The organism is Paeniglutamicibacter sp. NPDC091659 (genome assembly GCF_044756805.1).
Taxonomy (GTDB): Bacteria; Actinomycetota; Actinomycetes; order Actinomycetales; family Micrococcaceae; genus Paeniglutamicibacter.
Window position 1 is genome coordinate 115,343 of sequence record NZ_JBIVTO010000009.1, and the last position, 57,204, is coordinate 172,546.

At 67.9% G+C, this 57,204-nt stretch carries 46 protein-coding genes and 2 tRNA genes (2 of these 48 only partly in view); 20 read left to right on the plus strand and 28 right to left on the minus strand.

Annotated elements, in window-relative coordinates; translation table 11 throughout:
- From ACIQLF_RS16230 to mtrA, 3 genes are all read right to left on the minus strand, one after another.
- A protein-coding gene (locus tag ACIQLF_RS16230; protein WP_400300559.1) for an LpqB family beta-propeller domain-containing protein crosses the window boundary here: on the minus strand, positions 1–934 show its 5' portion. It extends 773 nt beyond the left edge of the window; 934 of the gene's 1,707 nt are visible here — the first part of the coding sequence; it begins with the start codon at positions 932–934; its stop codon lies beyond the left edge, outside the window.
- Entirely contained in the window at positions 927–2,672 is a 1,746-nt protein-coding gene (gene mtrB / locus ACIQLF_RS16235) for an MtrAB system histidine kinase MtrB (RefSeq protein WP_400300561.1), read from the minus strand. Before mtrB ends, ACIQLF_RS16230 begins: the two co-directional genes overlap by 8 nt.
- A gap of 95 nt (positions 2,673–2,767) precedes the next feature.
- On the minus strand, positions 2,768–3,445 hold the full coding sequence (gene mtrA, locus ACIQLF_RS16240) for an MtrAB system response regulator MtrA (protein ID WP_387525874.1): 678 nt from the start codon (positions 3,443–3,445) through the stop codon (positions 2,768–2,770).
- A gap of 220 nt (positions 3,446–3,665) precedes the next feature.
- Between mtrA and ACIQLF_RS16245 the strand changes: the two genes are divergently transcribed.
- Entirely contained in the window at positions 3,666–4,847 is a 1,182-nt protein-coding gene (locus tag ACIQLF_RS16245; RefSeq protein WP_400300564.1) for a hypothetical protein, read from the plus strand.
- A 110-nt stretch (positions 4,848–4,957) separates the two neighbouring features.
- Here the strand turns inward: ACIQLF_RS16245 and ACIQLF_RS16250 are convergent, their stop codons facing one another.
- From ACIQLF_RS16250 to ACIQLF_RS16275, 6 genes are all read right to left on the minus strand, one after another.
- Positions 4,958–6,025 (minus strand): hypothetical protein, encoded by a 1,068-nt coding sequence (locus tag ACIQLF_RS16250; RefSeq protein ID WP_400300761.1) that lies wholly within the window; start codon positions 6,023–6,025, stop codon positions 4,958–4,960.
- Between the two features lie 15 nt (positions 6,026–6,040).
- Complete coding sequence (locus ACIQLF_RS16255; RefSeq protein ID WP_400300566.1) at positions 6,041–6,433, minus strand: chorismate mutase; 393 nt, start codon at positions 6,431–6,433, stop codon at positions 6,041–6,043.
- Between the two features lie 145 nt (positions 6,434–6,578).
- Positions 6,579–8,261, minus strand: a complete 1,683-nt coding sequence (locus tag ACIQLF_RS16260) for a dipeptide ABC transporter ATP-binding protein (RefSeq protein WP_400300569.1) — start codon at positions 8,259–8,261, stop codon at positions 6,579–6,581.
- Positions 8,258–9,232 carry an ABC transporter permease gene (locus ACIQLF_RS16265; RefSeq protein ID WP_400300571.1) on the minus strand — a complete coding sequence of 325 codons (975 nt, stop codon included), beginning with the start codon at positions 9,230–9,232 and terminating at the stop codon, positions 8,258–8,260. Before ACIQLF_RS16265 ends, ACIQLF_RS16260 begins: the two co-directional genes overlap by 4 nt.
- Before the next feature lie 3 nt (positions 9,233–9,235).
- Positions 9,236–10,321: an ABC transporter permease gene (locus ACIQLF_RS16270; protein ID WP_400300763.1), complete on the minus strand. Its 1,086-nt coding sequence runs from the start codon at positions 10,319–10,321 to the stop codon at positions 9,236–9,238.
- Between the two features lie 140 nt (positions 10,322–10,461).
- Entirely contained in the window at positions 10,462–12,099 is a 1,638-nt protein-coding gene (locus ACIQLF_RS16275) for an ABC transporter substrate-binding protein (RefSeq protein WP_400300574.1), read from the minus strand.
- Between the two features lie 215 nt (positions 12,100–12,314).
- On the opposite strand from ACIQLF_RS16275, the gene ACIQLF_RS16280 reads away from it, so the two are divergent.
- The 5 genes from ACIQLF_RS16280 to ACIQLF_RS16300 all read left to right on the plus strand — a co-directional run bounded on the left by ACIQLF_RS16280 (position 12,315) and on the right by ACIQLF_RS16300 (position 15,557).
- On the plus strand, positions 12,315–12,680 hold the full coding sequence (locus ACIQLF_RS16280; protein WP_400300577.1) for a hypothetical protein: 366 nt from the start codon (positions 12,315–12,317) through the stop codon (positions 12,678–12,680).
- A gap of 237 nt (positions 12,681–12,917) precedes the next feature.
- Positions 12,918–13,418, plus strand: coding sequence for a hypothetical protein (locus tag ACIQLF_RS16285; protein WP_400300580.1), 501 nt, complete (start codon positions 12,918–12,920; stop codon positions 13,416–13,418).
- Positions 13,419–13,541: 123 nt separating this feature from the next.
- Positions 13,542–13,847 carry a DUF6966 domain-containing protein gene (locus tag ACIQLF_RS16290; RefSeq protein WP_400300583.1) on the plus strand — a complete coding sequence of 102 codons (306 nt, stop codon included), beginning with the start codon at positions 13,542–13,544 and terminating at the stop codon, positions 13,845–13,847.
- Positions 13,848–14,008: 161 nt separating this feature from the next.
- A complete protein-coding gene (locus tag ACIQLF_RS16295; protein WP_400300586.1) occupies positions 14,009–14,695 on the plus strand; it encodes a hypothetical protein in 687 nt (228 codons plus the stop codon).
- A gap of 85 nt (positions 14,696–14,780) precedes the next feature.
- A complete protein-coding gene (locus ACIQLF_RS16300) occupies positions 14,781–15,557 on the plus strand; it encodes a tetratricopeptide repeat protein (protein WP_400300589.1) in 777 nt (258 codons plus the stop codon).
- Between the two features lie 46 nt (positions 15,558–15,603).
- Here ACIQLF_RS16300 and ACIQLF_RS16305 read toward each other — a convergent pair whose 3' ends face one another.
- Complete coding sequence (locus ACIQLF_RS16305; RefSeq protein WP_400300592.1) at positions 15,604–16,017, minus strand: ester cyclase; 414 nt, start codon at positions 16,015–16,017, stop codon at positions 15,604–15,606.
- On the opposite strand from ACIQLF_RS16305, the gene ACIQLF_RS16310 reads away from it, so the two are divergent.
- Positions 16,016–16,204: a hypothetical protein gene (locus tag ACIQLF_RS16310; RefSeq protein WP_400300595.1), complete on the plus strand. Its 189-nt coding sequence runs from the start codon at positions 16,016–16,018 to the stop codon at positions 16,202–16,204. The two genes, ACIQLF_RS16305 and ACIQLF_RS16310, sit on opposite strands and share 2 nt — an antisense overlap.
- Before the next feature lie 75 nt (positions 16,205–16,279).
- On the opposite strand, the gene mnmA is transcribed toward ACIQLF_RS16310, so the two are convergent.
- The 3 genes from mnmA to ACIQLF_RS16325 all read right to left on the minus strand — a co-directional run bounded on the left by mnmA (position 16,280) and on the right by ACIQLF_RS16325 (position 19,652).
- Entirely contained in the window at positions 16,280–17,416 is a 1,137-nt protein-coding gene (gene mnmA, locus ACIQLF_RS16315; RefSeq protein ID WP_400300598.1) for a tRNA 2-thiouridine(34) synthase MnmA, read from the minus strand.
- On the minus strand, positions 17,413–18,648 hold the full coding sequence (locus tag ACIQLF_RS16320; RefSeq protein WP_400300600.1) for a cysteine desulfurase family protein: 1,236 nt from the start codon (positions 18,646–18,648) through the stop codon (positions 17,413–17,415). Before ACIQLF_RS16320 ends, mnmA begins: the two co-directional genes overlap by 4 nt.
- A gap of 92 nt (positions 18,649–18,740) precedes the next feature.
- The gene (locus ACIQLF_RS16325) at positions 18,741–19,652 is read right to left on the minus strand and encodes a hypothetical protein (protein WP_400300603.1); all 912 of its coding nucleotides are present in this window, start codon (positions 19,650–19,652) and stop codon (positions 18,741–18,743) included.
- A gap of 115 nt (positions 19,653–19,767) precedes the next feature.
- Here ACIQLF_RS16325 and folP point away from each other — a divergent pair, with 115 nt between their 5' ends.
- The gene (gene folP, locus ACIQLF_RS16330; RefSeq protein WP_400300606.1) at positions 19,768–20,739 is read left to right on the plus strand and encodes a dihydropteroate synthase; all 972 of its coding nucleotides are present in this window, start codon (positions 19,768–19,770) and stop codon (positions 20,737–20,739) included.
- Positions 20,739–21,500 (plus strand): pyrimidine reductase family protein, encoded by a 762-nt coding sequence (locus ACIQLF_RS16335; protein WP_400300609.1) that lies wholly within the window; start codon positions 20,739–20,741, stop codon positions 21,498–21,500. The genes folP and ACIQLF_RS16335 overlap by 1 nt, the downstream gene beginning before the upstream one ends.
- On the opposite strand, the gene ACIQLF_RS16340 is transcribed toward ACIQLF_RS16335, so the two are convergent.
- Entirely contained in the window at positions 21,497–22,405 is a 909-nt protein-coding gene (locus ACIQLF_RS16340) for a diacylglycerol/lipid kinase family protein (RefSeq protein WP_400300611.1), read from the minus strand. The genes ACIQLF_RS16335 and ACIQLF_RS16340 overlap by 4 nt on opposite strands.
- 234 nt (positions 22,406–22,639) lie before the next feature.
- Between ACIQLF_RS16340 and ACIQLF_RS16345 the strand changes: the two genes are divergently transcribed.
- The 4 genes from ACIQLF_RS16345 to ACIQLF_RS16360 all read left to right on the plus strand — a co-directional run bounded on the left by ACIQLF_RS16345 (position 22,640) and on the right by ACIQLF_RS16360 (position 25,613).
- Positions 22,640–23,578: a J domain-containing protein gene (locus ACIQLF_RS16345; protein ID WP_400300614.1), complete on the plus strand. Its 939-nt coding sequence runs from the start codon at positions 22,640–22,642 to the stop codon at positions 23,576–23,578.
- 58 nt (positions 23,579–23,636) lie between these two features.
- Complete coding sequence (locus ACIQLF_RS16350; RefSeq protein ID WP_387525931.1) at positions 23,637–24,107, plus strand: tRNA (cytidine(34)-2'-O)-methyltransferase; 471 nt, start codon at positions 23,637–23,639, stop codon at positions 24,105–24,107.
- A gap of 114 nt (positions 24,108–24,221) precedes the next feature.
- Entirely contained in the window at positions 24,222–24,773 is a 552-nt protein-coding gene (locus ACIQLF_RS16355) for an anti-sigma factor (RefSeq protein WP_400300617.1), read from the plus strand.
- Positions 24,774–24,824: 51 nt separating this feature from the next.
- A complete protein-coding gene (locus tag ACIQLF_RS16360) occupies positions 24,825–25,613 on the plus strand; it encodes a MerR family transcriptional regulator (RefSeq protein ID WP_400300619.1) in 789 nt (262 codons plus the stop codon).
- Between the two features lie 144 nt (positions 25,614–25,757).
- On the opposite strand, the gene ACIQLF_RS16365 is transcribed toward ACIQLF_RS16360, so the two are convergent.
- The 4 genes from ACIQLF_RS16365 to ACIQLF_RS16380 all read right to left on the minus strand — a co-directional run bounded on the left by ACIQLF_RS16365 (position 25,758) and on the right by ACIQLF_RS16380 (position 30,109).
- Positions 25,758–26,510 carry a PIG-L deacetylase family protein gene (locus tag ACIQLF_RS16365; protein WP_400300622.1) on the minus strand — a complete coding sequence of 251 codons (753 nt, stop codon included), beginning with the start codon at positions 26,508–26,510 and terminating at the stop codon, positions 25,758–25,760.
- A gap of 4 nt (positions 26,511–26,514) precedes the next feature.
- Positions 26,515–27,462, minus strand: a complete 948-nt coding sequence (locus tag ACIQLF_RS16370) for an electron transfer flavoprotein subunit alpha/FixB family protein (protein ID WP_400300625.1) — start codon at positions 27,460–27,462, stop codon at positions 26,515–26,517.
- Positions 27,463–27,482: 20 nt separating this feature from the next.
- Positions 27,483–28,304: an electron transfer flavoprotein subunit beta/FixA family protein gene (locus ACIQLF_RS16375; protein WP_400300628.1), complete on the minus strand. Its 822-nt coding sequence runs from the start codon at positions 28,302–28,304 to the stop codon at positions 27,483–27,485.
- A gap of 173 nt (positions 28,305–28,477) precedes the next feature.
- Positions 28,478–30,109, minus strand: coding sequence for a S1C family serine protease (locus ACIQLF_RS16380; RefSeq protein ID WP_400300631.1), 1,632 nt, complete (start codon positions 30,107–30,109; stop codon positions 28,478–28,480).
- A gap of 272 nt (positions 30,110–30,381) precedes the next feature.
- Here ACIQLF_RS16380 and ACIQLF_RS16385 point away from each other — a divergent pair, with 272 nt between their 5' ends.
- From ACIQLF_RS16385 to ACIQLF_RS16395, 3 genes are all read left to right on the plus strand, one after another.
- Positions 30,382–32,394 carry a TPM domain-containing protein gene (locus ACIQLF_RS16385; RefSeq protein WP_400300634.1) on the plus strand — a complete coding sequence of 671 codons (2,013 nt, stop codon included), beginning with the start codon at positions 30,382–30,384 and terminating at the stop codon, positions 32,392–32,394.
- A gap of 118 nt (positions 32,395–32,512) precedes the next feature.
- The gene (locus ACIQLF_RS16390; RefSeq protein WP_400300637.1) at positions 32,513–33,253 is read left to right on the plus strand and encodes a PspA/IM30 family protein; all 741 of its coding nucleotides are present in this window, start codon (positions 32,513–32,515) and stop codon (positions 33,251–33,253) included.
- A 380-nt stretch (positions 33,254–33,633) separates the two neighbouring features.
- Positions 33,634–35,415, plus strand: coding sequence for an HNH endonuclease (locus ACIQLF_RS16395; RefSeq protein WP_400300639.1), 1,782 nt, complete (start codon positions 33,634–33,636; stop codon positions 35,413–35,415).
- Between the two features lie 170 nt (positions 35,416–35,585).
- Here the strand turns inward: ACIQLF_RS16395 and ACIQLF_RS16400 are convergent.
- From ACIQLF_RS16400 to ACIQLF_RS16415, 4 genes are all read right to left on the minus strand, one after another.
- Positions 35,586–35,659: transfer RNA gene (locus ACIQLF_RS16400), tRNA-Met, on the minus strand.
- 348 nt (positions 35,660–36,007) lie between these two features.
- Positions 36,008–36,081: transfer RNA gene (locus tag ACIQLF_RS16405), tRNA-Met, on the minus strand.
- Positions 36,082–36,167: 86 nt separating this feature from the next.
- A complete protein-coding gene (locus ACIQLF_RS16410) occupies positions 36,168–39,116 on the minus strand; it encodes a UPF0182 family protein (protein WP_400300765.1) in 2,949 nt (982 codons plus the stop codon).
- Between the two features lie 296 nt (positions 39,117–39,412).
- Positions 39,413–40,627 (minus strand): PDZ domain-containing protein, encoded by a 1,215-nt coding sequence (locus tag ACIQLF_RS16415; protein WP_400300642.1) that lies wholly within the window; start codon positions 40,625–40,627, stop codon positions 39,413–39,415.
- Between the two features lie 223 nt (positions 40,628–40,850).
- Here ACIQLF_RS16415 and ACIQLF_RS16420 point away from each other — a divergent pair, with 223 nt between their 5' ends.
- On the plus strand, positions 40,851–42,329 hold the full coding sequence (locus tag ACIQLF_RS16420; protein WP_400300644.1) for a zinc-dependent metalloprotease: 1,479 nt from the start codon (positions 40,851–40,853) through the stop codon (positions 42,327–42,329).
- A 120-nt stretch (positions 42,330–42,449) separates the two neighbouring features.
- Here ACIQLF_RS16420 and ACIQLF_RS16425 read toward each other — a convergent pair whose 3' ends face one another.
- A complete protein-coding gene (locus ACIQLF_RS16425) occupies positions 42,450–43,103 on the minus strand; it encodes a M48 family metallopeptidase (protein WP_400300647.1) in 654 nt (217 codons plus the stop codon).
- A gap of 174 nt (positions 43,104–43,277) precedes the next feature.
- Between ACIQLF_RS16425 and ACIQLF_RS16430 the strand changes: the two genes are divergently transcribed.
- Complete coding sequence (locus ACIQLF_RS16430; protein ID WP_400300649.1) at positions 43,278–44,366, plus strand: hypothetical protein; 1,089 nt, start codon at positions 43,278–43,280, stop codon at positions 44,364–44,366.
- Positions 44,367–44,402: 36 nt separating this feature from the next.
- On the opposite strand, the gene ACIQLF_RS16435 is transcribed toward ACIQLF_RS16430, so the two are convergent.
- Entirely contained in the window at positions 44,403–46,505 is a 2,103-nt protein-coding gene (locus tag ACIQLF_RS16435) for an ATP-dependent DNA helicase UvrD2 (RefSeq protein WP_400300651.1), read from the minus strand.
- A gap of 6 nt (positions 46,506–46,511) precedes the next feature.
- The gene (nudC, locus tag ACIQLF_RS16440; protein ID WP_400300654.1) at positions 46,512–47,471 is read right to left on the minus strand and encodes an NAD(+) diphosphatase; all 960 of its coding nucleotides are present in this window, start codon (positions 47,469–47,471) and stop codon (positions 46,512–46,514) included.
- 309 nt (positions 47,472–47,780) lie between these two features.
- Between nudC and ACIQLF_RS16445 the strand changes: the two genes are divergently transcribed.
- Both ACIQLF_RS16445 and ACIQLF_RS16450 read left to right on the plus strand, forming a co-directional pair.
- Positions 47,781–49,169, plus strand: coding sequence for a macrolide 2'-phosphotransferase (locus ACIQLF_RS16445; RefSeq protein ID WP_400300656.1), 1,389 nt, complete (start codon positions 47,781–47,783; stop codon positions 49,167–49,169).
- A gap of 148 nt (positions 49,170–49,317) precedes the next feature.
- Positions 49,318–50,079, plus strand: coding sequence for a hypothetical protein (locus ACIQLF_RS16450; RefSeq protein ID WP_400300658.1), 762 nt, complete (start codon positions 49,318–49,320; stop codon positions 50,077–50,079).
- A gap of 76 nt (positions 50,080–50,155) precedes the next feature.
- On the opposite strand, the gene ACIQLF_RS16455 is transcribed toward ACIQLF_RS16450, so the two are convergent.
- The 3 genes in view from ACIQLF_RS16455 to ACIQLF_RS16465 are tightly spaced (at most 8 nt apart) and all read right to left on the minus strand, a layout consistent with a single transcriptional unit that may run on beyond the window.
- Complete coding sequence (locus ACIQLF_RS16455) at positions 50,156–53,629, minus strand: ATP-dependent helicase (RefSeq protein ID WP_400300661.1); 3,474 nt, start codon at positions 53,627–53,629, stop codon at positions 50,156–50,158.
- A gap of 8 nt (positions 53,630–53,637) precedes the next feature.
- Positions 53,638–56,967 carry an ATP-dependent helicase gene (locus ACIQLF_RS16460; protein WP_400300664.1) on the minus strand — a complete coding sequence of 1,110 codons (3,330 nt, stop codon included), beginning with the start codon at positions 56,965–56,967 and terminating at the stop codon, positions 53,638–53,640.
- Between the two features lie 8 nt (positions 56,968–56,975).
- On the minus strand, positions 56,976–57,204 hold the 3' portion of the coding sequence (locus ACIQLF_RS16465; protein WP_400300667.1) for an MGMT family protein. The gene runs 173 nt beyond the window's last position; only the last 229 of its 402 coding nucleotides appear in the window; its start codon lies beyond the right edge, outside the window — the gene reads right to left on this strand; it ends in the stop codon at positions 56,976–56,978.

Sequence of the window (57,204 nt, forward strand, 5' to 3'; positions counted from 1 at the left end):
CCGGAACCGGCGCATTGACCTGGGCTTCGAAGAACTGCGGGTCCTGCGGCCCGAGTTTCACCTCGCGCTGCTCGTCGGTCATGACCACCGTGCGGATGCTGCTGAGCCCCTTGAGGGTAAGATCGAGCTGCTGCTGCATCTGCTGGCGGCTCAGTTCCGTCGCATCGATGAATGTCGCCGAGTTCAGGTCCACGGTGGCCCGCTGGCTTTCGATGGGAACGGCCGAACGCGCCAGCGAGCTGCCGCTGGGGAAGGCCGAAACCACGGCGTTTTCAAGGTACGGCGCCGGGCCCTTGAGCAGCGCCTCGACCATGGCCGCGGCCAGGCCCGTGCGCTTCGGGAACCAGCGCATGTCCGGGACTGCGTAGTGGTAGGTCGCGTCGTAGAAGTAGATCGGCTGGGCAGCGAACAGCCCGTCGAAGGAATCCCTGTCGATCATGGTGCCGTCGGGCAGCTCCGAAATCTTCCACTGCCCGTCGAGCTTCTCGAGGGTGATGTCCACCGCGCGGGTGGAGTGCGGCGGCAGTTCCGTCATCACGCCGTTGGCGTCGATCTGGGCCACCACCTCAAGCTGGATGGTGTACGTGTTGGGCTTCGCGCCCGGGATCACGCTGGGGCGCGCGTCGTAGACCATGGTCTGCACGGCGCCCTTCCACACCCCGGACTGCTTGGGGTTCAGGAATTCGCGCGCCACCTTGTAGTCGTCCTGCGGCGCGATGCCCGCCTCGATGAACCCCTCGATGATCTCGCGCGGGTTTGCATCGACCTTGGGACCGGGCGGGGAAAAGGTGCTTCCCTGGCCCTCGGCAGCGTTCTCGACCTGCAGCGCCTGGACGGGGCCGCTGCGCGGGATGGCGGAACAACCCGAGAGCACCAGCACCAACCCGAGGAGCAGTGCCAGGGCCCTGCGGAATCCGGTCAGCGGCCTAGGCATCTGGTTCCTGCTTTCCCGTGGGGTTTTCTTCCCCGGCCGCCGGCACGGGTTCCGTGCCCGCCTTGGGGTCCGAGGAGATCATCGGCTGCAGCGGCTTGAACCCGACGATCGGGATCTCGCCAGTCAGCGGGAAGGTGATCAGCATGTTCCTGTCCACCACCGCGTCGGCGAGCACTATCGGTTCCAGCGGCAGCGGTGAGCTGGTGATCGTCTCCCCCAGCAACCGGGGCAGGGTCAGCCTGAAACAGGAGCCGACTCCGCGCTCACCCCAGGCCTCGAGCCGCCCGGTGTGCAGCCGGGTGTCTTCCGTGGCGATCGACAGGCCGAGCCCGGACCCGCCGGTGGTGCGGGCGCGGGCCGGGTCGGCGCGCCAGAAACGGTCGAAGACGCGGGTGCTGGCCTCCGGGCTCATGCCGATGCCGCGGTCGCGCACGGTCAGCGCCACCGCGGATTCGTTGCCGGCGACCGAGATGTCGATGGGGTTGCCCTCGCCGTGCTCGATGGCGTTCATGACCAGGTTGCGCACCACGCGTTCGATGCGCCGCGAATCCATCTCGGCGACGCAGCCGCCGGCGGGGGTCGAGAGGCGCAGCAGCGAGCCCATGGCCTCGGCGTGCGGAGTGGCGGCGTCGATGACGCGCCGGGCCACGGCGACCAGGTCGGTGGGCTCGGCGTCCAGCACCGCGACGCCGGCGTCGAAGCGGGAGACCTCGAGCAGGTCGTTGAGCAGGATCTGGAAGCGTTCGACCTGGTTGTAGAGCAGTTCGGCGCTTCGCTTGTTGATCGGGTCGAAGTCCTCGCGGGCGTCGTGCAGGACCTCCGCCGCCATGCGGACGGTGGTCAGCGGGGTGCGCAGCTCGTGGGACACGTCGGAGACGAAGCGCTGCTGCATCTGCGAGAGGGTCGCCAGCTGGTTGATCTGGTCCTGCAGGGACTGGGCCATGTGGTTGAAGGAGGTGCCCAGGCGGGCGATCTCGTCCTCGCCCTTGACCGTCATCCGTTCCTGGAGCTCGCCGGCGGCAAGCTTTTCCGACACCTGCGCGGCATCGGCGACCGGGCGGACCACGCCGCGGGTGACGTACCAGGTGATGCCGCCGACCACCAGCAGCAGCAGTCCGCCGACCAGGGCCATGGCCCGGTTGATGAAGTCGAGGGTGCTCTGCACGCTGGTCAGGTCGTAGACCAGGTAGAGCCCGTATTCGCGCCCGGGCGGCAGCGTGACGCGGGTCCCGAAGATCAGCCCGGGGCCGGTGCCGGAGCCCTTCTTGACCTCGATCGACTGCCAGTAGATGGCGTTGGATTCGCGGATCTGCGCGGCCAGTGCCTCGGGGACGATGCGCGAGGTCAGGTTGCCGCTGGCCGTGGGGCCGACGTACAGGTTGTCGTCGCCCGGAAGCGGCACCAGCACGAAGTCGCGGGGCACCAGCGCGCCGTCGCCCTCGAGGATCTTCAGCGTGTTGGTGACCAGCGAGTGGGTGCTGGCGCGGTCGGTGGTGGCTGCGGAATCGAAGATCGCCTTGACCTGGTTCAGGCCGCGCACCGACTCGGACTCGACCTGGTGGAAGCGCTCCTGGAACAGCCCGGCGGCGATCTGGTTGGAGAGGAAGCCGCCCGCGGCCAGCAGCGCGAGCGCGGTGAGCAGCACCGCGGACGTGACGGTGCGGAAAAGCAGCGACCGGCTCCAGCGGGAGAGCACCGCCGCCTTGGCGTGCTTGATCGCCGCCAGCGTGCGGCGCATGAACGAGCGGACACCCGGGTCGGCGTTTTCCGGTGCCGGTTCCGCTGCGGTTTCCGTGGGCTGTGCGGACGGGGCGTCGCCCGTCGTCTGCTGGCTCAGACCTGACCGGCCTTGTAGCCGACGCCGCGCACGGTCAGCACGACGCCCGGGCGTTCGGGATCGAGCTCGACCTTGGAGCGCAGGCGCTGGACGTGGACGTTGACCAGGCGGGTGTCCGCGGCGTGGCGGTAGCCCCAGACCTGTTCGAGCAGCTGCTCGCGGGTGAACACCTGCCACGGCTTGCGGGCCAGGGCGACCAGCAGGTCGAATTCGAGCGGGGTCAGCCCGATGGGGGCGCCCTCGCGCGTCACCCGGTGGCCGGCGACGTCGATGCTCAGGTCCCCGATCTTCAGGGTTTCCGGGGCGTGCTGTTCGGTGGGGCGCAACCGGGCACGCACGCGCGCCACCAGCTCCGCCGGCTTGAACGGCTTGGGGACGTAGTCGTCGGCACCGGATTCCAGGCCGCGCACCACGTCCGCGGTGTCCGACTTGGCGGTGAGCATGACGATCGGGACGTCGTCCTCGGCGCGGATGAGCTTGCAGACCTCGATCCCGTCGAGGCCCGGGAGCATCAAGTCCAGCAGCACCAGGTCCGGCTTGACCTCGCGGAAGATGCCCAGCGCCTTGGCGCCGTCGTAGCAGAACACGGCCTCGAAGCCGTCGTTCTGCAACACGATGCCGATCATTTCGGCCAGCGCCTCGTCGTCGTCGACAACCAGGATGCGTGCCTTCATAATCTGCCCTTCCGTAGCGCTGCATGGGCCCGATGTACGCCGGAGCCCAGATAGGAACAAGACTACATGAGGCCGGCGCACAATTCGGCAGTGAAACGGCCGCCGGCCAATGCCCCGTTTGTCCCGGACCAGCGCCTACGCTGGAGTGGACACCTCGAACGGGCGCGGGAGGGGTGTGCCGGCCCTCCACACCACGCAGCAAGGACAAAAGGTCGATTCGATGTCGCAGGATCCCGCAGCTTCCCCCGACGAACCCGGAGGCCGGCAACCCGGCTGGGGACCGCCTCCCCCGGGCTGGGGAGCAACCCCGCCTCCGAACCCCGGACAGTCCCCCTACCCCGGTCCCGGCCTTACTCCGCCGGGCCACGGGTACCCGCAGTTCCCGCCGCCCCCGCGCCCGGCCAAGCCCGGGGTGGTCGAGTTGCGCCCGCTGATGCTTTCCGACCTGCTTGAGGGGACCTTTGCCGTGTTCCGCCGCTCCCCGATGCCGACGCTTGTCAACGCAGCGGTGGTCAACGCGGTCGTGGGCATCCTGGCACTGGTCTTCCTGGGTTGGCTGTTTGCGCCGGCCATGGGACTGGAGGATGCGCTGCTGGGCGTGTCGGCGGAATCCGACGACCTCGGGGAGCTGGAGAGCGCCTTCCGGGCCGCCTTCCCCTACCCGTGGTACCTGTACGGCGCCGCGGCGGTCCTGGCGATGCTGGTCCAGTTGGTCGCCTCCGCCCTGGTGTCCGGGCCGGCAACCGTTGCCGCGATGCGCGCAACGCTTGACCGCCCCACGTCCTGGCGCGAGGGCTACGCACTGGCACGGCCCGCCATCCCGAAGCTGGTGGGCTACCAGTTGCTGCTGGCGCTGGCCTCGCTGTTGCCCTGGCTGTTGCTGGCGGGACTGGGTTTCCTGCTGGCGCCGGCCTGGGGAATCGCGGTGCTGGCTCCGCTGCTGCTGCTGGGACTCGCCGCGGCCCTGGCCCTGATCTGGGTCAGTGTGCGGCTGGCGCTGGTTCCGGTGCAGCTGGTCTCCCAGTCCCTCACGATCCGCGACGCGGTGGCCAGCTCCTGGCGCCTGACCCGCGGATCGTGGTGGCGCATCTTCGGCATCATGCTGCTGGTTGCCGTGGTGGTTTCGGTGCTCGGCAGCATTGCCTCGTCGATCCCGGGCGTGGTCGCATCCGTTCCCGGGAGCACCGGCGGCGCGTGGCTCCTCATGGTGCTCACCATGATCGTCAACGTGCTGGTCTCCGCGGCGACCATGCTGATCCTGCAGGTGCTGGTCACCCTGCTTCAGGTGGACCTGCGCATCCGCCACGAGCGGCTGGACCAGGCGCTGCTCGTCGAGTTGAACGACCCCGCGGCCCACGCCATCCCCGGCCACGACGCGGCGGATCTTTCCCGGGCTCGATAGGTTCGCGGGACGGCAAGCACAAACGGCAAAGCCAAGTACAGCCACACACGGAAGGTCCCTGCCATGCGGCAGGGACCTTCCGTGTTTTGTCTTCGCCGCGTGGCGTTCGCTCAGGCGTCGACGCGGACCTGGTTCAGCGCGTCGGCGTAGGCGGAAAGTCGCGAGAGCACGGCCGTCGCCTGCTCCGGCGTGACGACATCCAGCCCCTCCGTGGGGGTCAGCACCAGGGCATCGAGCAGTGCGTCGGAAAGTCCCAGCTGGTTCCAGGGGCGGCGGATGGCGGCCACGGCCTCCACGACGCCCGGCGAGGTCCCGTCCGGGGAAAGGCAGCCCAGCCAGAGCCTGCGCCCCGCTTCCACGGCCCCGGCCAGCAGTTCCCAGCCGGGCACCGTCAGGTCGGAGGCGTTGACGCCCAGCCCGTCGACGCCCGCGTCGATCGCCGTCGAGGCGACCCGGTTCCAGGTCTCGGGTTCGCCGCCGCCGCCCAGGATCACCTGGTGCGCCCCGGCGTCCTTGAGCGCGCCGGTGAGCTCGGTCCACCAGGAGCGGACCTCGGCCACGGGCACCGAACGCAGGGTGCGGTAGCCGCTGGCGGTGGGCAGCGTGCCGTTGAGCACCGCGCCCGCGTCGGGCTCGTCGATGTAGACGGTGATGAGTTCGCGGCCCGTGCCGGAGGCGACATCGCGCAGGTGGCGGGCAGCTCCCAGAGCCAGGGACTGGGCCAGGTCGCGGCGCGCCCCGAAGTCGCTGAGCGCGCGTTCTCCCTGGTGCAGGTAGAGGTTTGCCGCCAGCGTCGCGGGACCCGGCAGCTGGATCTTCAGTTCGTGTCCGGCAGATTCCTCGGCTCCGATGACGTCGCCCAGCACGTTCAGGTCCGCGCGCAGGGCCGAGGCCGCGCGCTTGGCGTCGATGCCCGGGGCCTGCGAGAGACGCCAGCCGTGCGGCTGCAAATCGACGCTGAGTTCCTCCAGGAACATCGCGCCGCGGCCGATGGAGTCGGAACCGACCCCGCGGCCCGGGAGCTGGTGCAGGTGCGGCAGGTTGGGCTCGCCGAGTTCGCCGCGGATGATGCGCTGGCTTTCGAGCGGGTCGATGCCGGGCATCGGGCCGTGCCCGCTGGCCTGGACCTGCCGGGAAACCGCCCCGGTGTCCTCGGCCTGAATGTTGGAGGGGTTCATCTGCAAGGCCCGGATCTAGTTTTCGTTCTCGGCGTGCGAGGCGGAGATCGTCTGGTGGTGCTGGATGACCTCGGAAATGATGAAGTTCATGAACTTCTCGGCGAACTCCGGGTCGAGGTGTGCTTCCTGGGCGAGCCGGCGCAGGCGTTCGATCTGCGCCTTTTCGCGTCCCGGGTCGCTGGCCGGCAGCTGGTGCACGGCCTTGAGGTGCCCCACGCGCTGGGTGGCCTTGAAGCGTTCGGCCAGCAGGTACACCAGCTGGGCGTCGAAGTTGTCGATGCTTCCGCGGATCGAGAGGAGTTCGTCCATGACCTCGTCGCGAACCGTCCCGGAAAGGGAGCTGGTCTTCGGGTCGTAGTCGACCTGCCGGTCGTTGTCCGCGGCCTGCGGGTTGATCTGTGAGCTCATGTTTCCCAGTCTATGGTTCGCGCCGGGCGTGCACCCAACCGTGACGCGCCCGGCCGCCGCGCCGGAACCGGAAACCGGGCCTTAAACGGAAACGGGATGCGCCGGTGTCAACCAACGCATCCCGTTCCGTGCCGTGCGGGCCCGTCTAGCTTGCCTTCAGGAACGCGATCCGGCGCGCTTCCTGCTCAACGGGGTCCGGGACCGGCAGCGAGGCGATCAGGCGCTTGGTGTAGGGGTGCTCCGGGCTGCCCATGACGCGTGACCCGATGCCCTCCTCCACCAGCTTGCCGCGGTACAGCACGCCCACCCAGGTGGAGAGCATGTCCACCACGGCCAGGTCGTGGGAGATGAACAGGGCCGCGAAGCCCAGTTCCTGCTGCAGCTCCTTGAACAGCCCCAGCACCTTGGCCTGCACCGAGACATCCAGCGCGCTGGTCGGCTCGTCGGCGATCAGCAGCTTCGGGTCAAGCGCCAGGGCCCGGGCCAGCGAGGCGCGCTGGCGCTGCCCGCCGGAGAGCTCGTGCGGGAAGCGGTCCGCGAAGTGCCGGGGCAGCTGGACCGCCTCGAGCAGTTCGTCGACCCGCTTCCGGGCGTCGATGGCCGAGATCTTCCGGTGCACCAGCAGCGGCTCGGCCACGCACTCGCCAATGCTCAGTTGCGGGTTGAAGCTGGCAGCGGGGTCCTGGAACACGAACCCGATGTCCTGGCGCAGCTTCTTGAAGCTCTTCTCCTTGAAGCCGAGCATCTCGTGCCCCAGCACCTTCAGCGATCCGCCGCTGACCCGGTTCAGCCCGGCGATGGCCCGGCCGATCGTGGTCTTGCCGGAACCCGACTCCCCCACCAGGCCGTAGACCTCGCCGGCGCAGATGCGCAGCGACACGTCGTCCACGGCGGTGAAGGCAGGGGTGCCCATGCGGCCCGGGTAGGTGATGTTCAGGTTGGTCGCCTCGACCAGCACCGGCTTGCCCTGCCCCGCGCGTTCGGTCATGCCTTCAGACGCCGAGTGGCGGCCCAGGTGCGGCACCGCGGCCAGCAGCGCCTTGGTGTAGTCCTCGCGCGGGTTGGCAAAGAGCTCCAGCGACGGGGCCGTTTCCACGACCTTGCCCTGGTACATCACCACCACGCGGTCGGCCAGGTCCGCGACGACGCCCATGTTGTGGGTGATCAGCACGATGCCCGTGTTGAACTCGTCGCGCACCTCGCGCAGCAGCTCGAGGATCTCGGCCTGCACCGTCACGTCCAGCGCAGTGGTCGGCTCGTCGGCGACGATCAGCGCCGGGTTCAGCGCGAGCGCCGCGGCGATGATGACGCGCTGCTTCTGGCCGCCGGAGAACTGGTGCGGGTAGTAGTTGACCCGCTTTTCCGGTTCCGGGATGCCGACCTTGCGCAGCACCTCGATGGCGCGGGCCTTGGCCTCCTTCTTGGAGACCTTGCCGTGGGCGCGGATGCCCTCGATGATCTGCCAGCCCACGGTGTACACGGGGTTCAGCGCGGTGGAGGGTTCCTGGAACACCATTGCCACATCGTTGCCGCGCACCGCGCGGAGCTCGCTGCCGGACAGCGTCAGCATGTTGTTGCCACGCAGCACCACGGCCCCGTGGGCCGTGGCGGTCTCGGCCAGCAGTCCCAGCACGGTGCGTGCCGTCACGGACTTGCCGGAACCGGATTCGCCGACGACGGCGACCACCTCGCCGGCGGCGACCTGGAAGCTGACGCCCTGCACGGCCGCTACTTCGCCGGCATCGGTGGCGAAGTCGACCTCGAGGTCCTCGATGCTCAGCACCGTTCCGTCGGCCGTGGCCTCCTTGGGTTTTGCGATCTGGCTCATGCTTGGACCTTTCCGCTGCCGCGCTTTTTCTTGCGGCGCATCCGCAGTCGCGGATCCGCCAGGTCGTTCATGGATTCGCCCACCAGTGTCAGGCCCAGCACGGTGAGCACGATGGCAAGGCCCGGGAAGACGCCGGTCCACCAGATGCCGCTGGTGGCATCGGACAGCGCGCGGTTCAGGTCATAGCCCCATTCGGCGGCCTTGGTCGGTTCGATGCCGAAGCCCAGGAAGCCCAGGCCCGCGAGCGTCAGCAGCGCCTCGGAGGCGTTGAGCGTGAAGATCAGCGGCAGCGTGCGGGTGGCGTTGCGGAAGACGTGCTTGAACATGATGCGCCAGCTGGACGCGCCGACCACCTTGGCCGATTCGACGAACGGCTCGGCCTTCAGGCGGACGGTCTCGGCGCGGATCACCCGGAAGTATTGCGGGATGAAGACCACGGTGATGGAGATCGCCGCGGCCAGGACGCCGCTCCAGAGGCCCGATTGCCCCTGCGAAATCACGATCGACATGACGATGGCCAGCAGCAGCGACGGGAAGGCGTAGATGGCGTCGGCCAGCACGACCAGCACGCGGTCCAGCCAGCCGCCGATGTAGCCGGAGACCAGGCCCAGGAACACGCCGGCGAAGATGGAGAAGACCACGGCGACGACGATGACCAGCGCGGCCGTCTGCGCACCCCAGAGGGTGCGGGAGAAGACGTCGAAGCCGCCCACGGTGGTGCCCCAGAGGAAGCGTCCGCCCGGCGGCGCCTGGGTCGGGAAGTTGCCCTGGGCGTCGGAGATCTGCGCGAACCCGAAGGGCGCGATCAGCGGCGCCAGCAGGGCGGTGATCAGGAAGGCCGCGGTGAGGACCAGTCCCGCAACCAGCATGCCGCGCTGCAGACCTGCACTCATGCGCAGGTGTGAGACGATCGGCAGGCGGGAGAACAGCGAACGCTTGCGCGGACGCAACGGTGCAATGGTGGTGCTCATGGGCTAGAACCTCACTCGCGGGTCGATGAGCGCGGCGATGATGTCCACGATGAAGTTGGTGAATGCCACGATGACGGCCAGCAGCACCACGATGCCCTGCACCGCCACGAAGTCGCGCGCGGTGAGGTACTGGGCCAACTGGAAGCCCAGGCCCTTCCACTCGAACGTGGACTCGGTGAGCACGGCACCTCCCAGAATGAGGGCGATCTGCAGGCCCATCACGGTGATGATGGGGATCAGCGCCGGACGGTAGGCGTGCTTGGTGAGCAGCCGGTACTCGGAGACGCCGCGCGAGCGGCCGGCCTCCACGTAGTCGCGGCCCAGGGTTCCGATCACGTTGGTGCGCACCAGGCGCAGGAACACGCCGGCGGTGAGCAAACCCAGTGCGACGGCCGGAAGGATCGCGTGCTGGATGACGTCGGAGGCGGCTTCCATGTTGCCCGAGCGCAGGGCGTCGAGCAGGTAGATGCCCGTCGGGTTTTCCAGGGAGGTCAACTGCAACTCGGCGTTGACCCCTGCACGTCCGGCGATCGGCAGCCAGCCCAGCCAGACACCGAAGACGAGTTTGAACAGCAGGCCCGCAAAGAAGATGGGTGTGGCGTAGCAAAGGATCGCGAAGACGCGCAGCACCGCATCGGGCCAGCGGTCACGCATCTTGGCGGCGACCAGGCCAAAGGGGATGCCGATCAGCAGCGCGATGACCAGCGCGTTGAATGCCAGTTCCAGCGTTGCGGCACCGTAGGTGGTAAGCACCTCGGTGACGGCGCGGTTGTCGGAGATGGTGCGTCCGAAGTTGCCGGTGAAGATCTGGCCCAGGTACTCGAAGTACTGCACGATCACCGGGCGGTCATAGCCGGCCGCATGGATGCGCTCGGCCAGCTGGTCGGGGGTGAGCCGGCCACCCAGGGCCGCGGTGATCGGGTCGCCCGTGACGCGCATCAGGAAGAACACAAGGGTCACGAGGATGAAGATGGTGGGGAAAATCAGCAGGAAACGGGTGACGAGGTAGCGTGCAAAGCTGCCTCCTGCCTTCGTTGCCGCCGTGCCCACCGACGGGGGTGCCGCCGGTGCATCGGCGAGGTCGTTCATGATTGCCATTGACAATGCGTCCTAGCTTGAAAGGGGTTACATGTCCGCGGTCCAGTCCGCGGGGAACCCGGGCCCCCTCCCCGCGTGGGGGAAGGGGGCCCGGGTGGTGTTGCCCGCGACGTTGCGCTGCGGGTAATTGGTTACTTGGCGAGTACGCCCAAGCGGAACTTGAACGAGGCGTCCAAGGTCTTCTCGACGCCGGTCACGTCGGCACCGGCAACGGCAACCTGGGCGCCCTGAAGCAGCGGCAGGGTGGAGAGGTCGCCGGCGACCTTGGTCTGGATCTCCTCGAGCATGGCCGTGCGCTTTGCCGGATCGGTTTCCACGCGCTGGTCGTTGATCAGCTTGTCCACCGCCGGGTTGTCGTACTTATTGCCCAGGAAGTTGTCCTTGGCGAAGAACGGGGTCAGGAAGTTGTCCGCATCCGAGTAGTCGGGGAACCAGCCAAGCTGGTACGCCGGGTAGTCGGTGACGCGTGATTTCTGGTAGGTGACCCACTCGGTGGACTGCAGGTCGACCTTGAACAGGCCTCCTGTTTCCAGCTGCGCCTTGATCTTTGCGTACTCGTCGCCCGAGTTCGGGCCGTAGTGGTCCGGGTTGTACTGCAGCTTCAGGTCGACCGGGGTGGTCACGCCCGCGGCTTCGAGCACGGCCTTGGCCTTGTCAAGCGACGGGCCGCCGTCCTGGCCGTAGAGGTCCTTCAACGGTTCGATGGCGCCGGTGAAGCCCTGCGGCACGTAGGAGTAGACCGGCAGGTAGGTGCCCTTGTAGACATCGTTGGCGATCGCTTCACGGTCAACGAGGTTTGCGGCAGCCTGGCGCACTGCCAGCGACTTCGCCGGGTCGGCGTCGGAGGTCTTGGCGCCGAACGGCATGATGTCGAAGTTGAAGACGATGTAACGCAATTCGCCACCCGGGCCCTTGTGGACCTTGACCTTGGATTCCTTGCTCAGGGAATCGACATCGGTCGGCGAGAGCGAGCGCCAGGCAACGTCGATGTTGCCCTGCTGCACATCGAGCTTCAGGTTGTTCGAGTCGGCGTAGTACTTGATGTTGGCTGCGGTGTTGGCCGGAGCGCCAAGCATGCCCTTGTATCCGTCGAAGGCCTTGAAGGAAACGAGCGAGTTCTTGGCGTAGCTCTCGATGGTGTATTGGCCTGCGAAGGCCTTGGCGGCGACGATCTCGTCGTCACTCACGATCTTGTCGGCGGGGAAGACCTCGTCGTCAACGATCGGGCCGACGGGGCTGGTGAGGATCTGCGGCCATGTCTGGTCGTTGCCGCTCTTGAGCTTGAAGACCACGGTGGTCGCATCCGGCGTCTCGATGCTTTCCAGGTTGCCCAGCAACGACGACGGCCCGCTGGGGTCGGCGATCTTGACCTGGCGGTCGAAGGAGTTCTTGACATCCTTGGAGTCGAGAACGTGGCCGTTGGCCCACTTCAGGTCGGCCTTCAGCTTGACCGTGTATTCGGTGGGGCTGGTGAACTCTGCCGATTCGGCAATGTCGTTCTTCGGTTCGGCCGAACCCGGCATCGAGTTGAGCAGGAACGGGTAGATCTGGTTCATGACCATGAACGAACCGTTGTCGTAGGAGCCAGCGGGGTCCAGCAACGTTACCTTGTCGGTGGTTCCCATGGTGATCGGGGCGCTGGGCGCACCCGTCGCTCCGCCGCCCGTTGCATTCGGGGTAGCAGCCGGACCTGTGCAGGCCGTGAGGGCCAGCGCGGAAATGCCAACTACGGCAGCCGCTACACGCAAACCGTTGATCTTGCGGGTCATGAGCAATCCTTATCTATTGCGAGTGCATGGATTGTGGGATAAACCACAACCCGTACAGCCTAAGTGATTTGCGTCACTAGATGTCAACAAAACCCGGCGCGCCCCACATTGAATCTGAAACGTGATCTTCACGAAACGATTTCCAGGTGTCCCAAACATGACGGTGCTCACCAAGCGCACCCCGCACGGTGGGTTGTGGCCTACGCTTGAAAGCGATGATGACACGTAGAGACGCCGCGATTGCCCTGGAAATTTCCATGGAGATGGCCAAGCGACATAACATTCCCGCCCGATTGAGCGAGGCCGAGTTCGCCGAGATCAACACCAATCCCCCGGGTTGGCTGATCCAGTCGCGTGCCAACAAGCAGGGCAAGCGCCCTGTGTGGGTCCACCTGACCTGCGCGGTCTGCGGCTTCAGCGAGGCCGAACGGCCCAAGAAGTGGTGGCCGGAATTCGATTTCGTGCACTGCTCCGTCCACGGCCCCGCGCAGTTGCCGTCCCTCGAAGCAGGCAAGACCCGCTTGGAGTACCCGGACATCTCGACCCACATGTACGGCATCGTGGACGAAACGAAGGCATAGCCGCTCGGTCTAGAACCACAAGGTCCCGTTTTCCTTCCGCTTGGTGCGGAAGGAAAACGGGACCTTTGCGTATTGGCCGGAGGGCTCGCTGCGCTCGGCGTGATTGTGGCGTCCACCTCTCTCCGGGCGTCCGATAAAAGTGCGCAACGTCCGGCCCGGTAGCATCGAAGTTGCGAATCATCGCACCCACGGGAGAGCGTCCAACGACCATCCCCCAACCCAGATCCAAGGAACCCGATGCAGTTGAACAAAAAAGCACTCAAAGTCGACGGGTTCACCGGATTCCGGCCCATCGCCACACTTGAGATCAACCGGATTCCGCAGCATCAGGGGATCTTCGCCGTGTTGCGGCCCGACGTGTTTGAGCCGCGGTTCCTCGCCAAAAGCACCGCCGGGGTTTTCAAGAAGAAGAACCCGTCCCTGTCGCCGGCCGAGCTCGCCGCCGAATGGGTCGAGGACGCGGATGTCCTGTTCATCGGCAAGGCCAGCCCCGGCAGCAAGGGCAACCGCGGGCTCCGACGCCAGATCCAGGAATTCGTGGACTTCGGAAAGGGAAAGCCGCCGGGGCACTGGGACGGCCGCCTGATCTGGCAGCTGGCGGATGCCGGGAACCTTCTCGTGGCGTGGAAGGAGTTGCCTGCGGAGGAGCTCAACGCGGCCCAGGCGAACTACCACGAGCAGTTCCGCCAATTCCACGGCAGGTTGCCCTTCGCCAATCTTGTCCAGGCCCGCTCCTAGGATTCCTCTGTCCATAGGGGAATCCGGATCACCACGAAATGCAGGGCTGCACTGGCCCGGCAGGTGCTGGCGGTGCTGCCCCACGGGGCATTTCAACTCGGCGCGGCCCGCAAAATAGGCCCAATGAAGAATGAGCGATGGAGCGTTGACGCTGTCCGGGATGAAATTGTCTCCGCGATTGCAGAGGTCCGCTTCGTTGCGCGATCGGAGCACGACGAGCATCGAGCCCACGCCGCCGACTGGCTCGAGGAGCAGTTCATCGACGCGAAGGACGGGCATGCACTTCGTGAGGCCTCCGCAAAAGCTTTCACCTTGTACGGCGGGATGGGGTCCTTCTCCGACGTCGGAACGGCCTCATCGGCTCACGCGGTCGATCGGCTGGCCGCTGCCCTGAGGCATGGGCGTTCATGGTTCCCGCGCACCCCGTGACGTGGCGCCGCGCCCTTTTAGTTGATCTGCACGTCGACTGACGCAGCAATGCTTCCGCGGTCGGAACATCGGTCGCCACGATGCAACTCGGAGCGGTGAGTGCCGGCAATCCTTTCCGATGTATAGGCACATGCTCACGCGTCTTGGTACACAATCGGGGTATGAGATTTGAAGGGATCCTTCCCGAAGACGCGCCCGACCCACGCATCAAGCAGGCTCGGCTCCTGAAACTCATGCCCATCCCCGTGATGGGGCTCGTGCCGCAGCCCTCGTTGGAAGAGATGGATACCGTTGGTTTTCAATCCGGCGAAGACGATCGCGGATACAGCGAAATGACAGCGAGTCTCAGCTACACACTCTGGCGCAACCCGAATGACCATTCCGACCCCATAAACCTCGCAGACCTCGACGAGCAACAGAGAAGTGCCGTCGAGTCTGTTCCTCCATGGCCGAGGCCCGCGTGGCTGGTCGAGCATGTCGGGCGGCTGCGGTACCCGCTGCTCTGGGAGGCCGTGCATACCAGCTGGCACCGTGACCCATCCGAGCGTACTTCGGTGGGCGGGCTGCTGGTCGACCACGTCAACTACATCCTCATGAACCAGTTCAGGCAGGAACGCGGGCTCAGCGGATACCCGTGGGACCAGCCCGCACCGGACGTGACCGTCCGGGCGGTGAATCGTCGGGTCAGTGTCGTGCTCGATGGAGTCGACGTGCCCGCCGCGGAGATCGACACGGATCCGTTCGTGTACGGCATCGGCGCGGAATTGGATGGCGGAGGGGTCGTGACCGCGGTGATTCCTCGCTCCGAGCTCGGGCACGTCCGAATCCAGTTTGCGACGCGGAGATAAAGACCGCTACCCGGGGCCGTGAGTTGGTCGCCGGCAGGCTGCGAAAGCACGAGCCCGGGTCAGTGACCAGAGGTGCCTCGGCACCATGTTCAGCACCCCGTATGGGACGGGTTCGCCGGAGTTTGGATTTGCCCGCACAGGCAACCGCCAGGGACATGCGCAGCGACGGCATAATGAGTGGATGACACTGAATGAGGAGCTTGACCGCATCTTCGCTGGTCGGGATCGGAACAACATGCAGCCGACGATCGATGCACTGGTGCCGATTCTGGATAGACACCCGACCAACGCTCGTGTGCTCTATGAACTAGGCGGAGCCTACGACACCGCGGGCATGGAACAAACCGCCGGGTCGTTCTATGAACAAGCTCTCCGGGCGGGCCTTTCAGGTGACCCGCTGCGCCGATGCTACCTGCAATATGGATCCACGCTGCGGAATCTCGGCGAGTTCGATCGCTCGGCGGAAGTCTTCGAACGTGCCCGGCAAGAGTTTCCGGACTCCCCTTCGCTGGCCGTGTTCCAGGCGATAACTTTCCATGCGGCCGGACTCTTCGGCGAGGCCGTCGCGTCGTTGCTGGAAGCGGTAGCCGACGGTGTCGACTCGCCGGACATGGAACGCTACAAACCTGCGATCCGCGGCAACGCCGCCTGCATTAGGTCGATGGTGACAGATTCTCCTTCGGTGGCGCAGAACGACGATCGATACGAAACGACGGGGCTAGCGCGACCGCGATCTTCACGGCCAGACGTCCTGGCAGAGGATCAGTCGTTCGTGGCCGCGCTTGCGGGCCGCCGGCCAACGGGCATCACCGGAGCGGGCGCAGGAGTTGGAATCCCCGCAGCTCCGGGCAATACCCCTTGACCATTTCGGAGGCACGCCGGTAGGTGCCGTCGCGTGTCAACCTTTCCTATTCGGGCAGGGCTCCGAGCTGCTGCATGATGCTCATCGAATCGGTGATTCCCCAGTGTTCAGCGACCTTGCCGTCCTCGGCCCGGATGATGTCGATCGACTCGATTTCGACCGTCCGGCCGGTTGCGGCCACTCCCATCAGTTCGCCTTGGTGCGTGCCGGTCAGCACCGTACGGACAGCTTCATGGTTCCCGTCGACCAGGGCCGGTTCCGAGGATTTCACGCTCAGGTCCGGAAATGCAGCCCTCATCATGTCGACGAAGAACCGCGCGCCTTCCTTGCCGGGCGGCTGTCCGGGAAGGCTCTCGTGATCGACGAATCCCTCTGCAATCAGCTCGTCGATGAGATCGTAGTTCCCGCCCGCCAGCACCTCCAGATAGAAGCGCTTGATCAGTCCAGTTCCGTCAGACATGGCCTACTCCTTTGTTGCCGTTCCGGCCCCCGCGCACAATGCTCCCACTCCGGGCAGGCAGTGGCAATGGTCCATCGGGACAGCCGGTGGAGTCCCGGCACCGGCACCGCTGCGCCACCCTCCGGGCACCACCGAACACCACGTCAACGGCTGCATCGGCGAGGCACGGCTGGTAGATGGTGGCTAAACCCCCATCAACGCGGAAGGCCCCGCGGCCTGGATGATCCAAGCCGCGGGGCCTTCGGGTTCATGGCTTGCGCGCTTAGGCGATCAGGCTCGGGTCCCACGCCGCGGAGCGCGCCGAATCGATGGTCGCCTGCCCCAGCACGCGGGTGCCCTGGTAGACGACCATGGTCTGGCCCGGGGCAACCCCGCGCATCGGCTCGATGAGGGTCGCCACCATGATGCTGCTTCCGTCCTCAAGCACCTCGATGCGCGCGCGGGCGTCCACGGGGTCGCCGTGTGCGCGCACCTGGACCATGCAGTCGAACTCGGTGCCGGCGACGGCGTCGTCGATCGGCAGCCCGGCCCAGGAGATCCTGATGCCGCGCAGCTCGTCGACTGCCAGCAGCGCCTCGGGGCCGACGATGACCTTGTTTTCCTTCGGGCGGATTTCCAGCACGAAGCGCGGCTTGCCGTCGGCCGCCGGAACGCCGAGCTTCAGGCCCTTGCGCTGGCCGACGGTGAAGGCGTGCGCACCCTCGTGCTGGCCCAGGGCCTTGCCCTCGTGGTCGACGATCTCGCCCTGGGTCATGTCGATGCGCTCGGCCAGCCAGCCGCGGGTGTCCCCGTCGGGGATGAAGCAGATGTCGTGGCTGTCCGGCTTGTTTGCCACCGAGAGGCCGCGGGCCTCGGCCTCGGCACGGACCTCCGCCTTGGAGGGGGTGTCCGCCAGCGGGAAGATGCAGTGCTCAAGCTGCTCGTGGGTCAGCACGCCCAGCACGTAGGACTGGTCCTTGGCCCAGTCGGCGGCGCGGTGCAGCTCCGGGTTGCCTGCCTCGTCGCGGATCACCTTAGCGTAGTGGCCGGTGCAGACCGCGTCGAAGCCCAGGGCTATCGCCTTTTCCAGCAGGGCGGCGAACTTGATGCGTTCGTTGCAGCGCATGCACGGGTTCGGGGTGCGGCCGGCCTCGTACTCGGAGATGAAGTCGTCGACCACGTCCTCCTTGAAGCGCTCCGAGAAGTCCCACACGTAGTACGGGATGCCGAGCTTGTCGCAGGCGCGCCAGGCGTCGTTGGAATCCTCGACGGTGCAGCAGCCTCGGCTGCCGGTGCGCAGGGTGCCGGGCATGCGGGACAGGGCCAGGTGCACGCCGACGACCTCGTGGCCGGCGTCGACTGCCCGCGCCGCCGCAACGGCCGAGTCGACCCCGCCGCTCATTGCTGCCAAAACCTTCATCGTGTGAACCCTGTCCCTGCTGTTTGGATGCTGCTGACTTGTGCGGCCATGCCGGCCTTTTTTGCGCGCGCGTATGCCTCGGGCAACGCGGCCACCAAGGTGTCAACGTCGGCGGCGCTCGATGTATGCCCGAGCGTGAAGCGCTGGGCCCCGCGGGCGGTTTCCTCGTCGCGGCCCATGGCCAGCAACACGTGGGAGGGCCGCGGCACGCCCGCGGTGCAGGCCGAGCCCGTCGAGGAGTGGACCCCAAGCATGTCCAGCACGAAGAGCAGCGAGTCGCCCTCGCAGCCCGGGAAGGTGAAGTGCGCGTTGCCCGGAAGCCGGGTGCCGGCGTGCGCGGCGTCTTCGGTGCCGTTGAAGACGGCCTCCGGGACCAGCTCGCGCACCCCTGCCACCAGGGCGTCGCGCAAGGTGGCGAGGCGTTCGTTTTCGGCGGCCAGGTCCTTGGCCGCCTCGGTGGCTGCCGCCGCGAAGCCCGCGGCCGCGGCGGCGTTGAGGGTGCCGGAGCGCAGTGCGCGCTCGTGCCCGCCACCGTGCTGGACGGGGGTGAGGACCACGTTGCGGCGCACGAAGAGGGCGCCGATGCCCACCGGCCCGCCGATCTTGTGCCCGCTCACGGCCATGGTCGCCAGGCCGGAACCGGCGAAGGAGATGGGCACGGCGGTGAAGGCCTGGACCGCGTCGGAGTGCACCGGGATGCCGTGGGGTTCGGCGAGCGCAACGACCTTGTCGATGGGCTGGATGCTGCCGACCTCGTTGTTGGCCCACATGAGGGTGACCAGCGCGATGGTCTCGGGAGCCTTGTTGATTTCGGCCTCGAGCACCGCGAGGTCGATGACCCCGTCGGCGTCCACGGGCAGCCAAGTGACCTCGGCGCCTTCGTGTGCCTGCAGCCATTCGACGGTGTCGAGCACGGCATGGTGTTCGACCACGGAGCAGAGGATGCGCTTGCGCGCCGGGTCGGCGTCGCGCCGGTTCCAGTACAGTCCCTTGATCGCGAGGTTGTCCGACTCGGTGCCGCCGGAGGTGAAGATGACCTCCGAGGCGTGCGCCCCGGCCGCGGCGGCGAGCTGTTCGCGCGATTCCTCCATGACGCGGTGGGCGCGGCGCCCTGCCCCGTGCAGCGAGGAGGGGTTGCCGGTTTGCGCCAGCTCACGGGTCATGGCCGCCAGGGCGGCAGGTGACATGGGAGTGGTGGCGGCGTGGTCGAGGTAAACGGGGGTGGTGCGCACCGGTCAATTCTACCGTCACGGCGTGCGGGCCCGGCAGAGGTGTTGCTCACAAGCATCCCGCCGGAGCCGCACCCCGTTTCCCCTTGTCCGGGTCAGTTGGTGAATTCGCCCTCGATGTACTCGCCGAGGTCATCGTCATCGTCGTCACCCTCCACCTCGACGGGCATCGGGTTCACGTTGTCCCCTTCCAGGTCCAGCCGGGTGTCGATGGCGACCTCGTAGGCCTCGATGTCCGGGCAGGCCAGCAGCGCGTCGATGAGCGTGCGGGAACCGGCGACGATGCTCGAGTCCTCGTAGAGCTCGGTGGACAGCAGCCAGGCGCGGTCCGCGGGCCAGGCCAGGTTCGGGGCCTGGCGCTGCTCCCCCTCGGAGGTGCGCGCCCACAGCGGACTGGCCAGGTCTTCGAACGTACCTTCGAATACGTAGAAGGACCTGTAGGCGGAGCCCATCTGCAGGGTCGGGCCGTTGCGGACCTCCTCGGAGAAGGCGGGGCGCTTGGCCTCGGCGTTGGCGGCCTCCCGGCGGGCGGCGTTTTCCTCGTCGGACAGCTCCGGGTCGTCGTCGTGGAGCACCTCGATCCGGTCCCCGCCGTGGATGAACGCCAGCCCGTTCCACAGCGCCAGGAAGATTTCCGCGGGGGTCTGCGTGTGTGCCGCCAGGATCGGGGCCATGGCCGCAAGCTCGCCGGCGGGCAGTCCGTCGCCCGACGGGGCCTCGCCCTCCCAGGCGTCCTCCACCAGGGCGATGCCGTCCTCGCCGATGCCGGAGACCGGGGTGAACTGGGCGCCGCCGTGCATGGTGGTGCCGCGCCCCTTGGCGATCCTTCCCCAGCGCACTGCCTCTCCGTCGAGCCCCAGCGCCGGGTGGAAGATGCGCGCGTACGCCTCGTAGCCGGACGGGACCTGCCCCGCCACGAGGTCGGCGACCTCGGAGTCCGCCGATTGCGCCGCCAGCGCGTCGACGATCCAGCTACCGGCAACGGGTCCCGCAAAGTTCAAAGTCATGGCAACAGGTTACCGAGGAATCCGTACCCGGGTGGAGCAGGTGCGACGCAGAACACCCGGAAGGGGCCCGCGAGCTGGTATGAATGGATCAACCGTGACAAGGGAGAAACCAAGCATGAGCATGTACCTACCGCCGCTGCGACACCCCGTGCACCACTTCGGCCACCGGAGCATCGACTTCTCCTCGAGCATTGCCCTGATGGCGATCATCAATCGCACCCCGGACAGCTTTTACGACGGCGGCGCGACCTTTGCCCTGCAGGCGGCGGTCGACGCGTCCCTCGCGGCGGTGGACGCCGGCGCGGACTGGATCGACATCGGCGGGGTGCCCTTCTCCCCCGGCCCGGCGCTCAGCTGGCAGGAGGAGGCCCAGCGCGTGGTCCCGGTGATCTCCGCGGTGCGCGCGCAGTCCGACGCCATCATCTCCGCCGACACGTTCCTGCCGGAGGTCGCCCGCGCCGCCATCGAGGCGGGGGCCGACGTCATCAACGACACCACCGGCCTGAGCAATCCCGAGCTGGGCCGCGTGGTGGCGGATGCGGGCGTGCACCTGGTGCTCACGCACTCGCTGGCCGCACCGCGCACGGTCTACCCGCGCCCGCGCTACGACGACGTCGTCGCCGAGGTGGCGGGCTACCTGCGCAGCAAGGTGGAACTGGCGCGCTCGCTGGGCATCGCCGACGACAAGCTGATCATCGACCCGGGCCACGACCTGAACAAGAACACCCTGCACACCCTGGCGCTGACCTCCGGCTTCGAGTCCTTTGCGGCCCTGGGCTACCCTGCGCTCGCCGCGGTCTCCAACAAGGACTTCATCGGGGAGACGCTCGACCTGCCCAAGGCCGAGCGCACAGCCGGCTCCCTGGCGGCTGCGGCCATGTGCATCATGAACGGCGCCCGGATCATCCGGATGCACAACATCCCCGAGTCGGCCTCGACGGTCCGCCTGCTGGAAGCCGCCATGGGCTGGCGCGAGCCCGCCTACCTGAGGCACAACATGGGCGACGTCAATGCGCCGGCGCATCCCGAGAACCCTGGCATTGCACCGGCGGTCCCCGTTGCCGCCGACGCCGACGCCGACGCCTGATGCAGCGGCTGTACCCGGGTCACGTTGCCGATCCCGACGACGGGCAGCTGCTCGGCTTCTACGCCCCTCCGCCCGGCCCCGAGCCCTTTGTCCGCTTCAACTTCGTGGCCACGGCCGACGGCGCCGCCACCCACGGCGGGCTTTCCGGGGCCCTCGGATCGGCCGGTGACAAACGCGTGTTCTCGCTGCTGCGCAGGTTTGCCGACGTGATCCTGGTGGGCGCCGGCACCATCCGCTCCGAGGGCTACGGGGGCGAGCTGCTCGATCCGGCCTCGCGCGACTGGCGCCTGGCCCGCGACATGGCCGAACGTCCCCTGCTCGCGGTCGTCACCGGGAAGCTCGACCTCGACGAGGACTCTGAACTCTTCAGGCTGAACCCCGGCGAGATCCTCATCCTGACCTCCTCCGCCGCCGATCCGGCCAAGGAAGCCTCGCTGGCGCGTTTTGCCGAGGTCCTGCGCTGCCCGCTTCCGGGTTCCGCCGTCGATCCGCTGTGGATCCGCGAGGTCCTGGCCGGCCGCGGCCACCGCGTCATCCACTCGGAGGGCGGGCCGCACCTGCTGGGCGCCTTCCAGGCGGCCAGTGCGATCGACAGCCTCTGCCTCACCACCGCGCCGCTGATGGCCGGCGGGGGCGCCGGCCGCATCAGCGCAGGCGCCCCGGGGAGCGAACTGCACCGGCTGGCCCTGCACACGCTGCTGGAGGAGGACGGGAACCTGCTGGCCGAATACCGCAGGGTTGCTGAAACAAACGGCGCCTAGAACAGCAGCTTGACGACCCCCGGCGCCGCGGTGACTTCCACCGGCAGGGCGCCGACCGCTTCCCCGTCGCCGAAGCCGCGCGTGTCCGCGGCCCGCAGCGTGAGGCTGCGCACCTGCTCGATGCGCACCGCCGGGTGGGTGATGTGTTTTCCGGAAAAGACCGACGGGAAGATCCCCAGGAAGCGCAGCTTGCCCAGCGGGGCGATCACCACCAGGTCCAGCAGCCCGTCGGTGATGCTTGCCTGCGGCACGATCCGCATGCCGCCACCGATGAATTGCGCGTTGGCCACCGAAATCAGCATCGCATCAAGCTGTTCCTCGGCGCCCCCGTCGATGCTCAGCACATACCGGCGGGGCTTGAAGGCAAGAAGTTCGCGCAGCAGCGCCAGGTTGTAGCGCTGGGCCCCGCGCGGCCAGCTCATGGCGTTGGCCCGCTCGTTGACCACCGCATCGAAGCCCGCGCTGAAGACACCGGCCACGTACCTGCTGCCGAATGCCCCTGTCACCAGCGCGGCGTCAACGGCCCGCGGGGCCGAATCCAGGGCCCTGGCGATGCGCTCGACGGCGATCTCCGGCACCCTGGCGTCCAGGCCCAGCATGCGGGCAAAGTCGTTTCCGGTTCCCGCCGGCACCACGCCCAGCGGCGTGTTCGTCGTGGCCACGGCGTTGAATCCAAGGTGCACCATGCCGTCCCCGCCCACGACGACCAGCGCGCGAACGCCCGCGGAGATCCGGTCGGCGACGTCCAGCTGCAATTGCGCGTAGCTCGGCGCTTCAAGGAGCTCGGCGTCGATGCCGTGGGTGCGCAGCGCGGCCATCGTGCGTTCGACGGCGCGGTGCCCGCGGCCCGTGCCCGAACTCCTGTTCGCTGCAACAATGACGCGGTGATTGTTTTCCGTGGACATTCAGCCGAAATTACGTGTTTGTACCGCCCCGCGCAAGCCCGTGACGGAAGCCCTTCCGGAATCACGGCACCCCGGGGATCGGAAGCCAAGGTGCCGACGCCACAAGCCAAGTTCCGCGCCACAAGGCCCAACCGGTAGGATTTCAAGAGCACCTGCTCCCGCACATTCCCCCACGCCTTCGGGTTCGGAGGGGAAAGCGGGATCCAGCCCCGTCACCAGCGAAAGGTCTCCCCCGTGGCCCAGCGTCGAACCCACTACGAAGTCCTGGGCATCGCGCGCACCGCCAGCGCCACCGAGATCAAGACCGCCTACCGCAAGGCCGCCCGGGTGACGCACCCGGACCACGGCGGGAATGCCGAGGACTTCGGCGCCGTCACGCTCGCCTACGAAACCCTGATCGATCCGGCGGCCCGCGAGCGCTACGACCGCAGCTACGGCACCCAGTCGAGCTACCTGCGCGGCAAGGCCCCCTCCGCGGGCGGCTACGGGACCTCCGGCTCCGCCGGCGGCGCCTCGATGCGCTTCGAGTCCAACGCCCCGCGTTCCTCGGCATCCGATCCCACGGTGTTCGTTCCGCCGCTGCTGGAATCGCCGGCCTCGCCCCTCGACAGGGCCAAGTCCATCCAGCAGATCCACGGGGCGCCCCGCAAGCGCGGCATCTTCGGCGCCCAGGCACGGCTCGCCCGCGAGGCCCGAACCATCCAGCTGCTCTCGCGCCAGCTGCTTCCGGCGCTGCCATCCACCCGGCTGGTCAACGGGCTGCATGCCCCGGGCGGCGGCTACATCGACCACGCCCTGCTGGGCGGCTACCGGCTGGCCATCGTGCATTCGATGCTGCTGCCCAAGGGCGTCTACAGGTGGGATGGCGCCTCGCTGTTCCGCGACGGCAAGCACATCGATCCCCCGCGCATCGCACCGAGCGTGCACCAGATGCAGGCCCTGTTCCCGGAGCTGAACGTCACCGGGTGGACGGTGATCCACTCCCCCGACGGCAACCTGCACGAACCGGTCATCGACTACGCCCGCGGCGGGGAACCCAGCCCCACCAGCACCTCCAACGTCGTCAACGCCGTGAACCTGGTCCGTGAACTGAAAATGTTCCTGGGCACCGGACCCGCCCCCAACGTCCTGGACCGCTCGGTGCTCTCCCGGCTGCTCGGCGGAATGTACTAAACCGCCCCCCGTTCGTCTTCCCCCCCTTCGTTCCCTACGCACCCAAAGGTTGAACCACGTGTTTCGCATCCTCTTCTACACCCCCGAAATCCCCGGCAACACCGGCAACGCCATCCGCCTCGCCGCGGTGACCGGCGCCGAGCTGCACCTGGTGGAGCCGCTGGGCTTCGACTTCGAGGACTCCAAGCTGCGCCGTGCGGGCCTGGACTACCACGACCTCGCCGTGGTCACCGTGCACAAGGACCTCGAGTCCGCCTGGGCCGCACTGGCCCCCGAGCGTGTGTTTGCCTTCACATCCGAGGGCGAGACCCTGTACACCGACGTGGCCTACCAGCCCGGCGACGTGCTGATGTTCGGCCCCGAGTCCGTCGGCCTGCCCGCCGAGGTCAAGGTCGACCCGCACGTGACCGCCACGGTGCGTTTGCCCATGTTGGAGGCCCGACGCTCGTTGAACCTGGCCAACTCCGCCTCGATCGCCATCTACGAGGCCTGGCGCCAGCACGGCTTCGCCGCGGCAACCGCCAAATAGGGCGCCGCGCCAAGCCTGCACGCGGCTGGCACACACATAACGCAAAGCCTTTTCCCCTATGCTTACTGGTGGCCTTATCCGGCCCACCCAAAATCACTCAAAGGATGGCACATCATGAGCGGCACCGATCCTGTGTACCCAGGGCATCGTGACGATGAGAACGACGACGACCTCGGCATGGATCTGGTGGATCAGGTTTCCACCGACTCGGAAAACACGAGCAAGCCACTGAAGAAGTGGGTCTTCGTCGTGGCCGGCCTGGCCGTCATCCTCATCGGCGTGGTCATCCTGCTGGCGAACCTGATGCCCAAGAACTACGTGGCCCAGGTCGACGGCGCAAAGGACAAGATCGTGGCCCAGGCGGACCTCGAGGGCGGCGGGCACGCAGTGCTGGGCACCTCGGCCAAGGCCGACGCCGGGTCCATCGCGCTGACCTCGCTGCCGCGCATCGACGGCTCGGAACGCTACACCGTGTGGCTCATCGACGCCGAGTCCGATCGCGCCACCCGCCTGGCAACCGTCGATTCCGGCGCGGAGTCGGCCACCGAGGGCTTCAACGGGGTCGGCAAGATCGCCTCGGTGATGGTCACCGTCGAACCCGTCGAAGGCAGCACCACCCCCTCCACGGAGCCGCTGGCCGTGCTGGACACCCCCGCCGGCAAGTAGCCGCCGGACCCGCTTGACCTTGACGCAACGTCAACTCCTACGCTGAAGGACATGAGGCACAACCAACCCGCCGAATACGGCATCTCGCAGCTGGCCAGGGACTCGGGCATCAGCACCCGGACCCTGCGCCACTACGACGCCATCGGCCTGCTCGCCCCGGCCTTCACAGCCAGCAACGGGTACCGTTTCTACGGCCAACCCGAGGTGCTGCGCCTGCAGCGCATCCTGCTGTTGAAGGAACTGGGCCTGCCCCTCGAGACGATCGCCTCGGTGATCGACGGGCAGGAAGACGAGCTGCGGACCCTGGCGCTGCACGCCAGGTGGTTGGATGCCGAACGCGACAGGCTGGCCGCCATGGCGGTGAGCGTGCGTGCAACCATCGCACACCTTCAGTCAGGAGAAGACATGGACCCGGTACAGGCATTCAACGGCTTCGAGCCCAACCCCTACGAGGCCGAGGCGCGGGCGCGCTGGGGCGACCGGGCCGTCGAGGACGGCAACACGCGGCTTCGCGCGCTGGGCCCCGAGGGCCAGGCCAGGTTGCTGGCCGAACACGAGCAGATCGCCGACGACCTCTTCGCGGCGCTGGGTTCCGGCCGCGGACCCGAGGACGACGCCGTGCAGGCGATCATCGCCCGCCACCACACATGGGTCCGCCACAGCTGGACCCCGGCTGCCGAGGCCTACGCGGGCCTCGGCGAGATGTACGTGGCCGATGCCCGCTTCACGGCGTCCTACGACGCGCCGGAGCACGGCACGCCGCGCCCGGGTGTCGCGGAACTGCTGGCCGCGGCCATCGCCCGCTATGTGGCGGCATCCCCGGAGCGTTTCGGGCAGTAGCTGACCGCTTTGCAGCCGCGATCGCGATCGCGATCGACCCAATCAAGCAGAAAGGTCGGGACGTGGATACCCACGTCCCGACCTTTCTGTCTACCGTCGGTGCCTGCGGCTCGCGCCTGCGGCCATCGGCAGACGGCGGCAGGGTCAGAACCCGGCGATGGTGTCCGCGGCGTTGACCGCGACCACGTGGAAGGCCTCGGCCAGCGCGCCGTCCTTCATGCCGTACGCCCGGGCCTTGGCCAGGCACTGGGACCGCACATAGCGTTCCATCGCCGGAACGTCCGGGTGCTGGCTCAGGTGCTGGCGCAGCGCCTCGAGCTTCAGGTCGAAGACCGCGCTGATGTCCACCCCGTGGTTCTCGCGCTCCGTCGGGGCGCCGTAGAGCCACAGCCAGGGCAGCTTGTACGCGGCCAGCCCGGCGGCCTCGAGCTCCGGGTAGGAGAACGGGTTCTCCACCGCCGGGTAGATCGCCCGGGTCACCGCCTCGCCGCAGGCCAGGTGGTCGGGGTGCGAGCGCTGGATGCGCTCCCAGTTCCGTTCCGGGTGCATGGCCAGCACCACCTCCGGGCGGACGGTGCGGATCAGTTCGACGACCTGCTTCATCACCGCATGGCTGGGCTCCAGGAAGCCGTCGCGCTCTCCCATGAAGTGCACGGTGTGCACGCCCACCAGGGCGGCCGCCGCACGCTGTTCGGCGTGCCGCATCTCGGTGATTTCCTCGGCGGTGCGGTCGTCGAACCCGCCGGCGTCGCCGTCGGTCATGATGCAGTACTCGACGTGCACGCCCGCGGCGGTCCAGGCCGCGACGGTTCCCGAGGCGCCGAAGTCAAGGTCGTCCGGGTGCGCACCGAAGCACAGAACGCGCCGGATGGGCCGCAGCGCCGGGTCGAAAACCACGCCCCTAGCCCTTGCGCCTGCGGATTTCGGCCGCGGCCTGCGGCAGCACGGCGGCTAGGTCGCCGACGATGCCCAGGTCCGCGATCTCGAACACCGGGGCGTCCGGGTCCTTGTTCACGGCGACGATGTAGGTGGAGGACTGCATGCCGGCCTTCTGCTGGATCGCGCCGGAGATGCCCGCGGAGATGTACAGCTGCGGGGAAACGGTCTTGCCGGTCTGCCCGATCTGTGCCGAGTGGTCGATCCAGCCCGCGTCGGTCGCCGCACGGGAGGCTCCGATGGCCGCGCCCAGCGCATCGGCCAGGTCCTCGACGGGTCCGAAGTCGCCGTCGACGCCGCGGCCGCCGGCGACCACGAATCGGGCCTCGGTCAGGTCCGGGCGGCCGGAGGCGGTGCGCTCCACGGTGCCGGTGACGGTGGCCACCGGGCCGAGCTCGCCGGTCGCCAGCACCTGCACTTCGGCGGCGGCGGCGGCGGCCGCCGGCTCGTCGGCCGGCAGGTGGACGCTGTTGGGCTTCACGGTGACCAGGGCGGGGCCGCGGGTGGCCTTCACGCGCACGGTGTAGCTGCCGGCCAGCACCGACTTGCTGACAACCAGGTCGGCGTCCACGTCGATGGCGTCGGTAATGACGCCCGCGTCGAGCTTCACGCCGGCGCGGGCCGCGACCTCGCGGCCGGCGGCGTCGTTGGACAGCAGCACAGCCGCCGCGCCGGAGTCCTTAGCCGCCGCGGCCAGCAGGGCGGCCTGCGGGGCAACGAGTGCATCGTTGGCGGCGGCCGCGTAGAAGCCGGCGGCCCCCCATGAGGTCAATGCGGCCAGGGCGGCGTCGTCGGCCGCGGCGCCCAGCACCACGCGGACCTCGCCGAGCCTGCCGGCAAGGGTCAGCAGCTCGCGCTGCGACTTGGTCGGAACTGCGGCGGGCGCCTGGATGTAGACAAGAATGTGTGACATGTTTTTTCCCCTCGAAAAGGCTAGATCAGCTTCGCTGCGGCAAGGAAGTCGACGAGTTCGATGCCCGCGTTGCCGGAATCGGTGATGACGGTCCCGGCGGTGCGTGCCGGGCGCGCCTGCACGTCAAGCACCGCTGTGGCCGAGCCGGCCGCGCCGACTGAAGCCGCGTCGAGCCCGATGTCCGCAAGGGAGAGCACGGTGATGGTCTTCTTCTTTGCGGCCATGATGCCCTTGAAGTTCGGGTAGCGCGGCTCGTTGGCCTGGTCGGTGACCGAGAGCAGCACCGGCAGCTCGGCCTGCAGGCTCAGTGCCGCCTGGTCGGTTTCCCGCACGGCGCGCACCGTGGTGGAATCGGCGGCAAGCTCGACGTGCGCCACCTGGGTCAGCTGGGCCAGGCCCAGGCGTTCGGCCAGCTGCGCGGGAACCAGCGAGGTCTCGGCGTCCGTGGATGCCATGCCCGTGACGATGAGGTCGAAGGCGCCCAGGTGGTTCACGGCCGCGGCGAGGGCCAGCGAGGTGGCCCCGGCGTCGGACCCGGCCAACGCGTCGTCGCACAGGTGCACGCCCTCGGTGGCGCCCATCTGCAGGGACTTCTTCACGGCGTTTGCCGCGGCCTCCGGGCCCATGCTCAGGGCCGTGACGGTGTTGCCCGCCGCAGCGCCGCCGCGCGATTCGGCAAGCTGCAGGGCCGCCTCGATCGCGTACTCGTCAAGTTCGGAGAGCACCGAGTCCTTGCGGTCCAGGCGCAAGTCCGCGCCGTCCAGGTGCCGTTCGAATTGCACGTCCGGGACGTGTTTGACGAGTACGAGGATCCTCAATGGCGTGCCTGTCAGCTGGCTCATTGCTGCCTTTCCTAGAAGTGTCCAGATTCGGTGCCCGGTCTTCCCCGCACTGCGGAAAGGCACCCCCTACATGTTAGCCGTGCGCCGCATCCACCCGCAGCGCACGAGCAACGGGCCCGAAATGTTCCGGACCCGTTGCTCGTGTTGTGACTATTTGTTGCTCCCGGCGGGGATTATGAAGCCGTCGAGGCGCCCACCGTGGCGTCGGCCGATGCCGGCTGCCCGTTGCGGGTGTAATGAATCGTCACCTGGCCGCCGGCCGGGACCTCGCGGATTGCCGCGGTTAGCGAGCTGCTGTCGGAAATCACCCGGTCCCCGACCCCGGTGATGATGTCGCCGGCCTTCAGCCCGGCCTTCTCGCCGGCACTGTCGGCAACGACGTCCTTGACCTGCGCACCGACGCTGAACGACGAGTTTCCGTCCTTCACGTCCGCGGGCTTGGCCTGCACCGTCACCCCGAGCATGCCGTGCGTCGCCTTGCCGTTGGCGATCAGGTCCTGGGCGATGCGCTTGGCGTAGTCGATCGGGATGGCGAAGCCGACGCCGATCGACCCGCTGTCGCCCGAGGAGGTGGCGCCCGAGCCGGAAGAGGCGATTGCCACGTTCACGCCGATGATGTCGCCGTTGGCGTCAACCAGCGCGCCGCCGGAGTTTCCGTGGTTGATGGCGGCGTCGGTCTGGATCACGTTGATGTAGATCGAGCCCTGCGGGCTCTGCTGCTGGCCCTGGGGAGCGCCCGGGAACTGGAAGTTGAACTGGTTGTCGTCGTTCTGGTCGGTCCCCTCGCTCTGCTCCGGCACCGCGGAGGAGGCCACGGAGATCGTGCGGTTCAGCGTGGAGATGATGCCGTCGGTGACGGTTCCGCTCAGGCCCAGCGGGGCGCCGATGGCCACGGCGGTGTCGCCGACGTTCAGGTTCCCGGAGGTGCCCAGCGTCGCCGGGGTCAGGCCCTGCGCGTCGATCTTGATGACGGCGAGATCGGACAGCGGGTCGGTGCCCACCAGGGTGGCGTTGTAGACCTTGCCGTCGGACATCTGCACGGCGATCTTCGGGCTGGCGGTGGTTCCGCCCAGGGTCACCACGTGGGTGTTGGTGAGGATGTGGCCCTCGGTGTCCAGGATGATGCCCGATCCGGAACCCGACGAGCTGCTGCCGCTCACGTCGATGGTCACGACGCTCGGGCTTGCCTTCGCCGCCGCCGCGGTGACGGCGGTGACGTTCTTCGGGTTGTTGATGACCACGCCGCTCTGCGGGGCCTGGTTTCCGGCGCCCGCCGACGAGGCCGCCGGGTTCATCAGGGCGTTCGCGCCCACGGCGCTGCCGGCGCCGACCAGGGCCGCCGCGACCATGCCCAGGATCAGGACGCCGGAGGTGAACTTCTTCGGTGCAGTGCGATTTGCCGGCGGCACCGGAGAGGGGACGCCGAAGGCCGAGGTCTGCTCGGAATGCGTCGGCGTGCCGTACGGGGCATGTGTCGGTGCCTGCGGCGCTGCCTGTGCGTGGGCGCCGGGGACACCTGCATAGGCTGCGGCCTCCGGGTAGGTTCCTGCGGCCGGGGCTGCCGGCGGCACGGCTGACGGTGCGGCCGGTGCTTCAACGGCGGGGGCGTCCGGGGCTGCGTCAACGCTGTGCCGTGGCAGGGCCTGCGTCTGTTCGACGGCCCCGTCGACCTTGGACACTGCGGCATCCTGTTCCGCTGCCGAGGGAGGTGTCACTGGCGATGCCACTGGGCGCGGCGGCACGGGAGCGTTCCCCTGTTCCGGGTTCTCGGGGGTGGTTGGCTGCTCAAACTGGTTCTCGCTCATCGTTAACCTTCCGATGCTGGTGGTGCCTGACTGCTCTTCTTGGTTACAACTATGCCCGCCGCAACTGTGGCCGCGAAAAGCAACACCTGAGTAGAAGCTGTGAGCTTGCCCCACCCGGAGTGGCATTTCACCGGCCCACGGCGATTTTCGTGGACTCTCGCCGATCCCCGCCATAGAATCTACAGCGTTAGCAGAAATCAAGGCATATGGTGGTTTCACTACGTGCTTTGCCAAGAAATCTGCGGCAACTCAAGCAAGGGTGAAGGAAAACCATGAAGTTGTTGACCCGGCGGTTGGCTCAAGCCGCCGCTGCAGGAATCCTGTCCGTACTCATCTTTGCGCCCGCCGCATCTGCCGCCGATCCGGTGACGATCCCGCCGGGACAGTTTGTGATCGACGATGCCGGCGTGCTCGGCGGGTCCAAGGCCGAGGTTAACGACGCCATCAGCAAGATGCGCACCGACACCGGGCAGAACCTGTTCGTGATCTACGTTGACACCTTCACCAACCCGACGAAACCCTCGGACTGGATCAGCAAGGTTGCCGAGGCCAAGGGCATGGGCACCAACGACTCCGTCCTGGCCGTCGCGGTGAAATCGCGGCAGGGACAGTTGTCATCCGCCATCAATGGTGCCATCGGCTCGAAGAATGCCCAGGAAATCTACACCAAGCTGGTTTCCCCTGCTCTCGGCAAGGATGACTGGGCCGGTGCGGCTCTGGGCGCTGTCAAGGGCATCACGAACGTCGCCAACGGCAAGTCCCCCGCATCCAGCGGTTCCTCCGCGGGCTGGTGGGTCGTGGGCGGCGTTGCCGTTGCAGGCGGCGCCACCGCTTGGGCCCTGACCCGCCGCAAGAAGCTCTCCGGCGGCGTGCCGCAGGTGGCCACGGGGCCGGACGGCCAGCCGATCGACCCGCTGGCGTCCCTGAGCGTCCCGGAACTCCGCACCAAGGCCGGCAGCCTGCTCATTGCCGCCGACGATGCCATCCGTTCCAGCGAGCAAGAGGTCGGGTTCGCCCAGGCGCAATTCGGCGACGAGGCCATCACGCCGTTCGCCGCGGACATCGAAACGGCCAAGGAACACATGGCCGCGTCATTCAAGCTGCAGCAACAGCTCGACGACGAGATCCCGGACACCGAAGCCGAACAGCGTTCCTGGCTTGGAGAGATCATCCGCCGTTGCGAGGCCGTGAACGAAACCCTTGAACAGCACACCGAGGAGTTCGCCTCGTTGCGCGAGCTCGAGGCCAACGCGCCCGCGGCCGCTGCATCCCTGAAGGCCCGCATCGATCCGCTGCGCCAGCGCGTCGGCACGGCCAAGGCGGAGTTCGACACGCTGTCCGCGCGCTACGCGGACAGCGCCCTCCACCAGGTCAACTCCAACATTTCGGAGTCCAACGACCGGCTCGACTTCGCACACACCGCGGTGCTGACGGCCGAGGCGAAGATCACCGAGGGGTCCGCCGCCGAGGCGGCCGTGGCAATCCGCGCCGGCGAGGACGCCGTGCACCAGGCCACGGTGCTGCTCGACGCGATCGAGCACACCGATTCGGACCTGGACAACGCCCGCGCCGACCTCGAGTCGCTGGTCGCCGCCTCCGCCCAGGACCTCGCACAGGCCCGCGCCCTGCTCGCCAACGGCAGCAACCCGGAACTTGCGGGTTCGATTGCATCCCTCGAATCGGCACTGTCCTCGGTCCAGGCCCAGGTTGCCACGGGACGCATCGACCCCGTCGCACTGATCACCGAGGTCACCGAGGGCCGCGGCCCGCTCAACGACCAACTCAACCAGATTCGCGATCAGCAGGAACGTGCACGACGCGCCGCCGAACAGCTCCAGGCCGCGGTCCGCACGGCACAGATGAAGATCAAAGGCACCGACGACTTCATCCGCGCCCGCCGCGGCGGCGTGGGGGCAACGGCCCGCACGCGCTTGGCCGAGGCACAGCGAAACCTCGACGAGGCCCTTCGCACCGCATCCTCCGACCCGGCATCGGCCCTGGCCTACGCCGAACAGGCATCCGCCTTGGCCGACCAGGCCGCACGCCAGGCCGAATCAGATGTCAACGGCTTCGGCGGGGGTGGCGGCTTCGGCGGCGGAGGAGGAGGAAACAACGGCCTCGGCGGCGCCATTCTTGGCGGCATCCTCATCGACTCGATCTTGCGCGGCGGCAGCCACGGCGGTGGAGGCGGCGGCGGCCTCTTCGGCGGCGGCGGCTTCGGCGGCTTCGGCGGGGACGGCGGCGGTGGCGGTGGCGGCTTCGACGGCGGAGGCGGCAGCTTCTAGCCCCGGGCCACGACAACTGCCCGCGAGGGCCCCAAGGTTGCAGTATCCCGATCCCCGAACAGGGGATCACCGGCAGCAAAATCAACACCTCAAATAATGTCCTACGAAAGGTCTCATCGTGGCAAAGCAGTCTATTTTTGGTCGCATCACCCAGCTGGCCAAGGCCAACATCAACGCAATGCTGGATGCTTCGGAGGATCCGCAGAAAATGCTGGACCAGATGGTCCGCGACTACACGGACAACATCGCCGAAGCCGAAACCGCCGTTGCACAGACAATCGGCAACCTACGCATGATCGAAGACGACTACAACGAGGATGTGAAGGCGGCGTCCGACTGGGGAAACAAGGCGCTTGCAGCTTCCTCGAAGGCCGACGAGTTCCGCGGCGCCGGCGACAGCGCCAACGCCGACAAGTTCGATTCCCTCGCCAAGGTCGCCATCCAGCGCCAGATGCAGTCCGAGTCCGAGGCCAAGACCGCCGAGCCGACCATCAGCTCGCAGCGCGAGATCGTCGAGAAGCTCAAGACCGGCCTGGACGCCATGAAGTCCAAGCGCCAGGAGCTGGTTTCCAAGCGCGACGAGCTCATCGCCCGCGCCAAGTCCGCCCAGGCGCAGAACCAGGTGCATGAGGCCGTCAAGAGCATCGACATCATGGATCCCTCCAGCGAGGTCGGCCGCTTCGAGGAGAAGATCCGTCGCGAAGAGGCACGGGTTCGCGGTGCCGCGGAGCTCGCTTCCTCGTCCCTCGACGCCCAGTTCAACTCGCTCGAGGACCTCGGCGAGCAGACGGAGATCGAGGCTCGCCTTGCCGCAATGAAGGGCGCCAAGGCAACCCCGTCGATCACCCCGGGTTACTAGCCCGGCCGGCGGCACCCGCCGCCGCATGATTTCATGGCCGCAACGCACGATGGGCGGGCAGCCCGGGTCCGGAGAACCATTCCGGCGATTCCCCCGGTTGCCCGCCCATCGTCGCGTCCCGGCACTCCGCCGCAGCTTGCTGACCGACGCCACCACCCTGCCGGCACCGTTCAGGGACTTATCCGCACAGGCCCGCCGACGATCTTGCGCCGCCGCGCCCTTCACCGAGTTCTCCACAGCACCGTTCTTTCTCTCCTTCGGGTGCGCTGCAACTCTTCATGCTCGATCCCAGGAGCAGCTGAGAATTCCTTCCAGCACGGACCGGCGGAGCACCCGCGTCCGGTCCCGGCCCCGGGCACCACCTGTCGCGGGAGGACTTGTTGCGCGACTTCTTTGATCTTCATGCCCGTCTCGATGCCCTCACCGAAGACCTTGCCACCCAGGCGACCAACTCCCCCGTCACGTCCGTCCTGCTGAACGTTGGCCTGGAAAGGGCCCGCCGGCGCGCCGGGCACCACCGTCTCCTCGCTGCCCGCGCCGCCCAGCACTCGCTCGCCCACGAGCTGCCCGTCGAAATCCTCAACGAGCTGCGAGAGATCGCCGACAACCCGGCGGACTTCGTTGCAGGGGACGCCATCCTGCCTGAGGACCCGCGCAGCGTCCCCACAGGGAGGCTCCCGCACAAGAACACCGCCGAGCTTTTGCAGCGCACCTGCGCCATCGGCTATTTCGAGGCACGCGACCACCTCGACGCCGCAGGCCTCCTGCTCCCGCGCACCGACGAACGCGGAGCCAGAAGCCCGGCACGCTACCCCTTGCTCGCGGCACACCTGCGGGCCGGTAACCTCGACCCGACCGAGGCGATACGGGCCGCCAACAGGCTCGAAAAGCTGCGCCCGGGAATCGCCGGCCAACCCAACCCCGCCAAACTCGCCGCGTCAATCGAGGAACAGGTCCTCGAATCCCTGCTCACCCAGGGCCCGGCGGCCACCAGCAAAGTCCTCAACGCCCTGAACACGGAGCTGGAGGAAGCACCCGCAGCGGCACCCACCTCGGAAGAACTGGCAGCCAAGACCGGGTTCCGGCTCTCCCGCCGCACCCAACACCTCACGTACTTCACGCTCACCATGACCAACCTGGACGCCGAACTCGTCATGTCCCACTTCGCGCTCTCCGACAATCCCCGAACCAACGTCGGCAACCGAGAAAACCTCGCCAACGACGCCGCCAGCCGAAACCCCGGCACCCAAGGCGATGTCCACGGGGAGGGCAACGGCAACGGCTGGAGTCCGCCTGCCAGCGGGAACGTGGTGCCGCTCCGGCCGCTAGACCGCAACCCGGCGCCGGCCATCCCCGCATGGGCCGTCGACCCCGACACCCCACCCGGCGAACTTCCCCGAGCCGAGTGGACGGATCTCGGCCGTTCGGCACCAGCCCACCAGGCAAGCCCCGGATCGGAAGATTTGGCGCAGCCGGGCGAAAGCCACACGTCAACATTCCGCACTCCCGAACCGGCATTGCCGGAACGGATCAACGACCCCGCGGAAGGCCCCGACGGGTTCACCCCCGCCAGACGCAGACTTCAAACCCTGCTCAACATCATGAGAACCTCAGGAGAGCCCCGCTCCAAGGGAACCAGCGCAACCACCGGGCTGCCCCGGGCCCGCCTCATCGTCTATTGCCAGCTCACCACCCTGCTGGGCCTGGCCGAAAAGGCGGGTATCACCCAACACGGACTTGTGGTCTCCCCCGGGGACCTTCGCCGGGAACTCTGCAACGCCGGGGTCATTCCGATCATCTTCAACGGCGAGAGCCAAATCCTGGACGTCGGACGCGAACAGCGATTCGTCCCGGACTACATGCGCCAAGCGGTCCTCGCCCGCGACGGCGGCTGCATCGTCCCCGGCTGCACGGTCCCGCCCGAGCATCTCGAAATGTGCCACATCGACGGTTGGGCCGACGGCGGAACCACCAGCATCGAAAACTCGGCCCCTGGTTGCGCCAACCACCACCACGCGTTCCACACTGGACAATACAAACTCGTCCGAAACGACCACGGGCTGCCTGCGGTCATCCTCCCCAAATACGTGGACCCCGAACAAAAACCCCGGCGCAACACCCAGTGGCAGCAAAACACCCAATTCGGCCTCACCCTATTCTGAGCGGGGCCCGAGAATGGGATGCATCTCCACGGTTGGGCTTCTGCCGTGGCAGACCCTGCTCAAGGCCGTTCGACCGCCAGAGCCGGGTCATGGACCCGCCGAATCCGAGCGTGTCTTTAAATGCAAAACAACCCATGTTCCTGAATCAGGATCATGGGTTGTTTTCTCTGTGGCGGGGACAGGATTTGAACCTGTGACCTCCGGGTTATGAGCCCGGCGAGCTACCGAACTGCTCCACCCCGCGTCGGTAAATACAACAGTACCAGCGCATCGCCGATGCGCCTAATCGAGATGAACATTCATCGAACAACGGGCTAGAACCGCGGCAGCTCAACGCCCAAAGCCCGACAAAACGCGCTCTATCGACGACAAACCGCACCGAATGCAGAATTTTCCAAAGTGTGCTCGCTCACTTAAGGGGCGACTTGCCTTGCGCCGCCCAAAGGGACCTCCCGACAGCCGGCAGCCGAGGGTCGGCGATGTCCGGGACGGTTCCAAGCCGAGACATGCCCGCGGCGCCAGCGCAGCAGCAGGCTTAAGCGCCAAAAGGAACGACCCCGACCGGGTTTCCCTGGTCGGGGTCGTTATCTCGTGGCGGGGACAGGATTTGAACCTGTGACCTCCGGGTTATGAGCCCGGCGAGCTACCGAACTGCTCCACCCCGCGGCGATATATCAATCATCGCCGACGGGGGTGGACTTGCGCAAATCCTGGCAGTGTCGCCCTGCTCACACCCGGTATTCAACGCCCGGTTACGGCGCCGGGGTTCCCTGTGCGGGCGTCTCCGAGGCCGGTGCGCCCGTGCCCTCGGTCGGTGCCGGCGTGTCGGCCGGCGCCTCCGGGACAACCGGCTTGCCGGTCAGCTCGGACTCGGCCTCGAGCGCGGCTTCGAGCGCCTTCTGCAACTTGGTCTGCTCGGCGCCGTACTTGGCGAAGTCGTTCTGCGCCAGCGCCGCCTGGCCCGCCTTGATCGCCGCGTTTGCGTCGTTCAGGGCCTTCGACAGCTTCTGCTGCGCCGTCTGCGTCACTGGCGGCTTGCCCGGTTCTTCACCACCGGAGGTGCCCCCGTTTTCGCTTGTCACGGCGCCGGAAGAACCCTTGAAGACCTGATCGAGCGCTTCGGAGAGGGTGTCGGCGAAGCCGACGTTGTCACCGAACGCCACCAGGACCTTGCGCAGGGTCGGGTAGGAGGTCGCACCCGAGGACTGCACGTACACGGGCTGGACGTAGAGGATGCCGCCGCCGACCGGCAGCGAAAGCAGGTTGCCGTTCTTGACCTGCGATGCACCCTGCCGCAGCAGGTTCAACGTCTGCGACACGGTGGTGTTGGAGTCGAAGTTCTGCTGTGCCTGGCCCGGGCCGGGCACGCTGGTTTCGCGCGGCAGCGCCAGCAGGCGGAGCGTGCCGTAGCCCTCGGCCTTCTTGCCGGCTTCGCTTCCCGCGTCGGCCTCGGCCGAGAGGAACCCGAAGAGCACGTTTCGCTGCTGTCCGCCCGCCGCGGTCTGCGGAATGAAGGTGGAGGTCAGCGAGAAGGTCTCGGCGTCCTGCGTCGGCATCTTCAGCGACATGTAGTACGGCGGCTGCTTGATGTTGGCGTTGCCCTGCGTCGGATCCGAAGGCACCGCCCAGGCGTCGTTGGAGTCGTAGAAACCGTCGGGATCCGTCACGTGGTACGTGGCGAGCAGCTCGCGCTGGACCTTGAACAGGTCCTCCGGGTAGCGCACGTGGCTCATCAGCTCGCCGGACATCTCCGACATCGGCTTGATGTTCGACGGGAAGACCTTCTGCCAGGCCTGCAGGAGCGGCTCGTCGTCCTCCCACGCGTACAGGGTGACCGAGCCGTCGTAGGCGTCGACCGTCGCCTTGACCGAGTTGCGGATGTAGTTGACCTGGCCGGTCAGCGCCGCGGCACGGGTTCCGCCGGTCAGCGAGTCGGTGACCGCCGATTCCAGCTGCTGCTGCTTGGAGTACGGGTAGTTCTTGGAGGTCGTGTACGCATCGACGATCCACTGCACGCGGCCGTCGACGATCGCCGGGTAGGCGTTGGAGTCCACCGTCAGGTACGGTGCGACCTTCTGCACGCGGTCCTTCGGGTTTCGGTCGTAGAGGATCTGCGACTCGGCGTTGATGGCGTCCGAGAGGAGCAGGTCCGTGGAGGCGAACTTCAGCGAGTAGACCAGGCGGTTGAAGAAGTTGCCGACCGACGGGCCGCCGTCGCCGGAGAAGGTGTTGCGGGTGTCCTGGCTGCCGGAGCCGGAGGCCGGGCGGTCAAGTTCGCGCGGGGCCCAGCCTTCGGGGCCGCCGACGATCGAGTACTGCGGGGACAGTTCGCCGAAGTAGATGCGCGGTTCGTAGGTCTTGTCGCTGGCCAGCACGCCGCCGGTGGGGATGCCACTGAGCATGAAGTCGGGGCGCCCTCCGGAGGTCACGCGGTTGCCGTAGGCGGCCACCACGCCGTAGCCGTGGGTGTAGGTGATGTGCTGGTTGACCCAGGACTCGGTGGTGTCGACGCTGAGTTCGCGCACCGCAATCACGGTGTCCTCGGTCTTGCCGTCGATGTCGTAGCGATCGACGTTCAGCGTCGGGGCGAACTTGTAGTAGGTCCGGAACTGCTGCAGCTGGGCGAACGCCGAGGAGACGAGGTTCGGGTCCAGCAGGCGGATGTTCGTGGTGGTCGCGCTGTCCTTGGCCAGCGCGTCCTTCTTGGGGTTCACCTCGGCGTTGTAGGCGGTCTCCTCGACGTTGTCCAGGCCGTACGCCTGGCGGGTCATCTTGATGTTCTTCTCGATGTACGCGCGCTCGAGGGTCTTCTCGGAAGGGACCACCTGGTACTGCTGCACGATGAACGGGTAGATGCCGCCGGCGACGACGACCGTCACCAGCAGCATCGCGGTGCCGATGATCGGCAGGCGCCAGCGCCCGATGATCGCGGTGATGATGAACGTGATGGCCACAAGCACCGCGGCGATCGCCAGGATCGTCTTGGTCGGGATCACCGCGTGCACGTCGGTGTACAGGGCGCCGGCCACGCGGCCGTTCTGCGAAAGCAGCGTCGAGTAGCGGTCAAGCCAGAAGTTGCCGGCTTGCAGGAGCAGGAAGGCGACGGCGAACACTGCGATGTGGATGCGTGCGGCCTTGCCGACGACGATGCCGCCGCGCTCCTCCACGCGGATGCCGCCGTAGAGGTAGTGGGTGAGCAGCCCGGCGATGCCGGCGATCAGCACCACGGAGATCAGGTAGCCGATCAGCAGGCCCAGGAAAGGCAGGGTGAAGATGTAGAAGCCCAGGTCCATGTTGAACTGCGGGTCGGTCTCACCGAACGGGACCTGGTTGAAGAAGAGCAGCACCTCTTTCCACTGCGAGGTCACCGCGGTGGCGGCGAAGACGCCGATGACCACCGGGACGCCGATCATCAGCAGCCGGCGCATCGGCTCCAGCTGGGACTGGTACTTGGACATGCTGTCCTGCTGGTGGCCGTCCGGCGCGTACACCGGGCGCGCCCGGTACGCCATGCGCATCGAGATCCAGATGGCGAAGCCCATGACCAGGAACGCCACGGCGAAGATGCCGACCTTGGAGAGGTTCTCGGTCCAGAACACCGACTGGAAGCCGAGCTGGTTGTACCAGAGCACATCCGCGTACACGCTCGCGAAGAACACGAAGACCGCGACGAGGATGCCGATGATGACGATCGTCGGCATCAGCGGGGACGAACGCCGCTCGGGATGCTGTTGCGGGTCGGGACGCTCCTGGGGGCCGCGCGGGGGGCCTCCGAAGGGATTGCCAGTGCCAAAACTCAATTTTTACCTCACCGTTGGACCGATTCAGCACGCCGCGGAGGCGCACCTCGAACTAGGACTTGCTCTCCATTCTGCCCTGCATCCGGTGCAAGAGCTCAAAGGGCACAGCCATTCGTCGGCAATAGTGCGTAAATTGTGACCGTTGCCGGACAAAACCCGGCAAATCCCGCCCGAACCTGAATGTTTACTGAAAACCGTTACCGACAGGTGGGGAAGGATTCGGGGTCCTTCCCGCTGCCGATCCCCTCCACCGCGGCGCGCGCCTGGTCCAGGGTCTCGACCCTCACCACGTCCAGCCCAGCCGGGACCCGACCGACCACATCCGCGCAGTTCGCCGCCGGCGCCAGGAACACCTGCGCGCCGTTGGCCTTGGCGCCGACCATCTTCTGGGCGATGCCGCCGATGGGCTGCACCTGGCCGTCGGCGGTGATCGCGCCGGTGCCGGCGAAGTGCTTGCCTCCGGTCATGTCCCCCTCAGTCAGCTGGTCGACGATGGCCAGGGCAAACATCATGCCCGCGCTCGGGCCCCCGACGTTCTCCAGCCCGAACTTCACGTCCACCGGGAAGTCGAAGTCGCCGCCCAGCATGATGCCCAGCTGGCGCTGGCCGCCCTGCCCCGCGACGGTGTTGACGGTGACGGTGAGCGGCTTGCCGTCGCGTAGGATCTGCAGTTCGCTCGGCCGCTCCCCCGCCTTCTGCAGTTGGGCCTTCAGCAGGTCGAGGTCGGCGATCTTTGTCCCGTTGACGGCGACCAGCCGGTCCCCTGTCTTCAGCACCTTCGAGTTCTGTTCGGTGGCGAACCCCGCGACGGACAGGTGCCGGGTGAACGGGATGTCCAGCTCGTGCAGCGCCGCGGCCGTGGAGAGCTGCTGCGAGTCGTCCATCATCACGGTGTTCTGTTCGCTTTGCTGCTCGCTGGTGGTGCCGCGCGGCAGCACCATTTCCTCGGGCAGCACGTCCTTGTGCGGGTCGACCCACCCGGCGAGCACGTTGAAGAAGCCCAGCCGCTGCTGCCCGCCGCCCTGCACGTAGACGGTCGTCATGTCCAGTGCGCCGCTGGTCGGGTAGGTCGGCTTGCCGGTGATGCTCAGCATCGGGGTGCCGTCGACCTTGCCGATCGTGTTCAGCGCCGGGCCCGCCGATTCCACCACGAAGTGCGTGGGAAGCACCGTGGCCAGGGCGATGGTTCCCACGATGACCCATCCGGCGATCGACATGCCGCGGCGCGCGGCGGGGGCCTGCGGGGCACCATGGGTCCCATGGGTGCCCGGCGTGCCCGGGGCACCTGCTGCCAACGGGTTGCGGCGCCACAACGGCCGGTGGTCGGCGCCGTCGGGGTCGCCCGTCATCCGCGGGTTCGGGGCTGCAGCGTCGTTCTTCGGCGACTCCGGCGGTCCTGGCACTGCTGGCACTGTTCCTCTTTCACGTATTCATGTTGATCGGGCCTGCGGCGGGGAGGCTGTCCGTGCACCGCGGCCAATCGTCTGGCTCCGTTCCAGCCTACAAGCACGGGCGCCCGGGGCTCCCCCCGTCCGGGCCCCCGATGCCGGGTTCACAGCATTTTCCGATGTGCCGACAGCGAACTGGCTTCGCAGCCCGTGGGCCGATGCGCCGGGGCCGGGGTACCGTTGAAACATGGCTGAGAACCCCCCATCAAACCGTCCAGATGATTCCGAAAACAACGACGAGAACCCGAAGGACCCCTTCTCCGAAATGTTCGGCGCGTTGTTCGGCGGCGCGGGCGGATTCGACCCGAAGAACCTTCCCCCGGAGCTTGGCGAGGCCATGGGCATGGGCAACAACCCCGACGCCATGGCGCAGATGATGAAGCAGGCGCAGGCCATGATGGCGGCGATGTCCCAGGGCGGCTCCGGCCCGGTGAACTGGAAAATGGCGACCGACACCGCCCGCCAGTCCATCGCCGGCGACGACCCGTCGGTTTCCGCCGCCCGGGCCTCCGCGATCGCCAACGCCGCCCAGCTCGCCGACCTCTGGCTCGATGCGGCCACCGCCCTTGAGGGCGACGGCAGCACCTGCCGCGCGCTCTCCCGCGCCGAATGGGTCGAAAAGACCATGCCCGTGTGGAAGTCGCTGACCGAACCGGTGGCGATCAGCGTCGGCAAGGCCATCACCACGGCGCTGACCGAACAGATCCCCGAGCAGATGCGCCCGATGATCGGCGGCGCGCAGGGCATGCTGCAGTCCCTCGGCGGCACCATGTTCGGCATGCAGCTGGGCACCGCCGTGGGCGGACTGGCCAAGGACGTGCTGGGCGCCACCGACATCGGCCTGCCGCTGGCCGGCTCCACCCCGGCGCTGGTGCCGACCAACCTCGCCGCGTTCGGCGAAGGCCTGGAGGTCCCCGAACAGGAGATCCTGCTCTTCGCCGCGCTGCGCGAATGCGCCCACGTCCGCCTGTTCAACCGGGTGCCGTGGCTGCGTTCGACGCTGATCGGCGCCATCGAGGCGTACGCCCGCGGCATCCACATCGACATGTCCCGCATCGAGGACGCGGTGCGCGACATCGACCCGATGAACCCCGAGTCGATGCAGTCGCTCATGGGCGAGGGCCTGTTCATGCCCAAGCGCACCCCGGCCCAGGACGCCGCGCTGGAAAAGCTTGAACTGGTGCTGGCGCTCGTGGAGGGCTGGGTCGACGAGGTTGTTGCCGCCGCGGCGGTCAACCTGCCCAGCGCCGTGCCGCTGCGCGAGACCATTCGCCGCCGCCGGGCCTCCGGCGGACCCGCGGAGAACGCCTTCGCCTCGCTGGTGGGGCTCGAATTGCGTCCGCGCCGCCTGCGCGAAGCCGCGGCATTGTGGGCGCACCTGCTCGACGAGCGCGGCATCGAGGGCCGCGACGCCATCTGGGAGCACCCCGACCTCATGCCGACCGGCGAGGACCTGGCGGATCCTGCCGGGTTCACCCCGCGCCGCCAGCTTGCCGAGGCCAGCATGGACGACATCGACGCGGCGCTGAGCAAGCTGCTCTCCGGCGGCTTCGATGCGCCCGCGGCCGACGATGCTGCGGATGCCGAGGGCCGGGCGGAGGCCACGGATGCCGACGAGGACTCCGACGGCGACACGCCTGCCGGCGGGGAACCGCAGGGCAAGTAGTCCCGCCCGGGCCGCGTGGCCCGGAACGTACATCGTGAACGATGGCCGGCGGCTGCCGACCCACCTGATGGTGGTGTCGGCAGCCGCCGGCCATCGTTTTTGCGTTGAAGTGCGTGCCGGTCAGAACAGCCCGGGGTCCCCGGGATCCGTGTCGAACTCGTCGAAGTCGTCGTCGTCCCCGAACGGAAGACCGGCGGCCGACGTTCCCCCGGCCTGGGCGTGGGAACGTGTCGCATACCCGTGGCTCACGCCGGCGAGGAAGATGTTTGCGTCGTGGACGCGCGGGTAGCGGGACAGCGCCGCCTTGAAACGCGGCCCGTGGCCGTCGCGCGGCTCGACCAGGTGGGCCAGCTCGTGGGCCAGCACGTAGTCCTGGACCCACTGCGGCATGGCCCGCAGCCGGTCGGAGAGGCGGATCCTGCGGCTTCGCAGGCTTGCCGATCCCCAACGCCGGTTTTGGTTGCCGACCCAGCGCACCGAGGCGGGGGCCGCACGGCCGCCGAAGAGCTCGGCGTCCATGGTGCGCGCGCGGGCCAGCAGCAGCGCGTCGGCATCGGGCACCACCGCCCGGGCCACCTTGCGCTCGAGCTTCTTGACCATGTCCAGCACCAGGATCCGCTCGGCGTCGTGCGTCAGCTCCGCGGGAACGGAGACCACCATGGTGTTCTCCTTCCACACGGCGGAGATCGTCTTCCGGCGCTTGGTGGAGCGCACCACCCGGATCGGCGTGCCAAAGTCGTTCACAAACTCGATGGTCGATGGGTGCACTGGCATTGTCTGTTCCTTTCCGGCCCGGCGGGCCGCTGCTGGCCTCGGCCACGGCCGCTTCCGATACCGCGCATTCGGCACTTGCCCGCGCCACCTTGTGGATAGCGCCCCAACCCCGGCGGGACGATGCCACCATGGGCTGGTGGCAGCCGATCGGCTCACGATGAAAGGGGCAGCACCATGAGGATCAACCCGGGTTTACAGGTACTCAGCATAGTGGAGGGCACCATCCAGATCGGCACCGGGCAGCGCGCCCGGTGGATAACCGGACTGGACCCCGCCGAGCAGCAATTCGTGCTCTCGCTGTCCGGACGGGAACCGGTTGGCGGGCCCACTGAGGCGCCTGCCCTGCCGCCGGAGCGGCAAAACGCGATCCTGTCCGTCCTGCGCCCGGTGCTCATCGAACCGGCCGCGGATGCGCCGCCCTCGCCGGGGTCCTCCGTGGCTCCCGCCGACGCTTCTTCCGAGGCTTCCTCCGGTGCCGCGGCCACTGCCCGGGCCACTGCCGACGGGCCGGGCAGCTCCCGGCTCGCCCCGGACATCCTGCAGTGGTCGGCGGCCTACGAGCTGGACGCCGGGCCGGTGCTCCGGAAACGTGCCGACGCGCGGGTCGCCATCCACCACCTGGGCAGGACCGGGCAGATGCTGGCCGGCATCCTGGCCGCCTCGGGCATCGGGTCGCTGCTGCTCTGCGACGCCGAGCGCATGCAGCTTGAGGACCTCGGCGCGGCGACCACCGGCATCAACACCGTGGGGCAATTGCGCACCCGGGCCGCCTCGCGCGCGCTGGCGCAGACGTACCCGAGGCTCACGCTCGCCGAAACCGCGCGGCGCGGGCCCGATGCCGCGCCCGTGGACCTGGCGGTGGTGATCGCCGGCGGGCTGCTGCCGGACCTTGGCCTCCTGCCGCAGGACGATCGGCTGTTGCCGGTCCTCTTCACGGACGCAGGGGTGCGCATCGGGCCCCTGGTGATCCCGGGGCTGACCATGTGCGACGCCTGCGCCTGGGAACAGTGCGACCCCACGCTGCGCATCGTGCCGACCGGCGGGCACCTCGGGCGCCGGCATCCGGTGCGGCCCGAGGCCAGCCTCGCCGCCACCGCGGCCGGCACCGCCGCCACCCAGATCCTTATGGCGCTCGACGAGGTAAACGTGCCCGCGGCGGCCGAGGCCATGATCCTGGTCGACCTGGCCACCGGGGCCACCCGGCAGGTGCCGGCGCGCCAACGGCCTGGGTGCACCTGTCTGGACGGGCAGGAAGCAGCGTAGGGGCGGACGAAGTGGGCCGCGGGACCCTACGGCCCGTTACACCGATCCGAGGATCTGCAGGATCGCGTCCCCGTAGCGCTCCAGCTTGCCGGGACCCACGCCGGAGACAAGCCCCAGCGCCGCAAGGTCGCCGGGGTTCGCCTCCGCGATCGCCATGAGCGTGGCATCGGTGAAGATCACGAACGCCGGCAGCGAGTTGGCCTGGGCGATCTGCAGCCGCCAGGACCGCAGGTTCTCGAACACGGCCTCGTCGTACCCGGCCGGGCAGTTGCCGCAGCGCCCGAGCTTGCGCTCCGCCGCGCCGTTGAGCAGGGTGCCGCAGGTCCGGCAGGTCGGCGGCCCGGCGAGCGCCTTGCGCTTGGGCGCGCGTGCGGTCCCCTGGGTGCGCGAGCTGCCGGCCGGGCGAAGCCCGTCGAGGAAGCGCGAGGGCCTGCGGTGGGCGCGCCCACCGGGGGTCCGGGCCAGCGACCAGGACAGCGAGAGGTGGACGCGGGCGCGGGTGATGCCCACGTAGAGCAGCCGGCGTTCCTCGTCGTACCCGGCCTGGTCCTCGGCGAAGGAGATCGGCATGAGCCCCTCGGAGAGCCCGACCAGGAACACCGCATCCCATTCCAGGCCCTTGGCCGCGTGCAGCGAGGCCAAGGTGACGCCCTGGATGGTCGGCGCGTGCTGGCTGGCCGAGCGTTCTTCCAGCTCGGTGACAAAGGCGTGCAGCGTGAACGGGGTCTCGGCGTCCACCCGGGCGGCGGCCATCTCGTCGGCCAGCCCGACCAGCGCGGAGAGCGACTCCCACTTCTCGCGCACGGCTCCCCCTCCGGTGGGGGCGATGTTGCTGTAGCCCAGCGAGATGAGGATGTCGCGGGTGAGCTGCGGGACCGATTCGTCGCTTGCCGATCGCGAGGCGGAACGCAGCTGCAGCATCGCGTCGCGCACCTCGCGGCGGTTGAAGAAGCGTTCCCCGCCGCGCAGCAGGTAGCCGATGCCCTGCGCGGTGAGCGCCTGTTCGTAGGCCTCGGACTGCCCGTTGGTGCGGTAGAGGATGGCGATTTCCGATGCCGGGGTCCCGGCGGCCAGCAGCTTCTTGATGCGCGCGGCGACCTCGGCGGCCTCCGCTTCGTCGTCCTTGGCCTCGATGAAGTCCGGCTCCGGCCCGGGGTCGCGCTGGGCAATCAGCTCCAGCGGCGTCGGCCAGGCGATGTCGCGGTCCGGCACGCCCGGCTCGGGGCTGCGCGCGGCGAGCACCCGGTTGGCCAGGTGCACCACCTGCGGGGTAGAGCGGTAGTCGCGCACCAGCTTGACCACCGGGGCGTCCTGGTACTTCGAGGGGAAGTCCAGCAGGTGGCGCGGTGTCGCACCGGTGAAGGAGTAGATGGTCTGCGAGGAGTCGCCGACCACGCACAGTTCGTCGCGCCCGCCCAGCCACAGGTCGAGCAGGCGCTGCTGGAGCGGGGAAACGTCCTGGTACTCGTCGACCACGAAGTGGCGGTACTGTTCGCGCACCGAGGCGGCGACCCTCTCGTCGTCCTCCAGGATGGCGACGGTCAGCAGCAGCACGTCCTCGAAGTCGATGTACTGCCGGTCGGTCTTCACGTCCTCGTAGGACTGGAAGATGCGCGCGACCGTGGTGACATCGAGCCCGCCGGGCTGCCCGCGGTCGGCCGCGGCGGCTACGTAGCTCTCCGGGGTGAGCATCGAGACCTTCGCCCATTCGATCTCCGCGGCGAGGTCGCGGACCGTGGCGCGGTCGGCGTTGGTGCGCAGGCGCCGGGCGGCTTCGGTGATCAGCGGGGCCTTGTAGTCGACGATGCCGGGCAGCGTACCCCCGATGGCCTGCGGCCAGAAGTACTGCAGCTGGCGCAGCGCCGCGGCGTGGAAGGTACGCGTCTGCACCGCGCCGGCGCCAAGCTCGCGCAGGCGGGAGCGCATTTCTGCGGCGGCGCGCGCCGTGAAGGTGACGGCCAGCAGCGAGCTGGGCTTGTAGACGCCCGAGTGCACCCCGTAGGCGATGCGGTGGGTGATGGCCCGGGTCTTGCCTGTGCCGGCGCCGGCGAGCACGCACAGCGGCCCGTTCAGCGTGGTCGCCACCTGGCGCTGCTCGGCGTCAAGCCCGGCGAGGATGCGGTCTTCGAGGGATGACATGCGGTTCTAGTTCTCCAGGTGTTCGGGTTCGGGCAGCGCGCCGCCGTACCAGTCTTCGATCAGGGCGCTGGCGATGGAAACGCCGACCGGCACCCCGATCTCCCCGGAGCGGATCTGCGCGGCGAGTTCCTCGCGGGTGAACCAGCGCAGGTCGATGATTTCCACCCCGTCCGGGCGCAGTTCGGTGCCCAGGGCCGTCGCCGTGAACCCGAGCATCAGCGAGCACGGGAAAGGCCAGGGCTGCGAGCCCATGTAGCGCGGGTTGGCCACCGCGACGCCGGATTCCTCGGCCACCTCGCGAACCACCGCCGATTCCAGCGACTCCCCCGGTTCCACGAACCCGGCCAGCGTGGAGAAGCGCTTGCCGCCCCACTGGGAGTTCGCGCCAAGCAGCAGCCTGTCGTCCTTGTCCGTGATGGCCACGATGATCGCGGGGTCGGTGCGCGGGAAGTGTTGGGAGGCGTCGTTCGGGCAGGCTTTGACCCAGCCGGAGGCGGTCGATTCCAGCCGGTGCCCGCAACGTGGGCAGAACTGCATGGTGTGGTTCCAGTTGGCGATGGCGACGGCTTCCACAAAGAGCCCGGCATCGCGCGGCCCCAGCCCGGCGGCAACGTCGCGCAATCCCAGCCATTCGCCGGGGTCCGAACCGACATGTTCCTTGGTGAGCACCCCGGGATCGTCGTGGAAGGCGTGAAGCACGATCTCGCGCGCGCCGTCGAAGCCCAAATAGATCTCGGTCCCTCCGGCGGGGACCTGTGCCCGTGCCACAAGCTCCAGGGCGCCGTCGCGCACGTGCACCCTGCCGCCGACCATGATCAGGTAACCGGTTTGCGGGTCGTTGTCCAGCAGCTCCAACCAGTCGGTTTCGGTGCGCTGCTCGCATCGCCTGTCGACCGATTCGCGGGCCAGCGGCAGGGCCCCGAGAGCCGGGTGGGTCGGGCCTGCGGGCTGCGCTGTTTCACTCATACCCCTAACCGTACTGATCCGTACCGCCCAACGCCTACTCTCGGACACCCGCACGGGGTTTCTGTGCCCGACGGCACGCCGGCGCATAGGGCTTGTTGTGTGCTCCGGCGCAGGACCGAGAGCCGCTGAGGGTGGATGGCCTGCGGGGTCGCCCGATCGCCGCTCCGGGCATGGTCGCCCGCCAGGAGGTGGCGAATCGTTGCCGGCGCCACATCCAAGCTGGGAATCGGCTGGATATTGGGCGTAAATCACGCGACTCGCCGCTTCCCGGCAGGACGTGAACGGCACCGGCGGTCTACGGTGGAGGATGTGAAACGCTCTCCCATGGAACTCGCTGCCATCGCCACCGCCGCGGTCCCCGGATTGGCCCCCACGGGCGTGGCCTCATTGCCGGATGACAGTGATGATTTTGACTCGGTGCTCATAGTCGACGCCGCCAAAAACCGCTGGCGTGTCCGCTCGCCGCGCCATGACGAGGCCAGCATCCGGCTCGAATCCGAGTTGGCGGCGTTGCGCGCATTTTCCGCAGGCATTCGTGCCTCGCTTCCTTTCCAACTTCCCTCCGTCGCCGGCACGGTGCGCCAGGGCTCGCTGCGAACTTTTGTCTACAACCACCTCCCGGGCAAGCAATACTCGCTCGAGGACCTAGTGGGACTCGGTTCCCGCTGCGCCCAAGACCTGGGCGCCGTCATGGCCGCGATCCATTCGATGCCGAAGTCTGCCATCGACCGGGCGGATTTGCCGTCATATTCCTCCGAACAGGTGCGCCAGCGCCGCCTAAACGAACTTGACGCGGCCGCGACCACGGGCATGATCCCGTCCCGTCTGCTGCGCCGTTGGGAACATGCGCTGGAAGACGTAGCGCTCTGGCGCTTCAACTCAACCGTTATCCACGGTGACCTGCACGAGGACCAGCTCTTGGTCGAGGACGCCAAGGTCGTCGCCGTGACCGGCTGGACGGACCTGCAGGTCGGCGATCCTGCCGACGACTTCGCCTGGCTGGCCGCCGTGCACGAACAGGCCTTCGCCGATGCGGCACTCGAAGGCTATGTCGCGGTGCGCGGGGACCGTGCCGATCCGCACATCATGCGGCGCGCAGCGCTTGCCGCCGAGTTCGCGCTGGCGCAGTGGCTGGTCAAGGCCATTGCGAGCGAGGACGTCCAGCGTATTGCCGAGGCCAAGTCAATGCTTGAGGATTTGGACAACGACATCGCGGAATACGGCGGACAGCCGATCAGCGTGGTTGAGCCGCCGCGAGCCACGCGTGCCGAGGCCGTTGCAGCGTCTCCGGTGCCCGCGGCGGTTGCCGTCACCCCGCCGACGCCCGAATCGCCGGACGAATCGCGGGATGCCGAGGAGGCGGAACCTGCAACCAATGCCATCCGGCTGCTTTCCGCTCCAGTATCTGCGCCGATCCCCATCCCCATCCCGGTCCCGGTTCCGGCACAGCCCAAGTCCACACCTCGCGCCGATTCCATCGACGAAGGCGTATCGACGCGCGATTCCGACACGCCCGAACCCGAAGCGCAGCACGATGAACTGCCGAAGCCGATCAAGGCCGCTTCCGAAGTCGACTCGGCCGATCCAACTCTCATCAATGACACCAACCAGGACGAATCAGCTGAGGTCACCCCCGCCCAAAATGCGTCAGACCCCGACACGACCGCGATTCCGATCCAGCCTCGCGATCCCAAATAACGGGCAAGTGCCGGGCTAAAGCGACAATCTCCGCTCGGAACATCTGCACCAAATCAATTAGTCCATTCAGTAGACTTCACGGTGGAATCCCACGTTTAAGCGTCGGTGACCTGATTTTCCATCATCCTACGCACCGCGGAGACTCACCATGAAGAACCTCAAAAACAGAGCCCTGCTACTGACGGCTACTGCCGGAGTAATGCTGGCATTGACTGGATGCTCCACTGCATCCGACAAGCCGGCTGACACCACCACGGCAGCGGCCGAAAACACCCCGGAGGCCGTTCAGATCACGGTGCCGGACGCTAGTGAAATCTTCCCCAAGACGGCCGTCACTCTGAAAAATGCCACCTCGGTAACTCTGTCAGGCGACATGTCGAGGGGAACCGAAAGCGTGAAGATGAAGCTCTCCGGCAACAAGGACGGCTCCAACACCAAGGCGAACATCACTATGAAGGATGGCACTCTCGAGCTCCTGAGCATCGATGGCGCCAATTATCTGAAGGCCGACAAGAAGTTCCTCGCCAAGACGGCCGGCAAGGAAGCCGCAGGCATGCTTGCGACCATGGTCGGCGACAAGTGGATCTCTGTGAAGGATGCCAGCCAATTCGGCAACTTCAATCTGGGGTCCTTGCTCGACAACCTTGGCACTGACAGCATGATGAGCGTGGAGGCCCCGAAGGTCACGGCCAAGTCCGTTGAGAACCTCAACGGCGTGAAGACGTTCAAGTATGTCGGCAACGAAACCGATTTCTGGATTGCCGCTGAGGGCGAACCCTACCTGCTGAAGATCGAAGCAACGGGTCCGGCCAGTGCAGGGAGTGGAAACATGATGTTCAGCGACTGGAACGCGGTAGCACCGCACAAGACCCCCGCCACCGCTGAAGTCATCAGCATTCCGGGACTGTAGCCACGCCAAGATTGCCAATGGGTCGGGGAAACGATTCTTCCGTTTCCCCGACCCATTGTGCGTTCCACTGATTCGGCTAGCCGTTGAGCGTGCCTAGCGATTCACTGATCAATGCCTCGAGCTCAGCTTCCTCCGCCAGGTCATGAGGCCTGATGGTGATGCCGGAACCAACATAGTAGAACGCGGCGCGGACCTGTTCGACGTCGATGCCCAGCAGACGCGCCCAGCCCAGCCGGTAGACCGCCAGTTGCAACGACTTGCTGCGCAGGTCGTCCCCGCGCGGCACCCGACCGGTCTTCCAGTCGACAAGCAGCCATGATCCATCAGGCTCCTGGAAGACGGCGTCGATGCGTCCGCGCACGCTGACCGGTCCGATCCGTGTTTCGATCGCGGCCTCCACGTGGGCTGGCTGCCGATTGGCCCATTCGGATTTCAGGAACGCCTCCTTCATCTCTTCGAGGTCCAGCGCCTCGTCGATGTAGGCATCGGCCGCCCCCATGAACTCGCCAAGGTCTAGCATGCCGGTGGAGTCGAAATACTCCTCCAGCCAGGCATGGAAGGCGGTCCCGCGGCGTGCCGCAGTGCCCGGGCGGCGCGGAACCGGCCGGCGCAAATCGGCCAGCACTCCTTGGGCGTCCGTGGCCAGTTCGACGAACACCGAGGCCCGCACGTGCTTGGGCACGCTGGTGGTCCGCACTTCCGCGGCCTCGGCCGCCAGCCGCGCCACCAACAGGTTCGTTTCCTTCAGCCACGCCTCGCCGATGGGTGTCTGCCAGGATGCATCCACTTCACCGGCCACGGCGGCAGCTTCATCGTCGGTGGCTTCGACGGCTTCGGCGGATTCTTCGGATGGCGCTTCGGGCGACACCACGCGCGTGGCAACCGGGAACCCGGCGGCACCGAGCACCGAACGGGCTGCCGCCTCGAGTGCGGCGCGGCGCCCCGGCGGACGCGGGCGAACCGTTCCCCCGCCGACAACGACGGGTCCCTCCAGCGGGTCGTACGGCCAGCGCGCCTCCAGCGGTTCCTCGCGGAAGGGGTTGGCTTCCGGGGCCTGATCATCCTCGACCCATGTGGTGATGTGCGCCGAGGGGGTCCGGCCGTCGGCCAGCGGCAACATGTCGCCGAGGAAGCCGGAGGGCTCGGTCATCTTGGTGCGGGTGCCGGTCCACACCGTGGCCGAACAGATCAGCAGGCTCTTGGCACGGGTCAGCGCCACGTAGGCCAGGCGCCGTTCCTCCATTTCTGCGTGGGCGAGTACCTCGGACTTGAACATGCCCTCGGCCTTGACGACGTCAAAAAGGGACTCCTGGTCGGTGTCCCACTGCGGCAGGTCGTGCTTGTCCCCGCGCAGCGGCCAGGGCAGGGCGGCGTCGCCGCTGGTCCAGCGCGAATCGTTGGCGCTGGGGAACACGCCGTCGTTCATCCCGGTCACCGCCACCACGTCCCACTCCAGGCCCTTGGAGGCGTGGATCGTCAGCAGTTGCACGGCCTCGGGGTTGGACTCGGCCTGGACGATCGCCAGCCCGCCCTCCTTTTCCGCGGCGGCCTCAAGCCAAGTGAGGAACCCGGCGAGGTCCACGCGCAGCGAGGAACGGGCGTAGTCCTGGGCGATGTCGGCGAACGCGTCGAGATGGCGGCGCGCCTCGTGGATGCCGACGCCGGGCTTGGCGGCGACCTCCAAATCAAGTCCCATGGTGCGTTCGGTTTCGCGCAGCAGCGTTTCCAGGTCGTCGTCGATGAAGCCGCGCAGGTAGCGCAGCTCGTCGCGCAGCCTGGTCAGCCGGGACAGCGCCTCGGGGCTGAGCGCACGCCCGTCACCGCTGACCCAGTCGCGATGCGGCAGGTAGTCAAGCGCCTCGACAAGGCTGGCGGCGTCGTTGAGTTCGGCGCGGGCCTCGGCGCGGATGATCTCCTCGGTGCCGTCGGGCCGCTCCAGGTTCTCGGTTCCGCCGTCCTTCAGCGCGAACTCGCGGCGCCGGGCCAGGAAACGCGACCAGTCGGCGAAGGCCATCAGGTCGGCCGGGCCGATGCGCCAGCGCGCCCCGGAGATCAGCCGCAACAGGTGGTCCGAGCGGTTGGGGTCAACCAGCACGTTGAGCGTGGCCACCAGGTCGGTGACCTCCGGCATGCTCAGCAGGCCGCCGAGGCCCAGGATCTCGTACGGGATGCCGGCGTCCTCCAGCCCGCGGGCGATCGGGGTCAGCTGGGAGCGCGTACGGCAGAGCACCGCCATGGTCGGGTGCTTGCCGTGTTCCTTGGTGAACGATTGGCGCTCGGCGATGAAACGCTGCGCCAGGGCCGCCGCCTCCTGGGCGCCGGTGGCGTAGCGGGCCATCTCAACGACACCGACCCCGGCAAAGGCGCTGGGCTTCAACGACGGCACCGCGATGCCGGAGACCGCCGCGGAATTCAGCCGCGCGGAGACGGCGTTTGCGGCTTCCAGCACGTTGATGGAGTTGCGCCAGGCGGTGCTCAGGTAAGCGATGGATGCCGGGCGCAGGGCATCGCCGTCGATGGCGGGGAACACGGTCGGGAACCGGAAGAGCTGCCCGGCGCTGGCGCCGCGGAAGCCGTAGATCGACTGGTTGGGATCGCCCACGGCGGTCAGTGCGTGCCCTCCGCCGAAGATCGAGGAGAACAGCACCATCTGGGCGTGCGAGGTGTCCTGGAACTCGTCCAGCAGCACCACCTTGAACTTGGCGCGCTCCCCCTCGGAGGCCTCGGGGATCTCCTGGGCGATGCGCGCGGCCAGTGCGACCAGGTCGCCGTAGTCCAGGGCGCCGCGCGCGGCCTTCGCGTCTGCGTAGTCCACGGCCAGCTCGGCGATGGTGGAGCGGGTGCGCAGCTTGTCCAGCAGCTTGCGCGCCTCCACCGAGGGCGCCGCATGCTTGTCCACCCGGTACGGCAGGGCCTCCAGCCGGGCCACCAGATCGTCCACCCAGGCCTTGGCCTCGGTGGGCGGCATGAGGTGTTCGGCGCATTCGCCCGCGAAGGTGACAACCGCGTCGATCAGCGTGTTCTTGGAGGAGGCCAGGTGTTCGTAGTCGCCGGCATAGTTTTCCACCACTGCGGCGGCGACCTGCCAGGCCTGCGCGGTGCCGAGCAGCGCGGTGTCGGATTCGACGCCGATGCGCAGACCGTGTTCCTTCACGATCGTGTTGGCGTAGGAGTGGTACGTGGAGACGCTGGGATCCAGCAGCCCTTCCCCCTCCTCGAGTTCCAGCAAACCGGAGCGGGCAAGCTTTTCCAGCTGCCCGCGGATGCGCTGGGCGAGCTCCCCGGCGGCCTTGCGGGTGAAAGTCACGCCGAGGATCTCCTCGGGGCGCACCAGCTTGTTGGCCACCAGCCAGATGACGCGGTCGGCCATGGTCGCGGTCTTGCCGGACCCGGCGCCGGCGATCACCAGCAGCGGCTCGAGCGGCGAGGAGATGATCGCGGACTGCTCGGCGGTGGGCTGGTGCTGCCCGAGCAAGTCGGCAAGCTCCTCCGGGGAGTGGATGCGGGCGGGTTCCTGCCCGCCGGGCAGGTCTTCCTGTGCTTCTGTCATGGGGTGGCTCACGGCTCGGTCACCTGTTTTCCTTCGCTGCAGAGCGGACAAATGCTGGGCAGCCGGCAGCTGCTGCCGCTGCGCCCGCCGCGGGCGGGGTCGTGCCGGCTCAGGAAATCGGCCTCGCCCATCAGCTCGGCGGCCTGGAGCACCATGGGGGTGGCCCAGTCCTCGTCGGTGATCGGCGGTTGGGCCTGCTCGCGCGGGCTCTTGGTGTTGGTGCCCAGCTGTACCAGCGAGGCCCCCGCGGGTTGGGTGGTCAGTTCCTCGGCGGTCTTCCCGGCGAGCGCCCCGTTGATGACGGCCGCCTGGTAGGCGCCGAGCTGCGGGTGGCGTTCGACGTCCTTGCCGCTGGGCTGGGACTTGCCGGTCTTCAGGTCGACGACCCAGGGGTTGCCGGCCTCGTCGGCCTCCACCCGGTCAACCACCCCGCGCAGCAGCGCGTCGCGCTTCTCGCCGGGGATCGTCACGTCGAACGGGATTTCCCGCCCGATGAGCCTGCGGTTCTCCGTGCGCATCATGACCGAGTACTGGGCGAGCTTCTTGAGCATCGCCTCGGCGCGCTCGCGGTCGCGCGCACCCTCCCAGTTCTCCGGCATCTCGAGTTCGGGCCAGCGCTCGTCGAGCACCTCCAGGTACTGTCCGCCGCTGGCCTCCGGGTGTTCCTCGGCGATCGAGTGCACCAGGGTCCCAAGGCTCCGGGCAAAGTCGGTGGCGGCTTCTCCCCCGGCGGCCTGCACAAACCAGTTCAGCGGGGAGTTCATGACCGACTCGACCTTGGAGGGGGAAACCTTCACCGGTTCGCCCACCGGCGTGACCGGTCCGTGGCTGGTGGCCTCCTGCAGGCCCCACCAGCTGTTGGGGTGCACGCCGCGGATCGGGAAGGGCGCCTTGAGCAGCATGGCAAGGGAGCGGGCGGCGTCGGCGTGCAGCGGGGCCCGCTCCGGGTCCAGGGCGGTGGCCTCGGCTGCCTGGCGCAGTTCCGCGACGAGCGCGCCGAGCGTGCGCGGACGCGGAACGAAGACCGGGCGCCGAGGCTCGAGCGCCCCGTGCGGGTCCACCACGTCCAGGAACGAGGATGGCTGCGCGTCCTCGGAGGCGACCGCGATGCAGACGACCTTCCGGCGGGCGCGGGAGAGCGCGTTGGCGAAGGTGCGCAGCTCGTCGGCCCGGGTTTCACGCAGCCGGGCGGCGATGTTGCGGGTGGGCAGGATCTGCGGGCCGTGCTCGATGACGTCGCTGAGCGCGCCGCCGCCCAGCAGCTCGCCACGCAGTCGGGTGTTGGGCCAGATGCCCTCCTGCATGCCGGGGATCAGCACCAGGTCCCACTCGCGCCCGGCCGCCGCGGCGGTGGTGAGCACCTGCACGGAGGCGGCGGACCCGCCGCGGTTGGCCAGGGTGTCCATCGGCAGTTCCTGGCCCAGCACGTGGTCGACGAATTGCTGCACGCTGGAGCCTGGGAGCTGGTCGACGAAGCGTTCGGCACCCTGGAAGATCGCGAGCATCGCATCGAGGTCGTGGTCGGCGCGGGCGCCGAGCACGCCGCCGTTCAGGGCCGCCTCGCTCCATTTCTCGGCCATGCCGCTGGCGGCCCACAGCGCCCAGAGCGCGGTCTCGGCGTTCACGTTGGCACCGGCCAGCTCGCCCTTCAGCGCCTGGTACATGCGGGCCAGCCGCCTGGCACCGGCGGCCTCCCGGCCCATGGTCTCCAGCAAGGGAAGCTGTTCGAGCATGCCGGCCAGTAGGTCGGCGCTGGAACGCTGCCCGCCCCCGGCCACCTCGTGGCGGCGCAACCCCTGGCGCAGCCGCCGCACGTCCAGCGCCGTGGAGTTCGCGTAGCGGGACATCAGCAGTTCCTGGAGCAGCAGCGGATCGGGGATCTTCTCCGGGTCCAGCGCCAGCTGCATCAAATCCAGCAACGGACGCACCGCAGGCTCCTCGCGCAGCGGCGTTTCCGCCGGCGGGGTGTTGACCGCGATCCCGGTCCCGGCCAGGTACTTGGCCATGGCCCGCACCTGGCCGCCGTTGCGCAGCACCACGGCCATGGAGTCCAACGGGCGCCCGTTCATCAGGTGTTCCTCGAGCAGCCGCTGGGCGACCAGGCGCTGCTCGTGGATGGGCGAATCGACGAGCAGGACCTCCAACGCCGCAGGGTTGCCGGTCGCGTCGGGCTCCACGGTGTCGCTGTGGGCGAGCCCTGCATCGGTCTCGGCAGCCACGGCGGCGTCGGCATCGGGGGTTTCTGATTCAAGCTCGCTTGCCACGAGCGTCCTGCCGGCGGCGCCGGCGGAGACCGGGATGCGTCGGGCCACCCGGCCCCAGGCCTCCGCCAGCCCGGGGTTCAGCCGGTAGGACGTGCACAGTTCGAACGTGCGGGCCGGCGCCTTGTCGGTGCCGTGCAGCGACCCGAAGTCGCCCAGCAGGTCGGGGCGCGCGCCGCGGAAGCCCTGGACGACGTTGTCGGGCACGGCAAAGGCGACCAGGTCGCGTCCGCGGGCCAGCATGGAGAGCAGCTTTTGCTGCGCCGGGTTGGCTTCCTGCAGGTCATCGACCAAAACCAGGTGCAGGCGCTCGTGCTCGGCGGCCAGGAATTCCGGGTTCGATTCCAGCAGGTACGCGGCCTCGGCGATCAGCCCGGCGGGGTCGAAGGCCTCGGCGCTGCCAAGGTCCAGCAGGTCCCGGTACTCCTGGTAGAACTGCGCGGCCGCAACCCATTCGGGGCGGTGTAGCTCCTCGCCCAGGTCTTGCAGTTCGCCCGCGTCGAGCCCGTGTTCGGAGACGCGGTCGAACAGCTCGCGCAGTTCCTTGCGGAAACCGCGGGTGCCGACGGCCTCGCCCAAGGAGGACGGCCATTCCGGCGCGGGGGTGAAGCCCTGCGCGTGCCCCTCCAGGAGATGCCCGATCAGCGTGTCCTGCTCGGGGCCGGAGAGCAGCCGGGGCGGGCGCTGCAGCTGCGGCAGCAGCCCGTCGAGCCGCGCGCGGCGGATCAGGTCGAAAGCGTAGGCGGACCAGGTGCGCACCGCGGGTTCGGAGAACGTCTTTTCGGTGCCGGCTGAGAGGTCGTCACGCAGCTGGGCCGCTGCCAGACGCGTCGGCGAAAGCACCAGGAGGTGCTCGGGGTCCAGCCCGCGATCAAGCCGCGAGGTAAGCATGCGCAGCAGCGTCGTGGTCTTCCCGGTGCCGGGGGCGCCGAGCACCAGCAGCGGGCCGTGGCCTGCCCCCAGGTCGATCAGTTCCTGTTGCGCGGGGTCATCGGCGCAGCCAGCTACCCCGGTGAAGGTTTCGTGTTCAGGCACCGGGGAACCAGTCGCCCGGGAATCCATCGTGCGGGAATTCATGTTCTCCATCAGATCAGTGGTGTGCGACGTTTTGGAACCGGCAGCAGGGCCGCGACCTCGTCGATGCGCAGGTGTTCGGCTTCGCCCGGCTCCCACCGAGCATCTTTCATGAGGACGCCGGAACCGCGCCGCGGCGTGCCCTCGGCAGCCCATTGGACCTCGGCCCGGACTTGCAGGTCCCCGGGCAGGGTGCCGTCGGCGCGCAGCACCCGCCACCAGCACACGGCCGACCCCGAC

Bases quoted from the DNA above. Each gene is read 5' to 3' on its own strand.
- mtrB (WP_400300561.1), bottom strand. From the start codon at position 2,672: ATGCGCCGCACGCTGGCGGCGATCAAGCACGCCAAGGCGGCGGTGCTC.
- mtrA (WP_387525874.1), bottom strand. From the start codon at position 3,445: ATGAAGGCACGCATCCTGGTTGTCGACGACGACGAGGCGCTGGCCGAA.
- ACIQLF_RS16245 (WP_400300564.1), top strand. From the start codon at position 3,666: ATGTCGCAGGATCCCGCAGCTTCCCCCGACGAACCCGGAGGCCGGCAA.
- ACIQLF_RS16250 (WP_400300761.1), bottom strand. From the start codon at position 6,025: ATGAACCCCTCCAACATTCAGGCCGAGGACACCGGGGCGGTTTCCCGG.
- ACIQLF_RS16255 (WP_400300566.1), bottom strand. From the start codon at position 6,433: ATGAGCTCACAGATCAACCCGCAGGCCGCGGACAACGACCGGCAGGTC.
- ACIQLF_RS16260 (WP_400300569.1), bottom strand. From the start codon at position 8,261: ATGAGCCAGATCGCAAAACCCAAGGAGGCCACGGCCGACGGAACGGTG.
- ACIQLF_RS16265 (WP_400300571.1), bottom strand. From the start codon at position 9,232: ATGAGCACCACCATTGCACCGTTGCGTCCGCGCAAGCGTTCGCTGTTC.
- ACIQLF_RS16270 (WP_400300763.1), bottom strand. From the start codon at position 10,321: ATGAACGACCTCGCCGATGCACCGGCGGCACCCCCGTCGGTGGGCACG.
- ACIQLF_RS16275 (WP_400300574.1), bottom strand. From the start codon at position 12,099: ATGACCCGCAAGATCAACGGTTTGCGTGTAGCGGCTGCCGTAGTTGGC.
- ACIQLF_RS16280 (WP_400300577.1), top strand. From the start codon at position 12,315: ATGATGACACGTAGAGACGCCGCGATTGCCCTGGAAATTTCCATGGAG.
- ACIQLF_RS16285 (WP_400300580.1), top strand. From the start codon at position 12,918: ATGCAGTTGAACAAAAAAGCACTCAAAGTCGACGGGTTCACCGGATTC.
- ACIQLF_RS16290 (WP_400300583.1), top strand. From the start codon at position 13,542: ATGAAGAATGAGCGATGGAGCGTTGACGCTGTCCGGGATGAAATTGTC.
- ACIQLF_RS16295 (WP_400300586.1), top strand. From the start codon at position 14,009: ATGAGATTTGAAGGGATCCTTCCCGAAGACGCGCCCGACCCACGCATC.
- ACIQLF_RS16300 (WP_400300589.1), top strand. From the start codon at position 14,781: ATGTTCAGCACCCCGTATGGGACGGGTTCGCCGGAGTTTGGATTTGCC.
- ACIQLF_RS16310 (WP_400300595.1), top strand. From the start codon at position 16,016: ATGGCCTACTCCTTTGTTGCCGTTCCGGCCCCCGCGCACAATGCTCCC.
- ACIQLF_RS16305 (WP_400300592.1), bottom strand. From the start codon at position 16,017: ATGTCTGACGGAACTGGACTGATCAAGCGCTTCTATCTGGAGGTGCTG.
- mnmA (WP_400300598.1), bottom strand. From the start codon at position 17,416: ATGAAGGTTTTGGCAGCAATGAGCGGCGGGGTCGACTCGGCCGTTGCG.
- ACIQLF_RS16325 (WP_400300603.1), bottom strand. From the start codon at position 19,652: ATGACTTTGAACTTTGCGGGACCCGTTGCCGGTAGCTGGATCGTCGAC.
- folP (WP_400300606.1), top strand. From the start codon at position 19,768: ATGAGCATGTACCTACCGCCGCTGCGACACCCCGTGCACCACTTCGGC.
- ACIQLF_RS16335 (WP_400300609.1), top strand. From the start codon at position 20,739: ATGCAGCGGCTGTACCCGGGTCACGTTGCCGATCCCGACGACGGGCAG.
- ACIQLF_RS16340 (WP_400300611.1), bottom strand. From the start codon at position 22,405: ATGTCCACGGAAAACAATCACCGCGTCATTGTTGCAGCGAACAGGAGT.
- ACIQLF_RS16355 (WP_400300617.1), top strand. From the start codon at position 24,222: ATGAGCGGCACCGATCCTGTGTACCCAGGGCATCGTGACGATGAGAAC.
- ACIQLF_RS16360 (WP_400300619.1), top strand. From the start codon at position 24,825: ATGAGGCACAACCAACCCGCCGAATACGGCATCTCGCAGCTGGCCAGG.
- ACIQLF_RS16370 (WP_400300625.1), bottom strand. From the start codon at position 27,462: ATGTCACACATTCTTGTCTACATCCAGGCGCCCGCCGCAGTTCCGACC.
- ACIQLF_RS16375 (WP_400300628.1), bottom strand. From the start codon at position 28,304: ATGAGCCAGCTGACAGGCACGCCATTGAGGATCCTCGTACTCGTCAAA.
- ACIQLF_RS16380 (WP_400300631.1), bottom strand. From the start codon at position 30,109: ATGAGCGAGAACCAGTTTGAGCAGCCAACCACCCCCGAGAACCCGGAA.
- ACIQLF_RS16385 (WP_400300634.1), top strand. From the start codon at position 30,382: ATGAAGTTGTTGACCCGGCGGTTGGCTCAAGCCGCCGCTGCAGGAATC.
- ACIQLF_RS16410 (WP_400300765.1), bottom strand. From the start codon at position 39,116: ATGCCGACGATCGTCATCATCGGCATCCTCGTCGCGGTCTTCGTGTTC.
- ACIQLF_RS16420 (WP_400300644.1), top strand. From the start codon at position 40,851: ATGGCTGAGAACCCCCCATCAAACCGTCCAGATGATTCCGAAAACAAC.
- ACIQLF_RS16425 (WP_400300647.1), bottom strand. From the start codon at position 43,103: ATGCCAGTGCACCCATCGACCATCGAGTTTGTGAACGACTTTGGCACG.
- ACIQLF_RS16430 (WP_400300649.1), top strand. From the start codon at position 43,278: ATGAGGATCAACCCGGGTTTACAGGTACTCAGCATAGTGGAGGGCACC.
- ACIQLF_RS16435 (WP_400300651.1), bottom strand. From the start codon at position 46,505: ATGTCATCCCTCGAAGACCGCATCCTCGCCGGGCTTGACGCCGAGCAG.
- nudC (WP_400300654.1), bottom strand. From the start codon at position 47,471: ATGAGTGAAACAGCGCAGCCCGCAGGCCCGACCCACCCGGCTCTCGGG.
- ACIQLF_RS16450 (WP_400300658.1), top strand. From the start codon at position 49,318: ATGAAGAACCTCAAAAACAGAGCCCTGCTACTGACGGCTACTGCCGGA.
- ACIQLF_RS16455 (WP_400300661.1), bottom strand. From the start codon at position 53,629: ATGACAGAAGCACAGGAAGACCTGCCCGGCGGGCAGGAACCCGCCCGC.
- ACIQLF_RS16460 (WP_400300664.1), bottom strand. From the start codon at position 56,967: ATGAATTCCCGCACGATGGATTCCCGGGCGACTGGTTCCCCGGTGCCT.